Raw genomic sequence first — 57671 nt, 5'->3', positions numbered from 1 at the left:
ACAAAGAATGGTAAGATCCCACCGGTGTTGAAGTTCTCAGGCATTAACTCCGGATGCTGGGTATAGTAGGCATACAGCGCAGCGCCAACAGCAAAGAAGAAAACAGGGATACACGCGACCAGCTTGGCATTGGTTACCAGGGCCTTCTTCGTTTCCTCAACCGAATCCGTCACAATGTAGCGCTGGACGACATCCTGGCTAGCCGTAAACTGCTGCAAGCTGGCAAATAGGAAGCCAATCATCAAAACAGGTACCGTACTTTCAGACCAGCTCCACGCCATTTTGTCTGCCGGGAAATATTTATCCGCTTCGGCTGACAAGCGGAAAATCTCTGTCATGCCGCCATCGACGTTGAAACAGATCATCACGAAGATCATTACTGCCGCGACAGAGAGCATTATGCCCTGAATCACATCCGTCCAGATCACCCCTTCGATACCGCCCATAAAGGTGTAAACAATACACAGCACACCAATCAAAAAGACAATGGTCAACGGACTAATATCAATGAATGGCATCAGTGCCAACGCAGTCAGGTAGGTGATAATCGCAATACGGCCAATATGGAACAGCATAAACGATAGGCTGGCAAATAATCGCATCCGGACATCGAAACGCTTTTCCAAATATTCGTAGGCAGACGTCAGATTCAGCTTACGGAAAAAGGGGATGTAATAGATGAAGACAAACGGCAGAATAATAATCGCGATATACTGCCCAAGAAGGAAAGTCCAATCCTCGGTGTAGGCTTTGGCCGGAATCGACATAAAAGTAATTGAACTTAGGGTGGTAGCAAAAACGCTGATCCCCGCCGCCCAGCCTGGAATTCGTCCACCGGCCTTAAAATAGTCGTCCGCTGATTTCTGCCGCTTGGCAAAGTACATTCCGACCATCATGATCGCCGCCAAATAGACGATCAAGACGATATAGTTCAGGGTTCCAAAAGCATGCATTTCCATGCGCTAGCTCCTCTCAAGAGTGTAGGTTGAGATAAAATGTCTATAAGTTTTATGTTTAGCTGCGGGCTTGTGCCCACAGAGCGACACCGATCAGTCCTGCATCGGTTCCGCATTTAGCTGGTAGTAATTTGGGTTGGTACACGGCCGGCAACACATTTAGCGCTGCTTGTACTAATTCAAGATAATGGTCGGCCAAACCAACTCCCCCGCCGATCACGACGGCATCCAGATCATTGCTGATGGTTAAATCCGCCACCAACTGGGCAATGGCTTTTGCCGAGCGAGCAACGATTAACTCGGCATTAGGATCACCAGCCAAAAAGCGTTGGTATACGTCCCGGCCGCTACAGCCCGTCCCGAAAAATTCACTCCCCTGCAGGCCAATCGCCGTACCCGAAGCAATAGCCTCAACACAGCCAGTCCGACCACAGCCGCACACAGGACCGGCTGGATCGGCAAGTGTATGGCCTGCGTGCCCTGCAATTCCGCGTGGGCCGATCTGTAATTGACCGTCCAAAACAAGGCCAGCCCCGACTCCGGTCGAGACGGTAATGAAAGCCATATTGGAATAGTGTCCAGCTGCCGCTTTAAACTCTGCCCATGCCGCCGCCTGCGCATCATTGATCACTAACGTGCTCAGCCCTGTAATGGCCTCGATCTCAGCTTGAAGCGGGAACTGATCCAACCCACCCAAATTCAATGGATTGAGCGCAGTCAAATGCCCGTTTTGGATGATCCCTGTGGAAGCGACCACCACTTGATCAGCCTGCCCCTGAAAAGGAGTAAGCAAAGCAACCAGATTATCTCTCAGTACCTGCGGTGACCTGTCCGATTGGGTATCAATTTGCCGGCGGCCGCTGGCCACACCATGAGTAACCAAAGCAGCAGCTAACTTTGTTCCACCAAGGTCAACAGCTAAGTAGGTCGTCATACAATGGCCTCTTTCTCCGGTCGTCGAGCCTGTGAGACTTCATGACCAAACCACTGGCAAATGTGTTCAATACGGGTGATCGCAGAGCCGACGGTCACACACGATGCACCGGCTTCAATCGCCTGGCGGGCAAGCAGTGGCGAGTTGTAACGCCCTTCAGCCATAACAAAACAGCCGGCTTGATCCAGTTTTGTCACCAAGGCAAAATCCGGCTCCTTCGGCACCTCGCCGCCGGTATACCCGGACAGTGTGGAACCAATGATCTCAACCCCTAATTGCAGACTGGCGATCCCTTCCTCATACGTGGCGCAGTCAGCCATTGCCAAACACCCCAACTCTTTAATTGCCGTCACCAACTCCTCGACTGGAACAGGACGAGGACGTTGCGTTGCATCAATCGCAATAATGTCTGCCCCTGCTTGGGCCAGTGCCTCCACATCTTCAACAAAGGCTGTAATGCGGACATCACTGTCTGCCAGATCGCGTTTAACAATACCGATAATCGGTACCGACACCTTCGGCCTAACAGCTCTAAGGTTGTCAACTCCCTCAATCCTTAATGCGGCCGCACCGCCAGCGACGGAGGCTTGTGCCATCGCTGCAACAATCTCGGGGGCATCCATAGGCCCATCATCCACTGGCTGGCATGAGGCTACAAACCCATGCTTCAGCGTCGCCAGAACAGTATTTTTAACAGTAGAAACTGTCATAAAGCAGAACTCCAAGAAACAATTTGGTGGTGAAGTTTTATTCCAATCTATTTTTTATGGAGCAAAACTTCAACCTGCATTATTCAAAAAGGAGATCAACACCACAATTATTAGCCCAAGGTATAAATACCCCTCGATACCGCACGTAAGTTTCTTTAAAGTTCCTCGAAAAATGGAGTAATACTCCACCAGTAAGCTTCATAGGCCGTAGCAAAGCCCCTTAAACCGTTTTAATCCCTTTGAATCACAAGAAAGGACGAGGAAGAAAGGATGATGGAAAACAGCAACGCTTCCCAAACACCCTTTGCGCTAACCCACGCAACTGTATTTGATGGCGACACCCTATTGGATAATCAGGCCGTTATTATTCAAGGTGACACTATCGTAAGTGTAGTGCCTATGGCACAAGCCCCTTTGTTACCCCCTTGCTGCATCGATGTCGAAGGGCTACTCATCACGGCGGGTTTTATCGATTTACAGCTTAATGGCTGTGGCGGGGTACTGTTTAATTCTGATCTCAGCCTCGAGACCTTAGTCGTCATGAACCAAACCAACCTGAAATCAGGTACCACTCAGTTCCTGCCGACCTTAATCACCTGCCCTCAGCAACAAATGGTTCAAGCCATCACTTTGGTCGATTCGATCCAGGATCGGGATAACTTAGGCGTCCTTGGCCTCCACCTAGAAGGCCCATTTATCAATGTCACAAAGAAAGGGGCCCACCATGCTGACTTTATCCGGCCTTTAGGGCTTGATGAAGCGAATCGGCTGGCTGCGTATCAGGAAGTCATCAAAATGATCACTCTCGCTCCCGAATGTGTTGAGCAAGCGGCAATTGACGCACTGACAGAAGCTGGGATTAAAGTGTCTATCGGCCACACCAATGCGACTTACCAGCAGCTCAATGACAAACAGGGGTTAACCATGGCAACCCACCTCTACAATGCCATGACCCCACTCGCTTCTCGCGAAGTCGGTGCCGTGGGCTACATCGCCGAACACAAGCCCGCAACCGGAATCATCGTTGATGGTATTCATGCCGCCTATCCAGCAGTACGCATAGCCAAAGCCTTGTTGGGAGAGCAGCTATTCCTCGTCACCGATGCCGTTACCCCTGCAGGCACGAATATGTCGAGCTATGACATGGCTGGCCAACCCGCCTATGTCACCAACGGAAAGTGCCACTACAAAGACGGCACCATTGCAGGCGCTGCCATTACGATGATTGACGGGATAAAAAATCTGGTTGAACACGTTAGTGTCAGCAAGGAAGAGGCCCTGCGCATGGCAAGCCTATACCCGGCTAGAGCGATAGGCATTGATGGTGACTACGGTAGAATAAAAGCCGGGTATAAGGCCAATATCGTCATGCTTGATCCAGCACTTGAGGTAAAAGGGGTTTACCAAATGGGGTTAAAGCGTCACTAAAAATCCAAGCTAGCTAAATGCCAAACAAAAACGGCAAGCCAGAAGGCTTGCCGCATGATGATTGCTTGAAAGCTGGTGTTCCTAAAGATTAGGATTCGAGAGCTTGCGTGGTTCGTAGTTTCTTGGCCAACGCCCCGTCCACATCATCTTTAACAAGCAAGGTATAAACCAGATCAAGCACGAACAACTGGGTGATTTTTGTCCCAATCGAGTCACCTTGGAGTTGGCCTTGACGATTACCGTTGAGCAGGACCCAATCGGCGTATTTGCAGATCCCTGATTTAGGGTTATGGGTCAGTGCAACCGTACTCGCTCCGGCTTCTTTAGCCAGCATCAAGGCTTTCGTTGTTTCCAGCGAGTTGCCAGAGTGGCTGATACCAATCGCCAAATCCCCCGGCTGCAGCAATGATGCTTTCATATACATAAAGTGGTTATTGGTGAGGGCGTCAACGTTGTAGCCCACACGCATAAACTTATTCTTGGCATCTTCTGCGGTAATCCCCGATGAGCCGACCCCGAAGAAATATACCGCTCGAGCATCGCTTATCTGCTGGGCGACACCTTCCAATGCGTCAAAGTTCAGCAAGTTCAATGTCTCTGCAAGCACATTGTGGATCGTCTGCTGCAGCTTCTGGCCAATCAGCTCAGCGCCATCCCCCGCAGTAATATCGGTATCAAGCAGTGACTTGTCACCTTGGCTCTGATTGGAGAGCTCAATGGCAAGATCCATTTTGAAATCCTGAAACCCTTTAAACCCCAGCATCCGGCAAAAGCGAATAATCGTCGCTTCCCCGACATTAACAGCTTGAGAAAGCTCAGCAATGGAAAGCTTGGTAACCCCTGCGGGGTTGTCCATCACAAACTCAGAAATACGGCGGGCGGAAGGCGTCATGCTTTCTTGCATGCTTCCCATCATATCGAGCACTTTTCCTGATTTTACCGGTAAGTGATTTGCAACCATTCTTCCATCCTACGGTGCTTGAATGCCAACCTGTATCAAGGCTTGATCAACGATTCACCCAGATTGGACTAACTCATTTATTTGTATCGATTCTCCCATTAAAAACGGCTTTTGTGAAGTAAAGCTCCATCGAAATAACCTCTTTAATGTCGAGTTTAAGCTCAGAAGCTACAATGTACTTAGGATGATACCTTCATCACAATTTCGATGTGCCGTACATTTATCCTGATTATATCGATTGCTAAATGAAGCTTTACTCCATAAGATGACAATCAAACTCCATTATTAACTTTATTTCTGAAGTATAACTTCACAGGTGTTTGAACTATGCAAAAACTAACCGGGCTAATCGCCGCTCCACATACTCCTTTCTCAGCTAATGGCGACGTCAACTTTGCTGCTATTGACCAGATTGCAGCCCACCTGATCCAAGATGGCGTTCAAGGTGCATACATCTGTGGCACAACAGGTGAAGGTATCCATTGCTCTGTTGAAGAGCGCAAGGCAATTGCCGAACGTTGGGTATCGGCGGCGAACGGCAAGCTAAAACTCATTGTTCACACCGGCGCACTTAGCATCGTTGATACACTAGAGCTAACCCGCCATGCCGACACCTTGGATATCCTTGCCACATCGGCTATCGGCCCATGCTTCTTCAAGCCAGGCTCTGTGGCAGATTTGGTTGACTACTGCGCAACCGTTGCTGCAGCAGCACCGTCAAAAGGCTTCTATTACTACCACTCAGGCATGTCTGGCGTGAATCTCGATATGGAACAGTTCCTGATCCAAGCTGAGTCGCGTATTCCGAACCTGTCCGGGCTGAAATTCAACAGTGGTGACCTATACGAATACCAGCGCTGCCTGCGTGCTTGCGACGGTAAATTTGATATTCCATTCGGCGTCGATGAGCACCTACCCGGCGCACTTGCTGTGGGCGCAACCAGCGCAGTTGGCAGTACCTATAACTACGCTGCTAAGCATTTTATCGACATTATTGGTGCATTTGAGCGTGGCGAACATCAGCAGGTGATTGAAGGAATGGATACCGTCATCGCGCTGATCCGAGTTCTGGTTGAGTATGGTGGTGTCGCGGCAGGTAAAGCGGCAATGGCATTGCACGACATCGATGCCGGTGATCCTCGCCTACCGCTAAAAGCGCTAACGACTGAGCAAAAGGCGGATGTGGTTGCCAAGATGCAAGCGGCTGGCTTTCTAAAAGCATAAGCCCAGCTTGGTGAACAGGCACAAAAAAGCGAGGCACTGCCTCGCTTTTTTTATCAACTTATTTACTTGGTTTCCGGCACATCAAACCCGAAATGCAAGTAGGCACGGTGAGTGGCAATTCGACCACGCGGCGTGCGTTGCAGGAAACCTTGCTGGATCAGATAAGGCTCAAGCACATCTTCGATGGTATCGCGCTCTTCACCAATGGCCGCCGCAAGGTTGTCCAAACCAACCGGCCCCCCCATAAACTTATCGATAATCGCCATCAGCAACTTGCGGTCCATGTAATCAAAACCACTGCTGTCGACATCCAACATATCCAGAGCCTTGGCGGCAACATCAGGGCAGATATGGCCATTGCCTTTGACTTCGGCAAAGTCACGTACCCGGCGCAACAATCGGTTGGCGATACGTGGTGTCCCGCGGGCACGCATTGCCACTTCCATCGCGCCAGCTTCTTCCATCGACAAATCCAAGCAATTGGCACTACGCTGGACAATCCCTTTCAGATCTTCCACCTTGTAGTATTCCAGTCGCTGGGTAATACCAAAACGGTCGCGAAGTGGTGATGTCAACGAACCGGCGCGGGTTGTCGCACCGATCAAAGTAAACGGCGGCAAGTCAATCTTAATTGAACGGGCTGCCGGACCCTCACCAATCATAATATCCAGCTGGTAATCTTCCATCGCCGGATACAGTACTTCTTCTACCTGCGGACTGAGACGGTGGATCTCATCGATGAACAAAACGTCGTTTTCTTCGAGGTTAGTCAGCAGCGCTGCCAGATCACCGGCTTTTTCCAGTACCGGGCCTGAAGTGGTACGGATGCTCACGCCCATCTCATTGGCAACAATGTTGGCCAAGGTAGTTTTGCCCAAGCCCGGAGGGCCGAAAATCAACAAATGATCCAAGGCTTCATCTCGTAGCTTGGCAGCCTGAATAAAGATCTCCATCTGGCCACGAACATGATCCTGCCCCTTGTAGTCTTCGAGCAACTTAGGGCGGATCGCGCGATCAATAATGTCTTCTTCGCGCGTGGTAGGAAAATCATTGGCGACTAATCTGTCTGCTTCTATCATCAAGCTTACCTAAATACCGAAACCATAAACTAAACGAGCAACCATGAATTAAACCATTGAACGCAGGGCGTCACGAATGATCATTTCGCTGGTCATCTCCGGCTGAACTACCTGAGCAACCACTTTCGATGCTTGCTGGGGTTTATAGCCCAACGCGACGAGTGCACTGACCGCTTCATCTTCGGCTCGTGCCTGCGATGCCGTATCTTGTACCGGTGCGTTCGATGCCGCCGTATCCAAAGCAGGCGTAAATAAATCACCCTCGCCCCAGCCTTTGAGGCGGTCTTTCATTTCCACCACCAAGCGCTCGGCAGTCTTCTTACCGACACCCGGAATTTTGACCAAGGTGGTGACATCTTCGTTTTCAACACTGAGGACAAACTGACTCGCAGTCATTGCCGATAGAATAGCCAAACCCAGCTTAGGGCCGACACCATTGGCCTTGATCACTTCGCGGAACAAGTCACGCTCGCTTTTTTTGTTGAAGCCGTAAAGTAGCTGAGCGTCTTCGCGTACCACAAAGTGGGTCGAGACAATCGCTTCCTGACCGACTTGCGGCAGCTCGTAAAAGCAGCTCATCGGCATCTGGACTTCGTAGCCCATACCGTTCACCTCAAGCAATACTTCAGGTGGTTGTTTTTCAATGATGATTCCACGTAGTCGGCCAATCACAGCAAGATCTCTTTTCTCAATCCACAAAATTGGCTCTAGGATAGTAAAGAGCTGGATGTATATCCAGCTCTTTTTTCACATCCAGTAGCCGTTAGCACGCAAACCTTATGCCATCTGCTGACGCATACCTACGACCTGATTAAGGCTCTCAGCCAATGCATTCAACCGCTCAACCTGCTCGGCTAACATTGCCCCTTGCGAGGCGACAGCATCTGACACTTGATTGGTTTCGACGACACTGCTGGCGACCGCCTGGCTGGCACATGTCAGCTCCCTGAGCGCTTCAACTTGATGGCTAATGGTTTCGGCCAGCTGACTAACGTCCACCGAGACACTGCTGACCTGCTCGATGATCCCACTCAGCTCTGTGGTGCTGTTTTCAATAACGGCCTGACCCTGTGATACCTCACGCCGGCTTCGCTCCAGCAAGGCACGGATATCCACCGCCGAATTGTTACTTTTGGCAGATAACTCACGGACCTGATCAGCCACAACGGCGAAGCCCCTGCCCTGCTCACCGGCCCGCGCCGCTTCAATAGCGGCATTGAGTGCCAGCAGATTCGTTTGCTCGGCTACGGAAGTGATCACATCCGCAACCGACATGATCTCATCATTGCTGCTCAGGATCCGAGCAATAGCCTGTTTGGAAGCTTGGAGGGAATCGGAGCTGGTTTCGGCTTGACGATAAATAATATCGCTGCGCTGCTTCAGCTCAGTCACAAACTGATCGGACGCTTCCATCCCTTGGGTCAGGTGCTTCACTTGCTCACTCATTTGCTCTGCGGCACTGGCCTGCGACTCACAATTCACATTTAAAGTGCTAACCTGCTGGTGTAACTCCGAGGATTGCTGCTCGATCACCCCCGATACCTGAGTCAACGACTCGGCATTGCCACTGGCCTGATCCAAAACCTCTGAAAGCTGTGTCGCCCCTTGCTTGGCTTGCTCTGCAATCGCTTCACTTGCCCTATGGGCCGATTCAGCCTGCTCAATCGCCGCTTGCCTTTGCCGTGAAACCCAGGCTTGGGCAACAACAATCACGACGAGTGGCAATAAGAAACCAGACCAAGTCTCAACCACAAGAGACGTTGGAGTGAGCTCAACGTTAGGGTAAACCAGGCCCGATAAATGACCATTCACCATCCAGCCGGAAATAGCGACCACCAGCAATGACCAGACTGTTGCCATAAACAACCTTGCCGAGAGATAAAAAGCCACAATCAGCAACGGCAGCCAGAAGGCCTGGGTCGATTCCACAATACCGCCAGTCTGGTAAATGATATTGACCGCGTGGATTACCATACCCAGGAAACCGACATTCAAAGCGGCTTCAGCTTGTTTGCTAAGCCGGAAAATCACCCCCGCCGTGCACTCTAGGATCACGAGCAAAATAGATGTCATGACCAACGCACTGTGGCCATGCTCATTCCACTTGAACAGGCTATATAGCCCAACAAAGAAAGACGTTAGTGTAAAAAACAAAAAGGTATCGACGTAGCGTGCGTCCTCGCCCTGCCAACTAGAGGTCGTCGGCATAAACAGCGCTCGCCAAAGTGCCAATGGCGTCATGGAATCCGTTCCTTATTCTGTTTGGATTATTGTTTTCAGGTGTTGTTATCGAGCATCGGTTCGAGCATTCATCGGTTTACTCAGTAGAGGTCACCATCACTTGGTCATATGACCTCCGACCAATATATGCTAATAAACAATATCCTAACAAAACAAAAAAGCAGCCAAGGGCTGCTTTTTTGATCAAACACTCATTATGCCAATAAGACACTCGTGAGATAACACTTTGTATTCTTGATGATTATCGATAGCGTCCCCGACGGGCCCCACGGGCTTGTCCCGCCATGGCGATCAGTGTTTTATGAGTATGAGCATGACAAATAGCCACCGCCAGTGCATCGGCAGCATCCGCCTGTGGTTTACCCGGCAGCTTAAGTACCGAACAGACCATATGCTGGACCTGTGCTTTATCTGCCCCACCAGTCCCGACCACCGCCTGCTTGATCAAACGTGCAGCATATTCACTGACTGGCAAATCAGCATTCACCGCGGCTACGATGGCACTGCCACGGGCTTGTCCCAACTTCAACGCCGAGCTGGCGTTTTTACCCATGAAGACTTCTTCAATCGCAAACGCATCAGGCTGGAATTGAGTAATAACCTCACTCACTCCGGCATAGATTTGCTTGAGGCGACCAGGGATATCCTCGACAGAAGTACGAATACAGCCACTGCCGAGGTATTCAAGATGTCGCCCAACCTGACGGATCACACCGTATCCGGTGATCCTTGAGCCGGGGTCAATCCCCAAAATAATAGACATACTCTTCAGGTGTTACAGCTGCGCCGCAACCTCGTCAGAAATTTCACCGTTATGGTAAACTTCCTGGACGTCATCCAAATCTTCAAGCGCATCAATCAGGCGAAGCAGTTTCGGTGCCGTGTCCGCATCCAGATCCGCTTTTGTTGAAGGCACCAAGGTAACTTCTGCATTCTGAGCTTCAAAACCCGCGGCATCCAACGCATCTTTTACCGAACCGAACTCTGCCGGCGTCGTAAACACGTCGATAGACCCATCGTCATTGGTTTCAACATCATCAGCGCCGCCTTCCAGCGCCGCTTCCATAACAGCATCTTCGTCTAGACCTGCAGGATAAGAAATCACACCTTTCTTATCAAACAGGTAGCTGACACTGCCATCGGTACCTAAGTTACCGTTCGCCTTTGAGAATGCATGGCGTACACCTGATACGGTACGGTTACGGTTATCGGTCATACATTCAACCATCACCGCAGTGCCTGCAGGACCATAACCTTCATAGATCACAGTTTCCATATTCTCATCACCCTCGCCACCGGCACCACGGCTAACAGCGCGGTTTACAGTGTCACGGGTCATATTGTTTGATAGTGCTTTATCAACGGCTGCACGCAAACGTGGGTTATTATCTGGTTCGGCGCCGCCTTCTTTTGCAGCAACAACGATTTCACGGATTAACTTAGTGAAAATTTTACCGCGCTTCGCATCCTGTGCCGCTTTACGGTGTTTGATATTGGCAAATTTACTGTGACCAGCCATTTCATTCTCCGGATTTGATTAGGCATCTATGCCCAAGTTTCACAAACTGTAGGGTTATATACCCAAGTAACCTCAAGAAAGCCTCTTCAGCAAGAGAACGAGTTCAGCAAACGTACAAGCTAAGCCTTCAATGTAAAGTCACTTGGGTATATAAAAAAAGACTGGCCTTTCGGCCAGTCTATTCTGTTCGCTTATTGCTTATTCTTGCTCAGCGTTTTCTTTCTTCGCCAAGTTAACCGCAATGGCCAGTTCATCAAGGGCCGCTGGGTTTGCCAGGCTCGGCGCATCAGTCAGAAGACAAGACGCCGCTGTTGTTTTAGGGAACGCGATAACATCACGGATGTTCTCGGTACCACATAGCAGCATCACTAAACGGTCAAGACCGAATGCCAAACCTGCGTGAGGCGGTGTACCGAACTTCAATGCGTCTAGCAAGAAGCCGAACTTCGCTTTTTGCTCTTCCGGTTCGATACCCAGAATGCTAAATACAGAAGACTGCATCTCAGCGTTGTGGATACGAACAGAACCACCACCGACTTCATAGCCATTAATAACCATATCGTAAGCATTCGAGTTTGCCGCTGCAGGGTTTGCCGCTAGCTCTTCAGGCGAGACACCCAGTGGCGATGTGAATGGGTGGTGCATAGCATGCAGGTTACCTTCATCATCTTCTTCGAACATTGGGAAGTCGATAACCCAAAGCGGTGCCCATGCCTTCTTATCTGTTAGCTCTAGATCGTTACCCAGCTTCAGACGTAGTGCACCCATTGCTTCTTCAACAATGCGCTTCTTGTCTGCGCCGAATAGGATGATATCGCCAGATTCTGCCTGAGTACGGTCAAGTAGCTGTGCTACCACTTCTTCGTTCAGGAACTTAGCAACTGGAGACTGAACACCTTCGAAGCCTGCTTCGCGGTCGTTCACTTTCATCCATGCCAAGCCTTTCGCGCCGTAGATACCAACAAACTTGGTGTACTCGTCGATTTGCTTACGCGTTAGCTTAGCGCCACCCGGAACACGGATCACAGCCACACGGCCTTTTTCGTCGTTCGCAGGGCCAGAGAAGACTTTGAAGTCAACATCTTTAAGGATGTCAGCTACGTCAACCAGCTCAAGCGGGTTACGAAGATCTGGCTTGTCTGAACCAAAACGACGCATCGCTTCAGAGAACGGCATAATAGGGAACGCACCGAGTTCTACATCTAGTAGCTCTTTCCACATTTCGTTGATCATACGCTCAGTAACTGCACGTACTTGCTCTGCCGACATGAATGAGGTTTCGATATCGATCTGAGTGAATTCTGGTTGACGGTCAGCACGTAGATCTTCGTCGCGGAAACACTTAACGATTTGGTAGTAGCGATCGAAGCCAGACATCATCAACAGCTGCTTGAATAGCTGTGGTGACTGAGGCAATGCATAGAAGCTGCCTTTATGAACACGGCTAGGAACCAAGTAGTCACGAGCACCTTCCGGTGTCGCTTTAGTCAGTACTGGTGTTTCGATATCTAGGAAGTCGTTGGTATCTAGGAAACGACGAACGAAGCTAGATGCTTTAGCACGTAGCTTAATACGGTCACTCATTTCTGGACGACGTAGGTCGAGATAACGGTACTTAAGGCGCTGCTCTTCCGTGTTTTTCTGGTTGAAGTCTAGTGGTAGCACGTCAGAACGGTTGATGATTTCCAGGCCAGTCGCCAAAATTTCAACTTCACCTGTTGCCATGTCTTTGTTCACTTGGCTGTCAGGACGTACACGTACTTCACCTGTTAGGCGGATACAGAATTCGTTGCGCAGTTGGTTAGCGACTTCGAATACATCTTTCATATCCGGGTCAACAACTACCTGAACAATACCTTCACGATCTCGCATATCAACGAAGATAAGACCGCCTAAATCACGGCGACGGTTAACCCAGCCGCATAACTCTACTGTTTGCCCTGCTAGGGACTTGTTCAGGTGACCACAATATTGGGTGCGCATATGAAATTCCCGATCTATTTACTAACTTTCCTGTGCGTATGGCTGTGCCCGAAGCAACCGGCCACACACAAGCTGAATCTTTCCCGGCCAATTTGATTAAACTTCACGCAACTATTGCGATCAGTCGGGCCGAGAGACAAAAATAACGAGGCATTATATACCCAAGCGCCTTCAACATACATGATCCGCGAGAATTAATTGGCAATCGGCCACAATCGATAATGTCATGGCTGGCAGCCTATCGCCGGCATGAGTTAACCGTTTCCTGGCACTGACAGCGTATATTGGAGGAGCAGGGGAACAAAGCGAAATACCACTTTAGGAAAAAGTGGTTAAGAAGATCAAGGAAAAATCCCATATCGAGGGCCTAAAACATTGACCAAGCACCAAAAACCTTAGCACAATGGGCGCTACATCCCAGTTTGGAAGCCTTGCAATGCTGTCAACTCAAGTCAACCTCCCTATTCGCCTTGGCCTTGCCATGTGGTCGCACAGCCATTGGCAGCAGAGCCTATACGGAAGTGGCTGCAAAGCAGGCGAGCGACTCGCCAAATATGCCGAGGTTTTTCATACGGTTGAGGGAAACACCACCTTCTATGCCACACCGGGGATCCCTACGGTAAAGAAATGGCACCAGTCCACCAGCGATCACTTCCGCTTTACCTTCAAGCTGCCACAGGCCATTACCCACCAGAACCAACTGGTTCACTGCGATCAGCTGTTGGCTGACTTCTTTACCACTATGGCACCACTCGAAGGAAAGATAGGCCTGTGGAAAATCCAGCTACCGGCCCAGTTTGGTCCCGCCGCTCTGCCTGCCTTGGAAAAATTCCTCAAACGGTTACCAGCCAATTACCCCATCGGAGTGGAAGTACGCCATCCGGCCTTTTTTGCCAAGGGCGAGGAAGAAAAGCGGCTCAATCGCTTACTACTCGAGCACGGAGCGAACCGTATTATCATGGACAGCCGACCGGTGTTCGCCGCACCACCCACCACCGCGGCGGTGATCGATGCCCACCAGAACAAGCCCCAGGTGCCGGTGCACGCCATCGCTACAGCAGATTATCCGATGATCCGCTTTATCGGCCACCCCGATGATGCCAGCAACGATGCCTTTTTTGCCAACTGGCTGGTCCGCCTTCCGCAGTGGCTGCGTGACGGCAAACAGCCTTACCTGTTTATCCATACTCCGGACAATAACCACGCCCCAGAGCTAGCAACCCGCCTTTATCACTTGCTACAGCAAAAGGCCGCCGACGCCAACCTGCCGAATGTCGAACTGCCAAAAGCCGAGCCGGATCCGCAAATTAACTTGATATAGCAATAGCGGTGCTGTGGTGATGAATGCTACTCATTGTTGACTCAAACGTGAGGCTATGGATGTAGAAATGCCAAATGCCTCTCATTAACCTAGCAGCAACTATTAATTTTTAATTTTTCGATAGTTAACCGCCAATTTCTGCCTGTAGTATAAACACAACGTTCAAAACTTAAGCTCGCGAGGATAGTCTTTTGAGATCGCTCTTTGTACTGCTGCTTCTACTGCTCACTGGCTGTGGATCGCTTAACGCCTTAAATAAAGACATTATCCAAGTGAATAACAATTACAAGGAAGTCACGATAATCCTTCCTTCATCAGACCGCTATGTAATTATTCAGCTAGGCTCCGATAACATTTCCGATATCAAAAATGTTGATATCAGTGATAGTAGCCATAAGACCGTTATTCCATCACTGATTGACCGCGTCAGTGTTATCTATATTTTTGAAGACAAAAGCCATGATCTTTCTTACCAGAAAGGACAGCCCCTTTACCGTATCGAAGCAAGCAGTTTTCCAGAGTCGGACCAAGCACTAGTCATTGATGAACAATGGCTCAGCCCGCACCCGCTTGAAGACATAGAGTCAGTACCACTGCTTAGCTACTTTGACATTGATATTAAAAAAGCCAATATAGGCAATGTCGTCGACTTTGAGCATGAAGTATTCAGCCCTGAAGCTCAACGTATGGGGATGTGGCAACCATTAGAATTTGTCGAACGTCGATATTCTGGTGTCTTTTTTCTCGAACCTTTAGATAAAAACAAAATTCCGGTGCTGTTTGTTCATGGTATGGGGGGCAGCGGCAAAGAGTTTGAACACATCATTGAGAATATGGATAGAGAACGCTATCAAGCGTGGATAATAAACTATCCGAGTGCTTTGTCATTAACGCTGCTAGCACACTCACTCTCGTCAATAATTACAGCTGTTGGTGATATATACGATTACAAAGAGCCAATGCATATTGTCGCCCACAGCATGGGAGGCGTATTAACCCAGCACTATCTCAATATCTGTAGCCTACAAACACAATGTCAACGAATCCGTTCGTTCACCTCAATCGCTTCTCCATTTAATGGGGTGAGCTCAGCTCAACTGGGTGTTCAATTTTCGCCAGTCGTCATGCCTGCATGGCGTGATATTGCCCCAAATAGCTTGGTCATTAAAAATCTCTTCAACTCTGAGCTTTCGCAACGCAGACCACCGCACTACCTGATGTTTGCGTTTGATAATAGCGGCTTAACGTCAAGGCCTAGTGGAGATGGGACTATTGTTCTTTCAAGCCAATTGATTACGACTGCACAGCATCAGGCTGAACGTATTTCTGGCTATGACGAAAACCATACTAACGTATTGAAAAGTCAGCAGCTTATCGCTGATTTACATGCGTTTTGGCTTGACATTGAACGTTCCAAATAACAAAAAACACCCCGCAGGCTTAAACTACGGGGTGTTATCATTTTGCAATTACAGCGTCTGGCTATTACTGCAAAATCTGGCCGTTGTACTCACCGTTCAATGTTTCTAAGTATGCGGTGATCTTACCTATCTCAGTATCAGTCAGTTTCACGCCTACCTGATAGTAAGCCATCTGAGCGACGGCTTCTGCTAGCGTCTCTACACTACCGTCATGGAAATACGGCGCGGTCAAAGCAACATTACGTAGAGTCGGTACCTTGAAACGGTGCATATCATTGGCATCGCCCGTGGCATTGAAGCGACCGTAGTCCACTTCGGTGACATTACCACGGTCGGCAAAGTAGTCTTTCTTCAGGCCCATAACCTCAAAGCTCTGCCCCCCCATGGCTTCACCGACGTGACAAGTGCTGCATTTGTACTGTTTGAAAAGTGCATAACCTTCTTGCTCATCAGCATTCAGCGCTGAGTTATCACCACGCAAGAACTGATCAAAACGGCTATTCGGTGTCACCAATGTCTTCTCAAACTCAGCAATGGCATCGGTGATACTGTGCTCGGTGATACCCTCGGCATAAATCGCAGCAAACGCCGCATTCATTTCTTCATCTACTGCCAGCTTATCAACGATCTGCTGCCAAGACTCCGAAGCCATTTCCAATGGATTCAATGGTGGACCACCGGCCTGTGCCTGCAAATCGTGCGCGCGGCCATCCCAGAACTGGTGGGTATTGAATACCGAGTTAAATACCGTTGGTGCATTGATAGGGCCAATAGCACCGTTAACACCCACTGACGTCGTCAGGCGGTCAACACCGCCGGTTTCCAGCCCATGGCAGCTCGCACACGACACTGTGTTGTCACCAGATAAGCGGGTATCGTGATACAGCAGATCACCCAGCTCGACCTTTGCCATATCGACAACGAAAGTTGTGCGGATAGGCTGTACCGCCTCGTATTTAAACGCTTCGGTGATCTTGGCCTGACCTTGATGGTGGCGCAAACGTTCCTGCTTCACCCAGCCTTGAAGCGTCGTGGTTTCTTCTGGGGAGAGTTTCGAACGCCAGTGCATAGTCAGGTACATCGCTGGCGGCATCGAGTTGTCTTCCATTACCGACTCAAGCTTAGCCAGTTCGACCTCAGAAATAAGCTCGCCAGCCTTCACTTGGGACATCATGGCTTCAATATTGAAATGGCGCATACCACGGGTGACATCGGCTTCCATCAACTGCTTGGCAACGGGTAGCTGGCCGTAAAATGGCATATCGCTGTCACTGGTATGGCAGTAAGAACAACCATTCTTATTCAGTACATCAAAAGCGGCCGTTGAAAGTGGGTCTATCACCTGGCCAGAAACCTGATGGTATCGGCTGGCGGCAAGTTGCTGGTCAAACTTATCAACCACATAGACGGAGGCCAGGTAGCCAAGAAGGCCCACACCAACCGCATAATATAATTTACGCATTTTCTTCTCCCCAAAAAAATTGCGGGAAAGATAAAAGTATCGCCACCCCTTTACCAATTGAAAAAAGCGTAAAGGCTCATTGATTTATCCGATAAAACATTAAGTTAACATCGATAAGCCAGATAATAAGCAGTTAAGTGCATTCGCGGGCAAGAATTGTTGCTAATATACAGTTTCGCAACAAATATTTTGTTACAGCTTTACTTGGCGGTAAAAGAGCGGGTAAAGAGGCTAAACAGTGCCGTTAATTCTGTCGAACTATCGAAAAAGGTCTGGGCTACGGGCAAAATCTATAAAGACAAATGCGCTCATTTTCACTACAATACGCGACCTTTCAGCGGTGATGGATCACCCCAGTATGTCAATTGACGCCAAAGGCGTAGAAAAGTTCATACTTATCATTTGGGATTTCTGTTTTTTTGTATAGATGAGGTTCGTGAAGATGGCCGGTCACGACAATATTTTTTCGGCACCGATAGATAAAATCGGTGATTTTACGTTTGACGAACGTGTTGCTGAGGTTTTCCCGGATATGATCCAGCGCTCGGTACCGGGATACAGCAATATTATTTCAGCGATTGGTATGCTGGCTGAACGCTTCGCCAAGCCGCATTCGAAAGTGTATGATTTGGGCTGCTCGCTCGGAGCGGCGACCTTATCAATGCGCAGACATATCCAGCAAGAAGGTTGTGAAATCATTGCTGTTGATAATTCCAGCGCCATGGTTGAACGTTGCCGCTTGCATATTAACGCCTACCGCTCCGACACCCCGGTCCAAGTGGTAGAGGCTGATATCCGCAACATCGATATCAACGATGCTTCTGTCGTGGTTCTGAACTTCACCCTGCAGTTTCTGGTTCCAGAAGATCGTCAAACACTGCTTGAAAAGATTTATGCCGGCCTGCGCCCGGGGGGGATCTTGATCCTTTCGGAAAAGTACATCTTCGACGATGAGCGTGCCCACGAGCTGCTTATCGATCTGCATCACGACTTCAAGCGTGCCAATGGCTACAGCGAGCTGGAAATCAGCCAAAAACGCAGCGCCATTGAAAACGTCATGCTGCCTGACAGCATTGATACCCATAAGCAGCGCTTTGAGAAGATTGGCTTCACAAGCTCTGAAGTCTGGTTCCAATGTTTCAACTTCGGCTCGATGTTCGCCATTAAATAAGGTTTCTATTGTCTATGTTTACTTTTGCTGAGTTTTACCAGCTCCTTGCCCAGCATGAAACACTGCGCCCATGGCTAAACACCCTGCCAAAACAACTGAGCGATTGGGAAGAGCAAGCCCATGGTGACATGGGCCGCTGGATGCGCGCTCTGAAGAAATTCCCAACGGACAAGCCTGATATCATCGACCTGAAAAATGCGGTCAGTGTCCGCAATGAAGACGGTATTGCCGACGGCGAACAAAAGCGCCTTGAAAGTCTACTTCGCTTGCTGCACCCATGGCGTAAAGGCCCGTACCAAATGCACGGCATCGATATCGATACCGAGTGGCGCTCGGACTGGAAATGGGATCGCGTCCTACCTCATATCTCACCGCTTAAAGGCCGGACGGTCTTGGATGTCGGCTGCGGTAATGGTTACCATATGTGGCGTATGCTGGGTGAAGAAGCCAAGCTGACTGTGGGTATCGACCCGTCGAACCTGTTCCTTGTTCAGTTTGAGGCGATCAAGCGCTTGATGGGACTGGACGAACGTGCCTACTTACTGCCGTTGGGGATTGAGCAGCTACCTGAGCTTAAGGCCTTCGACACCGTATTCTCGATGGGCGTACTTTATCACCGCCGCTCACCTTTGGATCACATCATCCAACTGAAGAACCAACTGCGTAAAGATGGTGAACTCATTCTAGAAACCCTCGTGATTGATGGTGATGAGAACGATGTGTTGGTGCCGACCCACCGCTACGCCCAGATGCACAACGTCTACTTCTTCCCATCTGCCAAAGCGCTGAAGGTGTGGATGGAAAAATGTGGTCTGGTCGACGTGAAAATTGTCGACGAATGCGTGACCACCACTGACGAGCAGCGCTCAACCGACTGGATGACAAACAATTCGCTGCCGGAATACCTCGACCCTGCTGACCCATCAAAAACAGTCGAAGGTTACCCTGCACCGAAGCGTGCCGTGCTAATTGCGCGAAATCCTGACTAACTACTGACAAGGGGGTGCTGTTCGCATCCCCTTTTCTACGCTAAAATACTGCCGCCTAAGAAAAAAGAAGTACCTCCGGGAGATAAAATGCTTCGCCGCTTTGTACCATTACTGACCTTTGCTGTCCTTTCTGGCTGTAGCCTTACCCAGCCACAACAAGATCATGAACAAACTATGCAAGCGATTAATGTCATGGAAGATCGTGTAAATTTCCAGCTTGCAACCATGATCAAACAAATTGATGACCAAAACGCTAATATTGATAAGCTAGAAAAGCAGATATCTACCTTGTCGGAAGATATGAGCCAACGCTACACTGATTCGACTCTACTTGCCTTCACTGAAGAGGAAGAGGAAGAGACGCCAATACCTGTTATTGTCGATAACGACCCTCGCGTTGCCCATGGCAAAGTGATTCTGGGAGAAGAAGAGTGGGTATGGCTGGATGCGACCCGAAGCTTTTACAAAGCCCGTATCGACACGGGAGCAACCACATCATCTGTTAGTGCGACCAACATACAGATTTTCGAGCGAGATGGTAAAGAGTGGGCACGCTTCAACATGAACCACACCTCGGATGAAAACCCGAGCGAAGCCGATATTGTTGAAGCGCCAGTCGTACGTTGGGTGAAAATCCGCCAAGCCAGTGCCGAGGGTGTAAACCGTCGCCCAGTGATTGAAGCATGGGTAAAACTCGGTCAGCTTCATGAAAAAGCACAATTTACGTTGGCAGATCGCACACAAATGACCTATCCAGTATTATTAGGGCGAGAGTTTTTCAAAGACATAGCGCTTGTTGATGTAGGTAAAAAGTTTGTTCAGGGAATGAATGAACAGCAAGTACAACAAAACTAATAACAAATGATGAGGACGTCATGACATCAAGAATCCCGTTTTATTTTCTTATTACCCTACTCGTCATCGCAGGCGCGGCATTAAGTATGTACCGCCACGATGTCTACGGGGTGCCATGGACGCCAGGCGAAGAACGTGCGCTATGGGAATTAGAATCACGCATTGAGTTTGATGCCATTGGTGATCCAGTCAAAGTCTCCATGGCTGCACCGGAAACCCAGCAGGGGTTTACCCAAATTGATGAGAGTACCTCATCGCCGGGTTATGGCGTTGCTCTCATTGACACCAACAAGGGCCGCCGCGCTGAATGGTCCATCCGCGAAGCAACCGGCAAGCAGATCCTTTATTACAAAACCCAAATGCTGGTCGACGATCAGGCAAGCTTCAATATGGCACCGCCTAAAGGCGATACCGTTGCGGTTAGCCTTGATAACCCACAGCAAACAGCCGCTACCGCCCTACTCGACCAAGCCCGCAGCCTGTCTTCCGACAACATCACCCTTACCCGCGAGCTTATCAAGCAATTCAACGACCGCAACAACCAGAACTCGGCCTTGTTGCTCAACAGCCTCAGTCGCGAGCAAGCCATCATCAATCTGCTTTCTCTGGAAAAAGTCCACGCCCGTATTGTCGGTGGCTTGCAACTAGAAGATGGCCGACGTCGCCAAAGCATCACCCCAATGGTAGAGGTGTGGGATGGCCAAACTTGGGAGCTGTTTGACCTTCAAACAGGCCAAGAAGGCAAACCTGACAACATTCTTCTTTGGAACCAGCAGGGGCACTCACTGCTGGATGTGATCGGCGGGCGCAACTCTAACATCAGCTTCTCGATCATTGCCCAGGACATCACACCGCAACAGGCAACCCGCGAAAAAGTTCAGGCTGAAGACTTACTGAACTTCTCGATCCACAGCCTGCCGGTTGAAGAACAGGCGATGTTCAAGACCATTATGCTGGTACCGATCGGTGCGTTGATTGTGGTCTTCCTGCGTATTATTGTCGGCCTGAAGACCTCAGGAACCTTCATGCCGGTTCTGATCGCGGTGGCGTTTGTCCAGACCCAATTGATAACAGGTATTCTCGGCTTCCTGCTGATTGTCGGTACCGGTCTGGTGATCCGTAGCTACCTGTCCAAGCTCAACTTGCTTCTGGTGGCGAGGATATCCGCAGTGATCATCACGGTTATCATGATCATCTCAGTATTTACCGTTGTCGCCTTCAAGATTGGCTTGGTCGAAGGCCTTACTATCACCTTCTTCCCGATGATCATCCTATCGTGGACCATCGAGCGTATGTCCATCCTGTGGGAAGAGGAAGGGGCGAAAGAAGTACTTATCCAAGGTGGCGGCTCGCTGCTTACCGCAGTGTTGGTTTACCTCGCGATGACCAACCCGCTAGTGCGTCACCTTACCTTTAACTTTATCGGTATCCAGCTGCTTATTCTGGCACTGATCCTGATGCTCGGTAACTACACCGGCTACCGTTTGAGTGAGCTACGCCGCTTCAAGCCACTAGCGGAGGACTAAACTATGTCACTGTTTTCACAGTTTACGTCTCCGTTCAAGCTGCGTGACCGTGGCATCATGGGGATGAACCAGCGTAATCACAGCTACATCGGCCGTTACAACGATCGTAGCCTGTATCCCTTGGTTGACGACAAGTTGAAAACCAAGCTGATCGCTAAGCAGGCTGGAGCCACGGTTCCCGAGCTAATTGGGGTTATCGACAGCCAGGTTTACGTCAAACGCGTCCACGACATGGTAAAAGACTGGCCGGGCTTTGTTATCAAGCCGGCCCAAGGCTCCGGCGGCAAAGGGATCTTGGTTGTGGTCAAGCACAAGGACGGGGTTTACGTAAAACCGTCTGGTGCCGAGATCAACAAGCAAGATGTCGAGCGACACATCACTAACACCTTAGCGGGACTGTTCTCGTTGGGGGGCAAAAACGATGTGGCGATGGTTGAAAACCTGATCCAGTTTGATGATGTTTTCGATGGCTTCAGCTACGAAGGCGTGCCGGATGTACGGGTTATCGTTTTCAAGGGCTATCCGGTGATGGCGATGATGCGCTGCTCAACAGCGGCTTCTGACGGTAAGGCCAACCTGCACCAAGGCGCTGTGGGGGTCGGTATCGATATTGCCACGGGCAAGGCCATACGCGCGGTACAGTTCGACCAGCCGGTTGAACGACACCCTGATACTGACCGCATGCTCAACGAACTGGCGGTCCCTAATTGGCTTAAGCTACTGGCCTTGGCTTCCAGTGCCTGGGAGATGACGGGGTTGGGTTACATGGGTACCGATATGGTACTTGATAAGGTCCACGGGCCAATGGTGCTTGAGCTCAACGCTCGACCGGGACTGGCGATTCAAACCGCCAATGGTGCAGGCCTACTGCCTCGCCTTCGGCACATAGAAAACCTTGGAGTGCCTTCCAAGCCGCCAACACCTGAAGAGCGCGTCGCCTATGCGGCCGAACAATTTGGTTCGAAATCAAAATTCTGATATTGATAACGTTTATATTAAGGTTATTAACATCGATATTAAGCCCCAGCCTTGTGCTGGGGCTTTTTTCTTTGGCCATCCTATGGCAATAATATCTCTTTCCAGCAGCCAAAAGGGCTCATTAATGCACTCCGTCACCCGACAACTCGATCCCCTGTTTGATCAACATATCGACCGCACCAACAGCAACAGTATCAAATGGCAAAAATACCAAGGCCAAGATATTCTGCCGATGTGGGTGGCCGATAGCGACTTCAAAGTACCACAGGCGATCACCGATGCCCTGCACCGTCATGTCGACCACGGTATCTTCGGCTATGGCAGTGCCCCAGCAACACTGACCGAACTGATTGTCGAGCGGATGCAGCGCCTGTATCAATGGCATATTGAGCCTGAATGGGTTGTCTACCTACCGGGACTGGTTTGCGGTATCAACTTAGCGGTACGGTCTGTTTGCCAGCCAGAGCAAGGCGTCGTCTGCCCAAGCCCAATTTATCCTCCATTTAAATCATCGCCCAAACTGGCCAAACGCCCACTGAGCAAGTTGCCGGTGCAACTTGAGGGTCAGCGCTGGTTAATGTCGCTAGATGACAGCGCCTTATTACCCGATACGCGATTGTTGTTATTCTGCAATCCGCTCAACCCCGGCGGCACGGTATATCGCAGGAACGAGCTGGAAGCCGTCGCCGCGTTTGCCCAGCAACAAGGTTTGATTGTCTGCTCCGACGAAATCCACTGTGACCTAGTGCTGGCTCCCGACTGCAAACACATCCCGTTTGCCAGCCTCAATGACGATGCCGCACAGCGTTCCATCACCCTACTAGCACCAAGCAAAACGTTTAATATTGCCGGGCTCGGGGCGTCGATGGCGATTATTCCCAATCCAAGTTTGCGGCGGGAGTTCGTACGCACCAAGGCAGGCGTCGTGCCCGATGTCAATGTGCTAGCCTATACCGCGGCACAATCAGCCTATGCGCAAGGTCAGCCTTGGCTGGAAAAACAACTCGCTTACTTAAGGCGCAACAAAGCCACGGTTGAGCAGGCCATCAATAACATGCCCTACCTCACCGTCGCTCCCATAGAGGGAACCTACTTGGCATGGATCGATGCAACGGCATTACCGGTTAGTTCTCCGTTTCGGTTCTTCGAGCAAGCCGGTGTAGGGCTATCACCCGGTGCTGACTTCGGCAATCCCGGCTTTGTCAGGCTCAATTTTGGTTGCCGCCATCAAACGTTGCTAGAGGCTTTGAAGCGAATGGAAAAAGCCGTCACAGCACTGCAAGAACAGAAAATGGCGGAAAAGTAACCATTCGATTGCCAACTCATACTTTTTATTAAAGAAATCACAAGCTGTACCGATACACATTCCATAACACTGGTTTGTTTTATTCGGTACAGCTTCAATGCAAATTCATTCACTCGACAAAGCGCAGCTGATCAATGAAGTTCAGCTTGGCAGCCAACTCAGCCATGCGGTTGAGGGGGGACGTCGTGCCGATTTTGCCTTGATGCTAGCCCTGCTCTCTCCCGAGCAACTTGAAACCACCCCCGTCGACGCGCTTCCAGCGCCAGGCAAAACCGAAAGCGAGCTTCGTGCTTACTTTGAGTTACCCGAGCCACAGCCGCTTTCGACCAACGAGAGCAGTTACCAAAATGCCGCCCAGCAAGCTAAAGCCTTTCATGAAAGTGGCTTGGCCGATGCACGCTTGCTTGATGGACTAAGGCCAACCCCACTGACCTACCCGCCACAAGGCACCAAAGGCATGCCGGAAGAGGTATACCATAACCTTTCTGGTCACGAACGCCGCCTGCTGCCACCCACCGAAGATGCAACGATCAAGGCATCACCTCAGGATCTTTATCTATCGCTAGTTCAAGCCAAGCGTTTCGCTGAAATGTACGGAGCCTGATCTCGCCCTGTTTGGCGATGTTGTCTAATTTTGAAGTCAAAATGAGCCAATTTACTGGCGAATACGTTGATAAAGATATCATTACTGATTTAATTTCGTGACCGCCCTCATAGCTTTGTTACTTGAATGCTGCACAGTGATCACGTTTCACTAACATTTTAATGCTAGGTCGCGAGTTTGGGGGATTATTCACAGACATGCTTTCAGTGACTCCGTAACCTAAGTACATGATTTGTAAGTTGGCTTTTTGGCAGTAACAGTGTGTCGGCAGCCTAATATAGGAAGAGCTATGAATATCGCACATTCAGTCATTCTCATCACAGCTGCAGGCAGCCCACTGGGCAAAGCCCTATCGCTGCACTTTGCCTCTCTGGGGGCAAAGCTGGCATTGGTTGATGAGCGCCAACACGCCCTTGCCCAAACCCTGCAGGCTTGCCAGTCAGCTGGTGCCCCCTGCCAATCCTATCTGATCCCGGATCAAAGCGAGAGAACAATTGGGACGCTGATCAACAACATCCACCAGCATTTTGGCAAAATCGAAGTCTTGGTGAATTGCTGGGTTGGCTCGGAATTACCTTCGCTCCTCAGCCCATCGTCGGTAGATCAGTTCAGCCGTTCGATGAATGAAAAAGCGACCCCGTTCTTTACCTTCGGTAAACAGGCCGCCCATTATATGCGGGATCACAATTGCCATGGCGTCATCATCAACCTTGCCGCCAATGAAGAGTGTATGAATAGCTCTGTCCACTCAGGCTCAAAAGCCATCGTGTCAGGCCTGACCCAGAGCTGGGCCAAGGAGCTGGCCGAGTTCAAAATCCGGGTCGGAGGTGTTGTGCCACTCACTATCGAGTGCCCGTGTAATAACCACCCGAGCAAGCTGAGCTCACCGCTTCAGTATGAAATCGCCCGTAGCGCCGAATACATCGTCGCCAATGACTATTTCAACGGCAGAATGATCGAAGCTGAAGTCAGCTAACCCCTTTCCACTTTTTCAGCACACAATAAAAAAGCCCGCCAAGATGGCGGGCTAAATAAAGGTAGTCTTTCGTGCGCTAGCTAAAACAATGCTTATGCTTCAGCTTTTTCTTTCTTCGCTTTCGCTACTGGCTTTTCAGTCACTGGCTCAGATTTCTTGATAACTGAAGTCCCTTCGAACGTCTCACCTTCAACGTAAGGCTTACCGTAGTAAGCAGCTGTTAGTACGTCTTTCAGCTCGCTGATTAGTGGGTAACGAGGGTTCGCACCAGTACACTGGTCATCAAACGCTTCAACAGATAGCTCGTCCAGTTTCGCTAGGAAGTCAGACTCTGGAACACCTGCTGCCTGGATTGACAGTGGGATATCTAGGTCGCCTTTCAGCTCTTCTAGCCATGCTAGTAGACGCTCGATCTTCTGAGCAGTACGGTCACCAGCTTGGCTTAGGCCTAGGTGGTCAGCAACTTCAGCGTAACGACGACGTGCCTGTGGACGGTCGTACTGAGAGAATGCAGTCTGCTTAGTTGGGTTATCGTTCGCGTTGTAACGAACAACGTTAGAGATTAGCAGTGCGTTCGCCAAACCGTGTGGTAGGTGGAACTCAGCACCAATCTTGTGCGCCATTGAGTGACAAACACCTAGGAAGGCATTCGCAAACGCGATACCCGCGATAGTTGCTGCGTTGTGAACTTTCTCACGTGCGATTGGGTCATTAGCGCCATTCGCGTAGCTTGAAGGTAGGTACTCTTTAAGCATCTTAAGTGCTTGAAGCGCCTGGCCGTCAGAGTATTCGTTCGCAAGAACAGAAACATATGCTTCTAGTGCGTGAGTAACTGCATCGTAGCCGCCGAAAGCAGTTAGCGACTTCGGCATGTTCATGACTAGGTTCGCATCAACGATAGCCATTTGTGGTGTCAGTTCGTAGTCAGCTAGTGGGTACTTAGCACCCGTCTTGTCATCAGTAACAACGGCGAAAGGTGTAACTTCAGAACCGGTACCAGATGTTGTAGTGATACATACAAGCTCAGCTTTTTTACCCATTTTCGGGAACTTGTAAATACGCTTACGGATATCCATGAAACGCATCGCTAGTTCTTCGAAGTGTGTTTCTGGGTGCTCGTACATTACCCACATGATCTTCGCAGCATCCATTGGTGAACCACCACCAAGCGCTAGGATGACATCAGGCTGGAAGCTCTTCATTGCTTCAGCACCTTTCTCAACAACAGAAAGCGTTGGATCGGCTTCTACGTCGAAGAAAGTCTGTACTTCAATGCCCTGCTGCTTAAGTAGGCTAACGACTTCATCAGCGTAACCGTTGTTGAATAGGAAGCGGTCAGTTACTAGGAATGCGCGCTTCTTACCTTCTAGGTCGCCAAGAGCGATTGGAAGGCTACCACGACGGAAGTAAATTGATTTAGGTAGTTTGTGCCACAACATATTTTCAGCTCGCTTCGCTACTGTCTTCTTGTTGATAAGGTGCTTAGGACCTACGTTCTCAGAGATAGAGTTACCACCCCATGAACCACAACCAAGAGTTAGAGAAGGTGCTACGTTGAAGTTGTAAAGGTCACCGATACCACCGTGAGTCGTCGGGATGTTTACAAGAATACGCGCAGTTTTCAGCTTGTCACCGAAGTAACGGATACGGTCTGCATTCACGTCTTGGTTAGTATATAGACCAGATGTGTGACCGATACCGCCGATCTCAACCATAGTGACGGCTTGAGCAACCGCGTCTTCGAAGTTGTCAGCACGGAAAAGACCCAGTGTTGGAGACAATTTCTCGTGAGCAAATGCATCGTCGTAAGACACTTTACCCAGACCTTCACCAACAAGTACTTTGGTATCTGCAGGCACAGTAACGCCCGCCATTTCAGCGATAGCTGCCGCTGGCTGGCCAACGATTTTCGCGTTTAGGTTACCGTCGATAAGCAGTACTTTACGTACTTTATCTGCTTCGGCTTTGCTGAGTACATATGCTTTGTGCGTTGCGAAACGTTCTTTTACTTCGTCGTATACTTCGTCAACTACGATGGCAGCCTGCTCAGAAGCACATACCACACCGTTATCAAATGTCTTAGACATTAGAATAGAAGCAACAGCACGCTTAACATCCGCAGTTTCATCGATAACAACAGGAACGTTACCGGCGCCAACACCGATAGCTGGTTTACCAGAAGAGTATGCCGCTTTAACCATACCTGGACCACCAGTCGCAAGGATAAGGTTGATGTCATTGTGCTTCATCAGTGCGTTAGAAAGCTCAACTGAAGGCTGGTCGATCCAACCAATGATGTCTTTCGGTGCACCAGCAGCAATAGCAGCATCAAGTACTAGCTTAGCAGCATCGTTTGTTGAGTTCTTAGCACGTGGGTGTGGCGAGAAGATGATCGCGTTACGTGTTTTAAGTGAGATTAGAGATTTGAAGATTGCAGTAGATGTTGGGTTAGTTGTCGGTACGATACCGCAAATAATACCTACTGGTTCTGCGATAGTCATGGTGCCGAACTCTTCGTTCTCATCCAAAATACCACAGGTTTTTTCGTCTTTGTATTTGTTGTAGATAAATTCTGAAGCGAAGTGGTTTTTAATAACCTTATCTTCAACAATACCCATACCAGATTCGGCTACAGCTTGTTGAGCTAGAGGAATACGTGCATTGTTCGCAGCAAGAGAAGCTGCGCGGAAGATTTTGTCTACTTGCTCCTGAGAGTATGTAGCAAACTCTTTCTGAGCCGCTTTAACGCGTGCAACCATTGCATCTAGTTCAGCCATATTAGTAACAGGCATAGTTAACTCCTAACTTAAGATTGAAAACTTTTTAGTAAGGATGCGTAAACATCCTTGGGGTTATCCGGGAGCGATCCTGCTCAAAAAGCCGGTAACACACATACTTAGTAAATTGCTTTCAAAACTGATTATATTCTTTCACAGCTCGAAAAAAATTGATTTAGATCACTTGTAACCATTTAGAGTTACACTTTGTTATTCTTTGACGCATATCACCCAAAAACAGCAACCTAAATGGTTATTTTGCGACCATATCGTTTGATGAACAACAAAGCAGCGCTAAATCTTGCAACCATCAAGCCACATCATTACGTAATAAAGCTACACAATTTGTCATATATGGGTCATAACGAGAGCTAATTCACAGTTTTTAGTCGCACCTAAATCCGTTTTGTTTCATTAATGTAGCACGCCACTCACTCATCCAAGAGTAACCCATACCAACACCTTTTACACCACCGCAACAAGATATTCATAAATAACTTTATATATGGATAGATATAACTATTTTTAATTGGTTAAACATCAGCAATTGGCTTAAAGTATCGCCGATCAACAAGTTTATACTGTTTTAATCGAAGGTTAGATCATCGGATGAATAAGCCTTGCTTATCCAGCCACCATTGCCCTCCGCGCAATTTTCTTGACCTTTGGCTATTCAGATTACCTGTTGGGCTTAAAACCCCTATAATTAATACTAAACTCGATATGCAACCACTTGAATTTGCCATTTTTCTGCAGTTTTTTGTCGGCCTGATAGCTGCAGTCAACCCGATCGGTATCATGCCGATCTTTGTCTCTCTGACTGGCCATATGAGCCCGGAAGAAAGAAATAAAACGGCCCTGACGGCCAACATTGCCGTTTGTGTAATTCTGACCGTATCACTGCTTGCCGGTCAGTTCTTGCTGGACATGTTCAGTATTTCCCTCGACTCATTCCGGGTTGCAGGCGGTTTGCTGCTGTTGACCATCGCCTTCTCTATGATGAGCGGTAAGCTGGGTGAAGATAAACAGAACAAACAGGAGAAATCCGAATCTGTCAGTCGTGAACAGATTGGTGTCGTGCCCCTTGCGATGCCATTAATGGCCGGTCCTGGTGCGATCAGTTCAACCATTGTCTACGGTTCACGCTATCCGGGGATGACCAGTACCGTCGGCATTGCACTGACTATCGTTGTCTTTGCGACCTGTTGTTGGATGCTATTTCGCGCCGCACCGATTATCGTCCGTTTCCTGGGCCAAACGGGTATCAATGTGATCACCCGTATTATGGGATTGATTCTGGCCGCACTGGGTATTGAGTTTATTGCCAATGGTCTGCGCGCCCTATTCCCTGGCCTCGCCTAATAGAATACGCCGTGCAATCGCCCCCGTGGCCGGATAGCCCTCCGGCCACAAGCGACCCAACCTACCAGTCCCTCCTTTCCAGCTCCTAACCAAAAGAACAATTGTGCTTACTCACCTTTCTAGTTTGGTTTATTATTTATACACTTAACTTTTGAACTTGGATTTCATCGCCGTGGTTACCCTGACCCGTAAACAGCGCCTTTACCAAATCATCTTCGGCACCCAAACCAAAGCCGGCCGAAATTTTGATATTGCACTGATCGTGGCGATCCTCTGCTCAGAGTTGATCCTTATCCTCTCGACTATTCGCGTCGTTGATTTCAAATACAGCGAAGCGCTGACAGTGCTTGAGTGGGTCTTTACTCTCTTATTTACCGTCGAGTATCTCTTACGGCTGTATTGCTCACCCAAGCCATGGGCCTACGCGCGCAGCTTTTATGGTGTCATTGATTTGATTGCCGTGTTGCCGAGCTACCTTGCTTTCTTGTTTCCGGGCTCGAACTACCTGCTCATCATCCGACTGATCAGGGTCATGCGTATTTTCAGGATCCTCAAACTGACTCGCTTCCTGAAAGACTCGAATATACTGTTGCGTTCGCTGTTGATGGCACAGCGGAAAATCTTGGTATTCTTCAGTACCGTGGCCATTTTGGTCACCGTGCTAGGCTCCCTGCTCTATATTATCGAAGGGCCGGACAACGGCTTTACTAGCATTCCGGCCAGCATCTACTGGGCTATAGTCACTATTACCACGGTTGGTTATGGCGATATCGTACCTCAAACCGATTTAGGCAAAGCGATCGCCTCTGTTACCATGTTATTAGGCTATTCAATTCTGGCTGTACCGACCGGGATCATCACCGCAGAGCTCAGTCAGGAGATGCAGACCCAACGCCACTTTATCCGCTGTACCAACTGTTCGACCAGCGGCCACGAAAGCGATGCCAACTTCTGCAAGAAATGCGGGGCCGAACTGCCGGAGCACCTATAACCTTTGGGCAAGAGGTTACGACCAACAAAAACGGCACCCTACAGGGTGCCGTTTACATTGATCATCGTGACGATTTGCTGATGGCTAATGCCTATTGGCGATTCAAAAAGTCGACCGCTTTGTCCGGGAAGTCGGTAAACACACCGTCAACATTGGCTGTTTTGTAGAAGATATCCAGCATATCATTGAAGTCATTGGCATAAGCGGGAATACGGCCTTCGTCAGAGCGGAAGGTGTATGGGTGAACCTGCATCCCTACTTCATGGGCAGCCTTGACCAAGCCCGTCAGCTTGATATTGCCTTTTTCTGAGTCATCAGACACCACCATCGGTTTCCATGGACCGATACCGTCAGCGTATTTTGCCACCGCAGCCATCCCTTCTGGCTGGAACATCCAATCGTAGCTGTATGGTGTCGCACTACCGTCTTTACCATACACCATGGTCTCATTCCAATCGGTGTAAGCCATCAACTGAACCAGCTTGACGTCCATACCCAAGGCCGGCATCAACTCATCGTGAATGCGTTTGAGCTCGTTAAAATCGAAAGTTTGCAGGAAAACCTTGCTGTCTTTTGTTGTGTAACCATATTGCTTGAGCACCTTCAGCACCGCAACACTGATATCTTTACCTTCATGGCGGTGGAACCATGGCGCTTTAATTTCCGGGTAGATACCAATATCGTAGCCCAGGGTTTTGTTCAGCCCGAGGATCATTTCGATCTCTTCTTCAAAGGTCGGTACTTTGAAATCAGACTGCCATATCGGGAAACGCTCAGGGAAGCCCTGTACCTGCTCGCCTTCTTTGATGTTAAAACCTTCCGTTACACTGAGCTGTTTAATTTCAGCAAGAGTAAAGTCAATCGCATAATAGCGTCCATCATCGCGGGCACGGTCAGGGAAAACCTCGGCAACATTGGTTACACGGTCAAGGTAGTGGTCATGCAGTACCACCAACCTGTCATCTTTGGTCATCACCACATCTTGCTCGATATAGTCAGGTTTCATGGCATAAGCCAATGCTTTGGCTGCCAGAGTATGCTCAGGCAGATAGCCTGATGCACCGCGGTGGGCAACCACGACCTTATCGCTATTAGCTTGGTCAGTGCTGGTTTGGGCGAAGCTTGGGGAAGCAAGTAGGGCACTGCCAATCAGGGCAGCAAGGCAAGCTGTTTTCATTATTATTGTCCTAGTCAACGAGTTGTCATTGTCAACACAATCAGTATGAAACATAAAGATATGCAACATACCATGCGGTGTGGGCATCATAATGCTTCCTGAATATTTCAACAGCATGACGGTCAATTTGTGTGATCGAAAACGCTCGGTATCGACCACTTATATTTCGAATAGTGACATCGGTATAATAAACAAGCCGCTGAAAACAAAAAAAGCCGGAGTTTTCACTCCGGCTTTTCACATTCGAAAGGGGTTAACCTTTATTTACGACGCCAAGTCGTACCTTGAGGGCCGTCTTCTAGGATAATACCCATTGCAGTCAGCTTGTCACGGGCTTCATCAGCCGCTGCCCAGTCTTTTGCCGCACGGGCATCCAGGCGCTGCTGGATCAACGCTTCGATTTCAGCCACATCTTCATCTGGACCACCTTGCAAGAAGGCTTCAGGATCTTGCGCCAATAGACCCAGTACATCAGCCAGTTCACGCATGCGTGCACCTAGAGCCGATGCCGCTGCAATATCTTCGGCTTTCAGGCGGTTGATTTCGCGCGTCATATCAAACAGGGCCGAGTAGGCTTCTGGAGTGTTGAAGTCATCGTCCATCGCTTCCTTGAAGCGTGTAACAAACTCATCACCACCCGCGGCTTCAACAGAGCTATCAAGACCACGAAGTGACGTGTACAGGCGCTCCAGTGCTGAACGAGCCTGTTTCAGGTTATCTTCGCTGTAGTTTAGCTGGCTACGGTAGTGACCAGACATCAGGAAGTAACGCACGGTTTCGGCATCGAAGTGGCCTAGCACATCACGGATAGTAAAGAAGTTACCCAGCGACTTAGACATCTTCTCGCGATCAACCATTACCATGCCGCTGTGCATCCAAGTATTTACATACTGAGAGCCAGTTGCACAGCAAGACTGGGCAATTTCATTTTCGTGGTGCGGGAACTGCAAATCTGAACCACCGCCATGGATATCGAAGTGATCACCCAAGATTGCAGAGTTCATCGCAGAACACTCGATGTGCCAACCCGGACGGCCTGCACCCCACGGCGATTCCCATGTTGGCTCACCCGGCTTGGACATTTTCCACAGGACAAAATCAAGTGGGCTACGCTTAGCCGTTTCGATATCAACACGCGCACCGGCTTGCAGCTGATCAAGATCTTGCTTCGATAGCTTGCCGTATTCGTCAAACTTGCTTACTTCGAACATCACGTCGCCATTGTCAGCAACATAGGCGAAACCGCGTTCGATCAGACGCTCACACATCACGATAATTTCAGCAATAAACTCGGTTGCACGCGGCTCGATATCCGGACGCTTCATACCTAGCGCATCAAAGTCGGCGTGCATTTCGCCGATCAGGCGCTCGGTCAGAGAGTCACAGCTTTCGCCATTCTCAGCTGCACGCTTGATGATCTTGTCATCGATGTCGGTGATGTTACGCACAAAAGTCAGATCGTAACCCGAGTAACGCAGGTAGCGAGAAACCACATCAAATGACACAAAAGTACGACCGTGACCGATGTGACAGAGATCGTAGATGGTAACCCCACAGACATACATGCCAACTTTACCTGGCTGAATGGGTGTAAATTCCTCTTTTTGTCTTGTCAGTGAGTTATAGATCTTCAACATGTCTCTTCGATACTCATTATTGGGGTTACGGTATAAGGCTGTAATTACACCTTTATTGGCAAGTTAAGGCAAGGAAAAATACCGTTCTGACGGCTTATGCCCGTGTAAAGTATATCGCCCAGCCGTAAATTTGCGCACCATACCTTGCCAAGGCCAGCCATGCGAACTAAACGACCTTCATCTATAGTTAGGCAAAAGGCTAATTTTCCACCTATTTAAGCCAGAGAAAGCGAACAACGTCGGTTAATATTGACGCCTATGTCGGTTAAGATAGAATCCAATGTTTAAAGCAATATACACCTATTAAAGGACAAGCTCATGGTAACGCTTCACACTACTTTTGGTGACATCAAAATCCAACTAAACACTGAGAAAGCGCCGGAAACCTGTGCAAACTTCCTACAGTACTGCCGTGACGGTTTCTACAACGGTACGTTGTTCCACCGCGTTATCGATGGTTTCATGGTCCAGGGCGGCGGCATGTCTTCTGGCATGGAAGAAAAAGAGTCTCGTGCTCCTATCAAGAACGAAGCAAGCAACGGCCTGAGCAACAAAGTGGGTACGCTGGCAATGGCTCGTACGATGGAACCGCACTCTGCAAGCTCTCAGTTCTTCATCAACGTGAACGACAACAAATTCCTAGACTTCAAATCAGAGACGCCTGATGGCTGGGGTTACTGCGTATTTGCTGAAGTGGTTGAAGGCATGGACGTAGTAAACAAGATCAAGGGCGTTGCAACAGGCAACTGGGGCTACGTTCATCAGGACGTACCGGTAGAAGAAGTTGTTATCAACAACGTAACTATCGAAGAGTAAGACTTCACAAAGGGTGGCTGTTATGCCACCCTTCTCGCCTATGACCACACTTTTTATTTCTGATCTGCACTTGAGTGCCGACAGGCCAGACATTACCGCCTGTTTTCTCCGTTTTATGTCCACCGAGGCCCGTGGCATCGATGCCCTCTACGTATTGGGCGATCTGTTTGAAATGTGGATCGGCGATGATGACGAATCCCCTTTCCACCAGCAAATTAAAACGGCCTTCCATCAACTGACCGACAGCGGTGTTCCTTGCTATTTTATCCACGGCAACCGGGATTTCCTCATTGGCAAGCGCTTCAGCCGTGAGACCGGTGTTCAGCTCCTGCCAGAGCACACGGTCGTCGACCTCTATGGTACCCCAACCCTGATCCTGCATGGGGATACTTTATGTACTCTGGATGAAGGGTATCAGCGCTACCGCAAGAAGGTACATAACCGCTTTATTCAATGGTTGTTCTTCCGCCTACCACTGAGCTATCGGCAGCGTATCGGTGATAAAATGCGCAGCGGCAGCAGCCAAACCAATCAAACCAAAAGCCAATCCATTATGGACGTCACACCGGGTGAAGTGGTTCATGTCATGGCAGAGCATCATGTCAGGCAGATGATCCACGGCCATACCCATCGCCCTGATGTCCATGCCCTGTCCGTCAACGGGCAAACAGCCAGCCGTATCGTGCTTGGCGACTGGTATGATCATGGCTCTGTATTGGTTTGTACCCCGCAAGGCTGCCAGCTCGAAAAGCGCGATTTTCAGCCACAATAGCCCCCTTGCGAATATTTCGTCATTCAGCAAACAAAAAAGGTACGCCATCGCGTACCTTTTTTATATCAACGTTTTTCCTGCCTCATAGGGTCATTTAGCAGAATTCGCCAGTGTCTCGTTTCCAGCGGGTGTTCGCTCTTTCGCCCAAGAGCGGTACATAGTAATAGAGGTATACAACACCACCCCAATCACCAACCAAGCCAACAAATGTAAATCAAGTGATTTGACTAAATACGCCGCAATAACCACACCGATAGGGCCGGTAATTGCCACCACCAGAGCAGCACGGCTGTTAATGCGGTTCATGCGAATAAAACCACCCGCCGAGAAGAAGCTCAAGAAAGCACATGAGCACATCATGATCGGAAAAGCCGCCAACGGATGCATACCCAGCAAATACACCATGGTCATGCACGGGGCATAAAGGCCAATGCCTACCGTCATCAACGCGCCAAACAGGAAGTTCCCCGCGATAGCAAGCGCCAGTTTCCATCCTGATAGCCCCAATTCAAGCCCGCCAAGCGGGAAAAGTTTGAGCTGCCCGGCCAACATCAAGCTTGCTACGACCAATAGCGCAACACTCATGACCAAGCGGATCAACTGACGATCCCAACTTGATACCAAGCGAGCACCTACCGTCGCGCCCAAGCACGCTGCCAGCACCATGCTGACGAGGGTCGTTGGGTCAACGTCCACAGCCGTCAAGAAAATAAGGGATTGGACCACTGTCGCCAATACAGCCTGGCAATTCAACGTACCAGGTAAAAGCTGATCATCAATAAGCTTAAATTGTTTATAGCCCGCTGTTTTAATAGCAAAGCTACCCACCCCCAAGGTGTCACAAAAGTTGGCGAAGCCACCAATAAGACCAATTGGTAAAATTTTTGTTTGTGCTTCCTGCACTCGATTTTTTCGCCATGAAAGAAGCAACATAGCGATGAAAATCAGTCCACCTACAAGCAATCCCGCTTGTATGACTGTGAATACTGTCATGAGTTACACAAATTTTTTCGGAAAGGCGCGGATTATCCATTATGCTTTTGCATAATTCCATGCTTGAAATCATGACAAATAATAAGAAACAGTAACACTGTCTTAATCGGGGTATTTTTGTCATACTTTGTACGAAAAGCCATACATCAGTCATACAATGCAACAGCGTTAATAATGACTACCATGCCTAAGAACGACTATTGTTTACATGAATTCATATCTTGCCAGACAGCCTGTACTAAATAGGGAAAAGGATACCATCGGTTTTGAGTTGTTATTCCGAGATGGCCCGAAGAACAGCTTCCCTGAAATTGGTGACGAGCAGGCAACACACCGCCTGCTGACAGATAACTTTTTAAGCTCTGGCAATAGTGATGTGACCTCGGGGAAAAAAGCCTTTGTTAATTTCCCACACAGCAGCCTAATCAACCGGGTACCGCTATTATTCCCTAAAAAAAGCTTCATTATTGAAATACTGGAAACTTGCCAGCCTAATGATGAGCTATTGGAAGCCGTGGTAGAGCTTCACCGGGCTGGCTATACCTTAGCCTTGGATGATTTTACCCCGAGTCCTGAATGGACCCGCTTTATCCCGTATGTCCACATCATCAAATTTGATCTGCGGGAAACGCCATTGGCCAAGGCAAGCTTTTTTATCCGCCGCCACAAAGAAAAAGGCAGTCGCCTCACCTTTCTGGCAGAAAAAGTTGAGACCCACGACGAGTTCATCGCTGCCAGCGAGGCTGGCTTTGACCTATTCCAAGGCTATTTTTTCAGCCGCCCTGAAATAGTTAGCAAGAAGGCGCTTAAGCCCTCAGCCCTTACAACCCTGAGGCTATACCGTGAGATAAGCTGTTCCGCAGTGGACTTTAACAAGGTAGAGCAGATTATCGCCACCGACTTGACGCTGTCATATAAATTACTGCGCCATGTCAATAACATGACTTATACCCGCGCCAAACCCATCTCCTCCTTCAAACAGGCATTGGTGTATTTAGGCGAAGAGAAACTACGACGTTTTGTTACCTTTGTGGCGACCTCCCATGCGATCGAGAACAAACCCGAATCGCTTTACTTCTTGTCGCTGCAGCGTGCCCGTTTCTGCGAGCAGTTAAGCCAGCACTTTCCGTCACGAATAGACAGTAACCAAGCCTTCTTGACCGGTTTGTTTTCCCTGCTCGATTCTATCCTCGAGCAACCTATTGGCGCGCTGATTGACCAATTACCTCTGGATAAACCCGTCCAGCACGCCCTCATCAGCCGCAAAGGCCACCTAGGGGGATTATTGCGCTTGGCCATTGCCTACGATCAAGCAGACTGGAAGAGCATTGAACGGCTATGCAAAGCACTAACTATTAAGCAATCAACCGTTGCAGAGACCTATCTTGAATCTTTAAAATGGGCCACTGTCTTTGAACAAACATTACCGAGTAAACCATGACCCAACACACCCTGTCATGTCCATGCGGCAGCCAACGCCCGCTGGCTGAGTGCTGCCAGCCAATCCACCAAAACCCAAGCTTGGCTAGCCACCCAGAACAACTGATGCGCTCCCGTTACAGTGCCCACGTACTGGGGTTGGTCGATTATGTCGTGGCAACCTATCACCCTAGCTGCGAAGCAGAACAACACCGTGAAGCGATTGCCGAGTCGGTCAATAGTCAATGGCTGGGACTAGAGGTGATCAACAGCGAGATTGCGACAGAAACCGAGGGTTTTGTCGAGTTCAAGGCGTTTTATCAAGATGGCGACGAGCAATACTGCCTACAAGAACGCTCGCGCTTCCTCAAAGAAACAGTCAATGGCCAACAGCAGTGGTTCTACATCGACGGTGAATACCCAGACCCCTCCGTTGAGGAAGAAAGCAAGCCAGTACCGATTGGCCGTGAAAAAATCGGCCGCAATGACCCTTGCCCATGCGGCAGTGGCAAAAAATTCAAAAAGTGCTGCGGTTGATACCAGCCGACAGCACCATTTAGCTCCCCTGCGTACGCAGGGGGCGTTCTTGCCGAAATATTATTCATCAATTCGAATAATTAGCCTCGTTCTTGACGTTATCCCCCTCAGACAATCGTTAACAGTTCGTATAACATCTTGTTGCGACAGCGCCAGCTCATTACCAAGTTAACAACATAAAACCGTTTAAAATCGTCGCACTCTTCCTTCAGGTGGTGGCATTTTGTTCACCTGTTATTTAGCGCCTGATAAATTTTTAATATTTCCGTAAAATTGCTATTGCAAAATAAATCCAGCTTCGTTAGTGTGAATCACAAGCAAGCGTTAATAATGATTTATACAGAGTACATAACTATGCGTATCCCAATGGTAAACCTACACCACCATCATCATCCTGATTAGTCTTTCGGGAGGATACGCCTCGCTCTGGAAGACGCAAAAACATTCTTCCAGCGGTCGTCAAAGTACAGATTCAAGACCCTCGGAAGAGATATCTTCCGAGGGTTTTTTCGTTTTCAGGCTCAACATCGAGTACAGGGATTAAAACAATGCAGACACAACGACTACGAATTGCAATTCAAAAGAAAGGACGCCTGAGCAAAGAGTGCCAAGAGCTGCTCAAGCGCTGTGGCGTGAAGTTCAACATGCTGGGCGAGCGCTTGGTGGTGCACTCTGAAAACATGCCGATTGACCTACTGCTGGTACGTGATGATGATATTCCAGGCCTGATCATGGATGGCGTGGTTGACCTTGGCGTCATTGGTGAAAACGAACTGGAAGAAGTTGGCCTTGAACGTGAAGCCCGTGGTGAACCGGCAAATTACATCAAACTACGCCGCTTGGACTTCGGCGGCTGCCGCCTGTCGATTGCTATCGATAAAGATGCCCAGTACAACGGCCCGCAAGATCTGCAGGGCAAGCGTATCGCGACCACCTATCCGCAGCTGGTCAAACGCTACATGGACGAACAAGGTGTGACGTTCAGTACCTGTATGCTTAACGGCTCAGTCGAAGTTGCACCGCGTGCCGGTCTTGCTGATGCTATCTGTGATTTAGTCTCAACGGGGGCAACGCTTGAGGCCAATGGCCTTAAAGAAGCAGAAGTGATCCTGCGCTCTAAAGCGGTGCTTATCCAACAAACCGGCGACCTATCAGCCGACAAGCAAGCCCTTATTGAACGTCTACTAACCCGCATGCAGGGTGTTATCCAAGCCAAAGAGTCCAAATATATTATGCTGCACGCTCCGGCAGAGCGCCTTGACCAAATCAAGGCACTGTTACCGGGTGCTGAAGATCCAACCGTGCTACCTCTGTCACAAGATAAAAGCCGCGTTGCGGTACATCTGGTAAGCTCCGAAAACCTGTTCTGGGAGACCATGGAACAACTCAAAGAGCTGGGCGCGAGCTCAATCTTGGTTCTACCAATTGAAAAAATGATGGAGTAAACAATGAAAACCGTTGTGTGGCAATCCCTGAGCGAAAACCAACAAGAAAGCCTGCTTGAGCGCCCGGCAATCACCGAGGGTGCCAACATCACCGCGATTGTTGCCGGTGTAATTGCGGATGTCCGCAACCGCGGCGATCAGGCCCTGCTCGAGCTGACTGAAAAATTTGATGGAATTAAGCCTGATAGCATCAAGGTGGACGAAGAACAAGTGACTGCCGCCTGCGCTAGGCTGAGTGAGGATATGAAACAGGCGCTGCAGCAGGCCTACCAAAATATCGCCACCTTCCACAAAGCGCAGAAACAGCCAACCTTACGGGTCGAGACCCAGCCGGGTGTGGTATGTGAACAAGTGACTCGCCCAATCAACTCTGTAGGCTTGTACATTCCGGGCGGCAGCGCCCCATTGCCATCAACGGTTCTCATGCTGGGCGTTCCGGCCCAAATCGCGGGCTGCCGAGAAGTGGTACTGTGTTCACCACCACCGATCGCCGATGAAATCCTCTATGTCGCCAAGCTGTGTGGTATTACCGAAATCTATAACGCCGGCGGCTCGCAGGCTGTTGCCGCCATGGCCTACGGTACCGAGACCGTTACCAAGGTCGATAAGATTTTCGGCCCGGGTAATGCGTTCGTCACCGAAGCAAAACGCCAAGTCAGCAATGACTTCCGCGGCGCGGCCATTGATATGCCGGCCGGCCCATCCGAAGTACTGGTCATTGCCGACAGCAGTGCCGATCCTGATTTCATTGCCGCGGATCTGCTAAGCCAAGCCGAGCACGGCCCTGACTCACAGGTTGTCCTGGTGACACCTGACCCAAGCATTGCCGATCGCACCGCCGATGCTATCCAGCAACAGCTCAAAGCCCTGCCCCGAGCAAACATTGCTCGCCAGGCGCTTGGCTCGAGTATTTTGATTGTGGCAGAGAGCCTGACTCAATGTGTGTCGATTTCCAACCACTACGGCCCAGAGCACCTGATTGTTCAAACCCGCAACCCGCGTGATCTGGTCTCGCTGCTGGACAATGCGGGGTCAATATTCCTCGGTAACTGGTCGCCGGAATCGGTGGGCGATTACGCATCCGGTACCAATCACGTATTGCCAACGTACGGCTATACCCGTACGTATTCAAGCCTGGGTTTAGCCGACTTCAGCAAGCGCATGACCGTGCAGGAGCTCAGTGCCGATGGCCTGAGAGAGCTAGCACCGACCGTGATTGCTATCGCCGAAGCCGAAGGTCTCGATGCCCATAAGCGTGCCGTTACAATCCGAGTTGAAAAACTGGCTGGCACAAAAGATATAACCAATGAGGCATGATATGAAAATTGATCAACTGGCACGAAAAACTGTCCGCGAACTGACACCTTACCAGTCAGCACGTCGCCTTGGTGGCAGCGGTGATATCTGGCTCAATGCCAACGAGTCGCCTTTTGCCAATGAATACAACATCCGGTGCGATCGCCTCAACCGCTACAGCAGCTGCCAGCCTACCGAGCTGATTGAAGCCTATGCTGATTACGCCGGTGTTCGCCCTGAACAGACCCTGACCTCACGGGGTGCCGATGAAGGTATTGAGCTGCTGATCCGCGCATTTTGCGAGCCCAACCAAGACAGCATCCTGTACTGCCCGCCAACATACGGCATGTATACCATCAGCGCGCAAACCTTCGATGTCGGCACTAAGACCGTGCCATTGACCGAAGAGTGGCAACTTGATCTTGAGGGTATCCGCGACAACTTGGAAGGGGTAAAACTGGTCTTTGTATGCAGTCCAAACAACCCGACCGGCAACCTGATCAAGCGCCAAGACATCGAAACCTTGCTGGATATGACTCAAGGCAAGGCACTGGTCGTGGTCGACGAGGCGTACATTGATTTCTGCCCGGAAGCGACAACGGCCAATATGCTGGACCAATACCCGAATCTGGTTGTACTGCGTACCCTGTCAAAAGCCTTTGCCCTTGCCGGCCTGCGCTGCGGATTTACCCTGGCCAGCCCCGAGATCATTGAACTGCTACTCAAAGTCATTGCCCCCTACCCAGTCCCTGTACCGGTGACCGATATCGCGGTGCAGGCGCTTTCTGCTGCAGGGCGCGCCAAAACCAAGTTTCAGGTGCTGGATATCAGTGCTAACCGCGCCTACCTTCAGGCAGGGCTTGGTATGCTGGAAAATGTGACCGTTTTTGAAGGTTACGGCAACTACCTACTGGTGGAATTCCCTGATGCAGATGCCCTGTTTAACGCCCTGTGGGATCACGGCATTATCCTACGCCGTTCGCCAATAGAGAACTGTATTCGGATCAGCATTGGTAACCGTGACGAATGTGAAAAAACACTGGCCTTCATCCGTGAGCAGCTAGGACAAAACTAAGAGAAAGGACAACACTGTGAGCAAGGAAAAAATCTTATTTATCGACCGTGACGGCACCCTGATTGTTGAACCACCCATTGATTTTCAGGTCGACCGCCTCGACAAGCTCAAGCTGGAGCCCTTTGTGATCCCTGCATTGTTGAAGCTTCAGGATGCGGGATACAAGCTGGTGATGGTGACCAACCAAGATGGCCTTGGCACCAGCAGCTACCCACAGGAAGAGTTCGATGCGCCGCATAACATGATGATGGAGATCTTCGAATCACAAGGAGTGAAATTTGACGATGTACTGATCTGCCCGCACTTCGATGAAGACAACTGCAGCTGCCGCAAGCCTAAGCTTGGACTGGTCAAAGGCTACCTTCAGCAAGGCAAGGTGGATTTCGAAACCTCTGCAGTGATCGGCGATCGCCAAACCGATCTTCAGCTCGCTGATAACATGGCTATCCGCGGGATCCAGTACCACCCAGAGAATATGGGCTGGCAACAGATCGTTAAAGATCTAACCACCCGCCCACGGATCGCCGAAGTGGTTCGCACCACCAAGGAAACCGACATCCGTGTTAAGGTCAACCTTGACGAAACGGGCGGTAACCACATCGCTACCGGCCTGGGCTTTTTCGACCACATGTTAGATCAAATCGCGACCCACGGCGGTTTCCGCATGGAACTCACCGTTGATGGCGATTTGCACATTGATGATCACCACAGTGTTGAAGATGCCGCACTGGCGCTGGGTGAAGCCTTGAAGAAAGCCCTTGGCGACAAGCGCGGGATCGGCCGGTTTGGTTTCAGCCTGCCGATGGACGAATGCCTGGCCCAATGTGCGCTGGATCTATCCGGCCGCCCATACTTGAAGTTCGACGCAACATTCAGCCGCGAGCAGGTAGGCGATTTGTCGACGGAAATGGTCTCGCACTTTTTCCGCTCACTCACTGATACCCTAGCCTGTACGCTGCACCTATCATCGACCGGTAACAATGACCACCACATTGTCGAAAGCCTGTTCAAGGCCTTTGGCCGTACCTTGCGCCAAGCGATTCGGGTGGAAGGTAACGAGCTGCCAAGCAGCAAGGGAGTACTGTAGTAATGTCAGCGCCTAACCAACAAGTCGTCATTATCGATACCGGTTGTGCCAATGTGTCATCAGTGCGTTTTGCCATTGAGCGACTCGGCTACCCGGTGACGGTGAGTAAAGAGCCCGATGTCGTCTTGGCGGCAGACAAACTCTTCTTACCGGGTGTCGGTACGGCCAGCGAGGCGATGAAAAACCTCGAAGAGCGTGATCTTATCAACCTCGTAAAGCAGGTTGATAAACCGCTGCTGGGTATTTGCTTGGGGATGCAGCTTCTCGGTGAGCTGTCGGAAGAGCAAGGCCAAAGCGGTACGGAGCAGGTCAATTGCCTTGGCCTGTGTGGCGCGCCGGTGAAAAAGATGCAAACTGGCGACCTTCCCCTGCCCCATATGGGCTGGAACACCGTCGCCGCAGAGGCTCAGCACCCGCTGTTTAAAGATATCCCCGCAGAGAGCTATTTCTACTTTGTTCACAGCTATGCGATGCCGGTGTTCGGTCAACCAGACGCTGAGCGAACTGATGGGTCACAAACAGGCCGTACCATTGCCCGTTGCGAATACGGACAGCCATTCACCGCAGCGGTGCAAAGCGGCAATTACTACGGCGTCCAGTTCCACCCCGAGCGCTCAAGCAAAGCCGGCTCGCAACTGATCAAAAACTTTCTGGAAATGTAAGGACAAGGACGAATTATGATTATCCCCGCACTCGATTTAATTGACGGTCAGGTTGTCCGCTTATTTCAGGGAGACTATGGCAAGGTCACCGAATACAAAGTTGACCCCGCCGAGCAGTTCAACCTCTATCACCAAGCCGGTGCCGGGTGGCTGCACTTGGTTGACCTTACCGGTGCGAAAGATACCGCTGCGCGCCAGTTGGATTTGATCAGCAAACTGCTGGCTAGCACACCAGCCAATATCCAAATTGGCGGTGGGGTTCGCACCGAGCAAGACGTTGCCGATCTGCTCAATGCGGGCGCCCAACGTGTCGTCATTGGCTCGACCGCTGTTAAGCAACCTGAGCTCGTTAAAGGCTGGATGGAAAAATACGGTCCAGAGCGTATTGTGCTGGCACTGGATATCAATATTGATGCCGACGGCAAACGTAATGTCGCCGTCTCTGGCTGGCAGGAGGATTCAGGTGTGACGATCGAAGCCCTGCTTGATGACTTCCTGACTGTAGGCTTGCAGCATGTACTGTGCACCGACATTTCCCGTGACGGCACATTGGAGGGCTCAAACGTCGAACTGTACCAAGACCTGTGTGCCCAGTACCCGCAAGTACAATTCCAGTCATCGGGTGGTATTGGTTCACTCGATGACATCGCAGCGCTCAAAGGCTCAGGTGTCGCCGGTGTGATTGTCGGCCGTGCCCTGCTCGATGGCAAGTTTACCGCTGAGCAAGCCTTTGCTTGCTGGGCAGAATAAGGCAAGGAGATTACCAGATGTTAGCTAGACGAATTATTCCCTGCCTTGATGTCAGAGATGGTCAGGTGGTCAAAGGCGTGCAGTTCCGCAACCACGAAATCATCGGTGACATCGTCCCGCTCGCCAAGCGCTATGCCGAAGAAGGTGCCGACGAGCTGGTGTTCTATGATATCACCGCGTCCAGTGATGGTCGCGTGGTCGATAAGAGCTGGGTTGCCCGCGTGGCAGAAGTGATCGACATCCCTTTCTGTGTCGCCGGCGGCATCAAGTCTGCCGAGGATGCCAGTCGTATCCTGCAGTTTGGGGCTGACAAGGTATCGATCAATTCGCCGGCCTTGGCCGATCCAGACTTGATCACCAAGCTTGCTGATAAATTTGGTGTGCAATGTATCGTGGTGGGTATCGACTCCTACTTTGATGCCGATACCGGAAAGTACCAAGTCTACCAGTTCACCGGTGACGAGAGCCGTACCAAGGCGACCCGCTGGGAGACCCGAGACTGGGTACAAGAAGTTCAGCGCCGCGGTGCCGGTGAAATTGTCCTGAACATGATGAACGAGGACGGTGTGCGCAACGGCTACGATCTTACCCAGCTCGATATGGTACGCGACGTCTGCCATGTACCGTTGATCGCCTCTGGTGGTGCCGGTGAGATGGTGCACTTTGCCGATGCCTTCAATAAAGCGAATGTCGATGGTGCCCTTGCTGCATCGGTATTTCACAAACAAATCATCAACATTGGTGAGCTTAAGCAATACCTGAAACAACAAGATGTGGAGATCCGACTATGAGCCTAGCAAACAGCATCAATTGGGACAAAGTAGACGGATTGGTTCCGGCTATCGTACAAGACAACACCAGCGGCCAAGTACTGATGCTTGGCTACATGAATGATGAAGCGCTGAATAAAACCCTTGAAACGAAGCAAGTCACTTTCTGGTCCCGCACCAAAGCGCGTTTATGGACCAAAGGGGAAACCTCGGGCAATGTGCTTCAGCTAAAAAGTATCAAACTCGATTGCGATCAGGATACCTTGCTGGTGCAAGTTGCCCCTATCGGCCCAACCTGCCACTTGGGCACCACCACCTGCTTTGACAGCAATACTGCTGAAGAAGGCCAAATTGAGCAGCCCGCTCTGGTGTTCCTTCATCAACTTGAACAGGTTTTGGCTTCTCGTAAAGGTGCCGATCCTGAATCGTCCTATACCGCCAGTTTGTATGCCCGTGGCACCAAGCGGATTTCGCAAAAGGTGGGGGAAGAAGGCGTTGAAGTCGCGCTTGCGGCTACGTCGGGTGACAAGGCGGAGTTAGTCTGTGAGTCTGCCGATTTGATCTACCACCTGCTGGTGCTGCTACAGGATCAGGGGATGTCGCTGTCGGATGTCACGGCCAAGTTGCAAGAGCGCCACAAATAGCATCAATTAACACGGTAAGCATAAAAAACCCGGCCAATTGGCCGGGTTTTTATTGAATGCAAACTTTAGCGCTCAAGGGCTTCTTTGTAGTGCTTGCGGCAAACCGATACATACCGGTCGTTGCCGCCGATCTCAACCTGATCACCGTCAGCAATCGCTTTACCGCTGGCATCTTGGCGGATCACCATATTGGCTTTACGGCCACAGTGGCAGATGGTTTTCAATTCAACCAATTTATCTGCCCACGCAAGCAAATAACGGCTTCCTGCGAATAACTCACCGCGGAAATCACTGCGTAAACCATAACAAAGCACCGGAATATTTAGCTTGTCGACGACTTCCGTCAATTGGTAAACCTGCTCTTTGGTTAAGAACTGGCATTCATCAATCAATACGCAGTCAACTTTGTGCGTTGTATTCATATCTTGTAGGCGGGCATAAAGATCATCGCTGACATTAAAGAGCTCAGCTTCTTCTTGCAAACCAATTCGAGAGCTGACCATGCCTTTGCCATAACGGTCATCAATTGCCGCAGTAAAAATCACCGGCGTCATGCCTCGCTCGCGGTAATTAAATGATGACTGTAATAATGTTGTCGACTTACCCGCATTCATTGCCGAGTAATAGAAATACATCTGGGCCATTAAGCTTCCCTAGTAATACGATTGGTGCGTGAAAAAATCAGCCGAGATGCTACAGAAAAGCCCTTCAGATTGAAAGGAGCAAGCTCAACTTCTTTGTAACTGGATATCGGTCAAACCTCACATCTCGCTGAAATAAAAAAAGCCTGTATCAAATACAGGCTCTTTTCATATTCAAACCGTCAGTTTTAAGCGTTTGCTGTTGCTTCCTGAGGGCGGCGAGATAGCCACGACAGTCCAGCACAAGCCACGATAAAGGCTACGGTTGCCGCTAGGAACGACACAGCCAGAGAGCTCGTGAAACCAAGTACCAAGAAACCAATGGTTGATACCACCGCCATCGACAACGCGTACGGTAACTGCGTTGATACGTGATCAATGTGGTGACAGCGTGCACCGGTTGACGACAGAATTGTGGTATCCGAAATAGGAGAACAATGGTCACCGAATACAGAGCCCGCCAATACGGCACCGAGCATAGGTAGCATTAGCATGATATCCGTTGCAGCAGCCAGATCACCGGCGATTGGTAGCATGATACCGAACGTACCCCATGAGGTACCGGTAGAGAATGCCATCAATCCAGCAAGCAAGAATAGGATAGCCGGCAACAACATAGGGCTAATATTACCTTCCACCATCGTCGACAGGTATTTGCCCGTTGCCATATCGCTGATCACCGAACCGATGCTCCATGCAAACAGCAGGATTAAAATCGCACCGAACATCGACTTCGCCCCGATCCACAGCGTAGACGTGACATCAGCCATCGGGATACGCTGGCGGAATACCGGGATTAGCGCGGCCGCAAAACCAACCAGGCCACCGTATACCAGAGACATACCCACATCGGTGTTCTCAAAGGCACCCAGAACGCTAAATGCAAGGCCATCAGCAGCCAGTGCTTGGTAGCCCGTAAAGATCATAAAGAAGAAAGTGGCTACAATCAGGGTCACAATTGGCATGATAAGGTCAGCAACACGGCCATTTTTGCTTTCTTCAATTTCTAGCTCGTCGTTCAGATCCTTGGCACGGCTGTCGTCATCGCCTTCATCGAAGCCGCGGCAATGGCTTGCTTCTAGCTCATGCTTTTTCATCGGGCCAACATCAATTTGGAACCACGCCACCACGAATACCATCAGCAGGGCAAAAACTGCATAGAAATTCATTGGAGCCAGCTGTACGAATGCACCCAGCGGGGTGTACTCTGTGACGCCATGTGTTGCCAAAATACCGCCAATCAAGGTGATAATGTAGGCACCCCAGCTTGAAGCAGGCATTAGCACACACATTGGTGCTGCTGTTGAATCAAGGATATACGCCAGTTTGGCTCGGGATACATAAAAACGATCTGTCACTGGGCGTGAGATCGAACCGACCGCCAAGCTATTGAAGTAATCATCAACAAAAATAAACACACCCAAGAAAGCAGCCAGCAATTTAGCACCACGCTTGCTCTTGATTTTGGTTTGTGCCCACTCGGCAAATGCACGGGTACCGCCAGAAAGTGTCAGCAATGCTGTGGTCATACCCAGCAAAATAAGGAAGGCGACGATACTCATGTTCCAGCTGTTAATGGCGCCGTCATCAATAAACAGCCCTTTAACCGTGGTACCAATATAGCTTGCGGTGCCACCAACCGAAAAATCAGTCAGCAGGAATGCGCCCAGAAGGACACCTACACCCAAAGAAACTAAAACGCGTCGTGTAAGGATTGCCAAGCCCAATGCAACCAAAGGTGGCAACAGTGACATGGCGGAATGGGAAAAATCTACAATATTCATGATCTCGACTACAACCGATCCTGGTTGGAGATCTACTGTTTTACACCACATCTTGTCGTGTATAGAAGAGTAAAAGGAAGGGAGGTACCCCTTTTCCGACTCCACAGTAGCGCTCCATAGTTAATGTAATTATATACTATGGCAGTGTTGTCCCTATTTGGTGACAACCCCAGCAAGCTGGTTTGATAGTCCGAGCTTACTTCGGCAACGGCTCCTTTCGTAAATCCTCACCGGAATCACCCTCCGATTTACTACTAATAGACGATGCGCCTCTACCCTTAGTCTAGGTCTGGTCAATTCTACGGAATAGACATCCAAATGCAACCAGTTAATGTGAAAAAAATGACACAAATAGTGAATAGTCTTGCGATGAGTAACAAGAATCAGGCAGTTGAAAGCAAATTTTCATACTCATTACATATGAAATTGATGGCAATTATTTAACAGCTTCTGTTGATTGTAGATAAGAATATTTACTCATCTTGAGCATTACATTCTATTACAAATGAGAAATGAACCCGATAATTTGCGAAAAAATAAATGAACCCTTCATTTTTTAATTGGCATCGCCGTATTAAAAGTATTATTATTGCAATTATTGAATTGTCACTGCTATTATTAATTTATAGTTTTAGGCCTACAGGAAATAAAAAATGTCTGATGCAATGAAAGCGCTACTTAACCTTCGCAGCCTACGCGCTCTTTCTCGTGAATATTCTCTTGAGCAACTACAGGAAGCGCTAGAAAAACTTCAAACTGTTGTTACTGAGCGTGAAGAGTCTGAAGCTGAAGAAGTCGCTAAAGAAAAAGAACGTACCGAGAAGCTAGCTCAATACCGTGAAATGCTTCTTGCTGACGGTATTGACCCAGAAGAGCTTCTAGCGACTCTAAATAAAGCACCTAAAGCGAAACGTGCACAGCGTCCAGCTAAATACCGTTTCCTAGATGAAAATGGTGATGAGAAAACTTGGACTGGCCAAGGTCGTACACCAAGCGCTCTTAAAAAAGCACTTGATGACGGCAAGTCTCTAGAAGAATTTGAAATCTAATCATTCAAATTATCTTGCGAATATCTAAAAACCCGGCTTTGCCGGGTTTTTTTATTGCTAGGAAAAAATGTTCTGGAAAAATGTAACATTTTGATGTTAATGGTAAAAATCAACAACACCAATCACATAACCATGACAAAATTAACTCGATGAGTTAATAACACCCAATAATGAGTCGTTAATTTTGAGTCATCGTTACGATTATAGAGAAGCTCGTTACTTTCTTTAAAGTATAAAAAACCAGACCTCTTGGTCTGGCTTCTTTGTCATATTGTGGCTTTAGCGGATTTGGTCGGCTAAATGACTTACCGCCAAAGCGAAATAGTGTGAGCGGTTCCATTTCAGTAAGGATTGGTAATTACCGTAGATCAAGTAGGCCCGGCCATGCTTATCATCCGGTTGAATAAGCCACGCATCAATATCAACATTCGGTAAAGCCTGGCCATTCAAACGACGAACGCCTAGTCGTTGCCAATCTGCTAGCGTTTTGGCTTTGCTCTTTTCGACCCCCAGCAACGAATCATCGATAGAAGCCGATAATGAAACTTGTCGACCCCAAGTATATTGATCATCCCAGCCCGCTTTTTTTAAATAATTCGCGGCAGAGGCAAAAACATCAGCCTCTGTCTGCCAGATATCAATCTTTCCGTCATTATTGCCATCAACTGCATAAGACAAAAATGACGTCGGCATAAACTGAGGTTGCCCCATCGCCCCCGCCCAAGAGCCCTTCATGTTTTCAGGGCTAATATGACCAGCATCCAATATTTCCAGCGCCGCCATTACCTGCCCGCGGAAAAAGGCTTCACGACGGCCTTCATAAGCCATGGTCGATAAAGCCTCAACCACATTATAATTACCCATCAGACGACCGAAATTACTTTCGACCCCCCATAAGGCAACAATAAAGCGTGGCTGAACGCCATATTGCTGACCAATTTTATCCAGCGTTGATTTATGCTGACGATAAAGCTCATTAGCCTGCTTTACTTTCCAAGCCGGCACCGCGCGTGGAATATACTCATCCAGCGTCAACTTCCGCTCTGGTTGATTTTTATCCGCCTTTACTGCGCGTTCGACAAACGTAATGCCATCAAAAGCAGAGTTGATAATCGACTCTGAAATTCCTTTTTCCTGGGCTTCAACTTTTAGTCCTTCGACATAGTTATCAAACCCCTCATCAGCATAAACCGCCGATGATAATCCTAACCCTAAGGCCACAAAGGCCGATATCAATCGCTTATGCATAGTTTATCCTTTGCTGCTGGCGGCTTTATCCGCTTTGTATTGCTCCAGTAAGTTTGGCACGGGCGGCGGTACTTGCAGGTAATACCCGCTGCCTTTTAGTTCCGCTTTCACTTTTTCAATATCGGCCTGTGCCAACTTATGGCGTTCATCTAACTTAATTACCATGACAAATTGTGGCGTACCAAATGTTTTCAACAAAGCGTCAGGTACTGGTGAGAAATCATCTTTGTTATTGATATAAAGATAGGTATTGTCTTTTTTAGTACTTTTGTAAATAGAACACAACATATTGTCGGTAACCTGTTCGTTAATTTCGCTCTTTGTCAGACAACGATTCTCGTGAATCATTCCCCTATCGAGAGGAGATCGCCTACTTGATGAGACGGTTGTCTGAATTTCCAACGCAAAAGCAAGGATAGCTTGCTGATATACGGTTTGGAATATAACATGCAAGTTACCCAAGAGATAACGTTCCCGAACGACTAATTTAGCGACAGTCATCAGCACACATGACAAAATCTGCAGAACTCAAGGGAGGCTCATTCACCCTCTCTGCCCTCCACTTAGTGGACGGCGACATACAGCAAGCAGTCAACTTTCTTAAAGAGAAGGTTGAGCAGGCTCCTCATTTTTTTTCAGCAGCCCCCATCGTCATTGATGTCAGCCAAGCCGGAAATAAGTTGGACTTCGTGTTACTCAAAAGCCAGGTTCAGACGGCCGGAATGATCCCTGTCGGGATCAGTGGTTGCAAACAACCTGAACTGCAAGAGCGGGCAAAACAAGCTGGATTTGCCATTATGAATGCGGCCAAACAGGCCAAAGCGGCCGAACCTGTGATGACACCGACAAAAATCATTAAGAATCCAGTTCGGTCAGGTCAGCAAATTTATGCTAAAAATAGTGATCTAATAGTATTGGGACATGTAAGCCCCGGAGCAGAGATAATTGCTGATGGTTGTATTCATGTCTATGGCACCTTACGAGGCCGTGCTATCGCTGGGGCCAACGGTCAAAAAGAGGCAAAGATTTTCTGCCATGACTGCCAACCGGAGCTCATTTCCATTGCAGGAAATTACTGGTTAAGCGACAAAATACAAGAAGAGTTCTGGGGAGAAAATGTCGTTATCTCGCTGGCTGAAAATAATTTGAACATAGAGCAGATGGCTCTATAACGTTTAATAAGGAATTTTAAGATGGCACGTATTATCGTTGTTACCTCAGGTAAAGGTGGCGTTGGTAAAACTACCTCGAGTGCAGCTATTGCATCGGGCCTTGCACTTACTGGCAAGAAGACGGCAGTGATCGATTTCGATATCGGCCTGCGTAATCTTGACCTCATCATGGGCTGCGAGCGTCGTGTAGTCTATGACTTCGTCAACGTTATCAATGGTGAAGCTAACCTAAACCAAGCACTAATCAAAGACAAGCGTGTCGACAACCTGTATGTCCTACCCGCTTCCCAAACCCGTGACAAAGACGCACTGAGCCGTGAAGGCGTCGAGCGTGTTTTCAACGATATGGCTGAAATGGGCTTTGATTTCATTATCTGTGATTCGCCAGCAGGTATCGAGACCGGCGCACTGATGGCGCTGTACTTTGCCGATGAAGCCATTGTCACCACCAACCCTGAAGTCTCTTCTGTGCGTGACTCTGACCGTATTCTTGGCATCCTCGATTCGAAGTCCCGCCGTGCCGAGCAAGCCGAAGACCCGGTGAAAACGCACCTACTGCTGACGCGCTATAACCCAGCCCGCGTAACGTTAGGCGAAATGCTGAGTGTCGACGATGTCGAAGAAATTCTTCATATCCCTCTACTCGGTGTGATCCCTGAAAGCCAAGCAGTGCTGAACGCATCAAACAAAGGTGAGCCGGTGATTTTTGACAAAGAATCGGATGCGGGTATCGCCTACGAAGACACCGTTGCTCGATTGCTCGGTGAAGAGCGTCCCTTCCGCTTCCTTGAGGAAGAGAAGAAAGGCTTCCTAAAACGTCTATTCGGAGGGTAATCCACGATGGCATTGTTAGAATTCTTCCGCCCCAAGAAACCAACGACTGCCAGTCTAGCCAAAGAGCGGCTGCAAATTATCGTTGCTGAACGCCGTTCTGCCGATCATAGTGCACCTAGCTATTTACCGCAGTTGAAACAGGATATCCTGGACGTCATCCGCAAGTATGTTGAGATTAGCCCAGAGCAGGTCTCGGTCAATCTCGATCAGAAAGAAGAAGATCTTTCCGTACTCGAACTCAACGTCACCCTGCCAGACGAAGAAAAATAAAAAAGCCCCGCACACAATGCGGGGCTTTTTGTTTGCCATAACGCGGCTTTTGTTATGCCCTTAATCTTTTTTCAGCAGGGGCAACACTTTTTGTTCAAACAGCGGTTTGCGCCATGTCTTTAGCATGTCCGGCATATTGTCGTCCGGTGAGTCTTTTTTCCAGGCCCAAGAGATCAACTGGTTGATCTGCTTTTTTGATGCCAAGAATTCAGCCATCAGACCGGTTTCCGTCTCCACCGCTGTCACTACATCTTTGATATGCTTTACCTTTTGCTTATAACCCGGCAAATCCACCAACCTAGTGATTTTTTCAGGGTACTGCTCTTGAGGCATGTCATCGACATCGTAAACCATTTTCAGCAAGCGGTTCGCATGACGTTGAATTTCCATGCTTTCGAAGCCTTCTTTGGCCATTACCGCTTTAGACTTAATACCAAAACGGGCCAACTTCCAAAGGTGAAGCTCTTTGACAACGAAATTGAGGGCCAAGTCGCGCTTGCGCGCTTCCAATAAACGCCACTTCGCCGCTTTTTGCAAGATAGCCAACTGCTTCGGGTTTAGCTGCCAAGCGTTTTTGATATCCAGGTAGGCTTTATCCGGATCAATGGTCTTAATCCGTTTCAGCATCAAACCGGCACACTCCTGCGCCAGCGCCTCTTGCCAGCCTTTATCGACCACCTGCGGCATCAGCTTCTGGTAAAGCGGCAGCAAATAGTACACATCGGCAGCGGCATAATCGAGCTGACGGTCAGTCAGTGGACGAGCAAGCCAGTTGGTGCGGGCTTCCCCTTTATCAAGCTCAATACCCAAGTAATCTTTTACCAAGGTACCGAAGCCAGCCGACACACCGTAGCCAAGGAATGAGGCCATTACCTGGGTATCAATCATCGGCACCGGCAAACAGCCTGCGTAATATTGGAATACTTCCAAATCTTCACCACAGGCATGAAGTACCTTGATCACCGACTGATCACGCAATAATTCCCACAACGGCTCTAAGTCATCAATCGCTAGCGGGTCAATCAATGCCAAAGACTCACCGTCGAACAACTGGATCAAGCCAAGCTTCGGGTACAGGGTACGGGTTCTGACAAACTCGGTATCTAACATTACCGCAGTTTGGCGGCGTGCCTTAAGGCAGATCGTCTCCAGCCGTTCACGGCTAGTAATTATTTCAAAATTCACAGTATTCTCACCAATAAAATGCCGGCTTGAGGCCGGCATTCTTTGTATTAATTCACGATGTGCTTACGCACTCTGATCCTGCTGAGCAGATTCTTCGCGCAATGCTCGGCGTAGGATCTTACCGACATTGGTTTTTGGAAGCTCATCTCGGAACTCAACAATTTTCGGCACCTTGTAACCTGTCAGATGCTCGCGGCAGTGCTCAAGCAGCTCTTCGCGGGTTAGGCTAGCGTCGCGTTTCACCACGCAGATCTTAACCAACTCACCTGATACTTCATGAGGTTCACCGATCGCTGCCACCTCCAGCACTTTGCTGTTGAGGGCAACGACATCTTCAATTTCATTCGGGTAGACGTTGAAGCCTGATACCAAAATCATGTCTTTTTTGCGATCAACAATGTGCAGGAAGCCTTCATCATCAAAACGGACGATATCACCTGTTGATAGCCAGCCATCATCAGTCAATACTTCCTTGCTCGCCTCTGGACGTTGCCAGTAACCTTGCATCACCTGAGGGCCACGGACTTGAAGCTCACCAGTCTGATCATTGCCCAGTACCTGACCTTCATCATCAACAATACGGACATCGGTTGATGGCACCGGCAAACCGATAGAACCATTATAGTCGGTCAAATCATACGGGTAAGCGGCCACCAACGGTGAACACTCGGTTAGGCCATAGCCTTCCAGCAAGTAGTTACCCGTGATTTGCTTCCACTTCTCAGCCACGGCACGCTGAACAGCCATACCGCCGCCTACCGACAAGCGAAGTTCGCTGAAGTCAATCTCATGGAAGTCTTCATTGTTGACCAATGCGTTGAATAAGGTATTCACACCCGTGATGGCCGTAAACGGATAACGCTGCAACTCTTTGACAAACGTCGGGATATCACGCGGGTTGGTGATCAGCAGGTTACGTCCACCCATTTCAATAAACAGCAAGCAGTTCACTGTCAGGGCAAAAACATGGTACAGCGGCAGCGCTGTCACAATCAGTTCGCGGCCTTCAGTAAGTACCGGTCCGTATGCGCCCTTGGCTTGCATCACGTTCGCCAGCATGTTGCGATGGCTGAGAATGGCGCCTTTGGCAACCCCAGTCGTACCGCCAGTATACTGCAGGAAGGCAGTATCTTCACCGGACATGAACGGCTTGACGTATTGCATACGGCGTCCCTTACGTAGGGCCATGCGCATAGACGTCGCGTGTGGAAGGTGGTATTTAGGCACCATCTTCTTGATGTATTTCACGACAAAGTTAACTAACGTGCCCTTCGGACGTGATAGCTGGTCACCCAGGCTAGTCAGTACCACATGCTGAACGCTGGTGTTTTTAACGATGCTTTCTAGGGTGTGGGCGAAGTTAGAAACAATGACGATCGCCTTGGCACCGGAGTCGTTCAACTGGTGCTCAAGCTCTCGCGGAGTATAAAGTGGGTTAACATTCACCACCACACAACCGGCACGTAAAATACCAAACAAAGCAATAGGATACTGAAGTAAATTAGGCATCATCACCGCCACGCGGTCACCTTTTTTCACCTTCAGTTCATTTTGCAGGTAGGCGGCAAAAGCACGGCTACGCTCTTCCAGTTTGCGGAAGGTCATAACCTGTCCCATATTGATGAACGCCGTCTGATCAGCGTACTTCTGTACTGACTGCTCAAACATTTCAACCAATGACGGATACTGATCCGGGTTAATTTCAGCCGGTACATCTTCCGGATAGCGGTTAAGCCAAACCTTATCCACTTTGCACTCTCCTTATTGATTTTGGCATGGTGCCGATACTGTGCTGGCGGGTAATTAAAACATGTGGTTACGCCGCATTACAGCACATTTAACATACAAGTAACACTGACCTACTTAGCCAATGCATTAAAATTTGAACTGAACAACAATATCTCACTGGTCACCCGTTCAGGGCAATCAAGGTGGCAGTGGTGGCCACCCGCAATCTCTACTTGCTCAAGCTGTTGCCATTCTAGGGCTTGAGATTGGGTCACTTTCAGCTGCCGATAACCGGTTTGCCCGATAACTGATAACACCGGGCATTGCACCGATGCCACCAAGGCACTGACTTGTTCAGGTGTCATTCGGTACAATGACTCACACCTCAAGCGGTTGTCATGCCGCCAATACCAACGCCCATCACGCTGGAAAACGCCGCGTTCCACCACTGGCTTGATCTGCTCTGGCATTAGACCGTTGACCGCACAACGGAGATCCAGCGCCTGCTGGAAAGAATCCATGGAACGATTCTGCCGCTGGTGCGCCCTTGAACGGTAGCGCTGCCGACTTTCAATCCCCTGACGTAGTCGCTCCGGGGCATTTTCCGCCGCCTGTGATAGCGGAGACAAGCCTTCAATCAGTACCAAAGAGGCGATCTTATCGGCAAACGCCGCAGCATAAGACACTGCAACCAATGCCCCCATCGAGTGACCAACCAGTGTCACCTGCTGTTGATCCAACAAAGCGACCAGTTGGGCCAAATCATCGACATAATCGAAAAAGTGGTAGAAATTATCTGCCGCTCTCGGTGCCGACAGCCCGTGCCCGGGCCAATCTATGGCGATGATATGGAAGTGCTCGGCTAATTTACCAAACAAAGGGGCAAAGCTTGCGGCATTATCCTGCCAACCATGCAACATCACCATCATTGGCTTTTGCGTTAAAACAGCGCTTAACTGGGTTTTGTTCTCTATCGGTGATGGGGCAGAAAACGAGGCCAACCCTGACAGCTGCTGATCGGCCAACTGAAGCTCTATCTGATACATAGCAATCTACTTAGTCACCCGCTCTCTGACTTCAGCCCTTGAGAAACCATTGTTAATAAGGCTGGGTGAACAATGTAGACCAACACAGCTTCTGAAACGGTCAAAATCATCGATCCAGACTTCCTGTTTCACTTGCCACAATTGGGTTCCTGTAGCGGCTACTACCGGGAAGCGGTAGTGAAACTCGCCAACCTTGCCTTCTTCTTCCCCATCAACATGCCCCGCAACAGAAACCAATCGCCCGGGATGGTATTCAATCGGCTCAAGGAAGCCATCAACATACGCGACAAAGCGCGGTTGGGCGCTGCTACCCAACTTGGGTTTACCGTCACTGCCAATCGGCATAGCAACGATTTCTAAGCGGGTTTTCTGCTCACCGTTATCAATTGCTGCAATCACCCCGCCAAGGCGGATCGCCTGACCAAGATCTTGGCCAGCAGGGTCACTAAGCACAGTGACATCGGTGATTGGGTCATCGCTATCGGTCATGAGGGCCTCAGGTACCGCGGCGCAGCCTATCATAGTCGCAGCAAGCAACCCAACGATTAGCTTCCTAAACATCGGTAACTCCATTGTAAATGATGAATATCCACGCAATTCCCTGACTTTCAGGCAACTAATCACACGGCTTATTCCAAACTGACATGGTATTAAACATATACATCGACCCCTACCAGCATCGAGAGTTCATCTCGCTTTTGCTGGTGCATCACCCCCATATAGCTCTCCAATGCCTGGCGGTTATTACCTTCGGGTTGATCATACTGAATACGAGAGTGGGCTGCTTCCAGCAGCTCAGGATCACGAACTGATTGAGCAACGGCTTTGGCAACTGGGGTAGGTTCACCGGCCCCCTGAAC

At 49.4% G+C, this 57671-nt stretch carries 54 protein-coding genes, 1 riboswitch and 1 other annotated feature (2 of these 56 running past the window's edge); of the genes, 30 read left to right on the top strand and 24 right to left on the bottom strand.

Annotation, left to right across the window (positions count from 1 at the left end; all coding sequences use genetic code 11):
• The 3 genes in view from L4D79_RS19560 to L4D79_RS19550 are tightly spaced (at most 55 nt apart) and all read right to left on the bottom strand, a layout consistent with a single transcriptional unit that may run on beyond the window.
• Positions 1-959, bottom strand: partial view of a sodium:solute symporter family protein gene (locus L4D79_RS19560; RefSeq protein ID WP_428653422.1) — the 5' portion only. 523 nt of this gene lie to the left of the window's left edge; the window shows 959 of its 1482 coding nt (coding positions 1-959); its start codon is at positions 957-959; its stop codon lies off the left edge, out of view.
• Positions 960-1014: 55 nt separating this feature from the next.
• Positions 1015-1890 carry an N-acetylmannosamine kinase gene (locus tag L4D79_RS19555; protein WP_428653420.1) on the bottom strand — a complete coding sequence of 292 codons (876 nt, stop codon included), beginning with the start codon at positions 1888-1890 and terminating at the stop codon, positions 1015-1017.
• Positions 1887-2600: an N-acetylmannosamine-6-phosphate 2-epimerase gene (locus L4D79_RS19550; RefSeq protein ID WP_428653418.1), complete on the bottom strand. Its 714-nt coding sequence runs from the start codon at positions 2598-2600 to the stop codon at positions 1887-1889. The genes L4D79_RS19555 and L4D79_RS19550 overlap by 4 nt, the downstream gene beginning before the upstream one ends.
• Before the next feature lie 270 nt (positions 2601-2870).
• Here L4D79_RS19550 and nagA point away from each other — a divergent pair, with 270 nt between their 5' ends.
• On the top strand, positions 2871-4028 hold the full coding sequence (gene nagA / locus L4D79_RS19545) for an N-acetylglucosamine-6-phosphate deacetylase (protein WP_489685943.1): 1158 nt from the start codon (positions 2871-2873) through the stop codon (positions 4026-4028).
• An 88-nt stretch (positions 4029-4116) separates the two neighbouring features.
• Here the strand turns inward: nagA and L4D79_RS19540 are convergent, their stop codons facing one another.
• Positions 4117-4989, bottom strand: a complete 873-nt coding sequence (locus tag L4D79_RS19540) for a MurR/RpiR family transcriptional regulator (protein WP_428653416.1) — start codon at positions 4987-4989, stop codon at positions 4117-4119.
• A gap of 327 nt (positions 4990-5316) precedes the next feature.
• On the opposite strand from L4D79_RS19540, the gene L4D79_RS19535 reads away from it, so the two are divergent.
• Positions 5317-6213, top strand: a complete 897-nt coding sequence (locus L4D79_RS19535) for a dihydrodipicolinate synthase family protein (RefSeq protein WP_428653414.1) — start codon at positions 5317-5319, stop codon at positions 6211-6213.
• A 62-nt stretch (positions 6214-6275) separates the two neighbouring features.
• On the opposite strand, the gene ruvB is transcribed toward L4D79_RS19535, so the two are convergent.
• The 6 genes from ruvB to aspS form a co-directional block, all read right to left on the bottom strand.
• Positions 6276-7292, bottom strand: a complete 1017-nt coding sequence (gene ruvB / locus L4D79_RS19530) for a Holliday junction branch migration DNA helicase RuvB (RefSeq protein WP_428653411.1) — start codon at positions 7290-7292, stop codon at positions 6276-6278.
• A 48-nt stretch (positions 7293-7340) separates the two neighbouring features.
• A complete protein-coding gene (gene ruvA, locus L4D79_RS19525; RefSeq protein ID WP_428653617.1) occupies positions 7341-7964 on the bottom strand; it encodes a Holliday junction branch migration protein RuvA in 624 nt (207 codons plus the stop codon).
• A 105-nt stretch (positions 7965-8069) separates the two neighbouring features.
• Entirely contained in the window at positions 8070-9533 is a 1464-nt protein-coding gene (locus L4D79_RS19520) for a methyl-accepting chemotaxis protein (protein WP_428653409.1), read from the bottom strand.
• A gap of 241 nt (positions 9534-9774) precedes the next feature.
• A complete protein-coding gene (gene ruvC, locus L4D79_RS19515; RefSeq protein WP_107350185.1) occupies positions 9775-10296 on the bottom strand; it encodes a crossover junction endodeoxyribonuclease RuvC in 522 nt (173 codons plus the stop codon).
• Between the two features lie 12 nt (positions 10297-10308).
• Positions 10309-11052, bottom strand: coding sequence for a YebC/PmpR family DNA-binding transcriptional regulator (locus tag L4D79_RS19510; protein ID WP_428653407.1), 744 nt, complete (start codon positions 11050-11052; stop codon positions 10309-10311).
• A 198-nt stretch (positions 11053-11250) separates the two neighbouring features.
• On the bottom strand, positions 11251-13035 hold the full coding sequence (gene aspS / locus L4D79_RS19505) for an aspartate--tRNA ligase (protein WP_428653405.1): 1785 nt from the start codon (positions 13033-13035) through the stop codon (positions 11251-11253).
• A 436-nt stretch (positions 13036-13471) separates the two neighbouring features.
• Between aspS and L4D79_RS19500 the strand changes: the two genes are divergently transcribed.
• Together L4D79_RS19500 and L4D79_RS19495 are read left to right on the top strand one after the other, a co-directional pair.
• Entirely contained in the window at positions 13472-14356 is an 885-nt protein-coding gene (locus tag L4D79_RS19500) for a DUF72 domain-containing protein (protein WP_428653403.1), read from the top strand.
• Positions 14357-14547: 191 nt separating this feature from the next.
• The gene (locus L4D79_RS19495; RefSeq protein WP_428653400.1) at positions 14548-15777 is read left to right on the top strand and encodes an esterase/lipase family protein; all 1230 of its coding nucleotides are present in this window, start codon (positions 14548-14550) and stop codon (positions 15775-15777) included.
• 64 nt (positions 15778-15841) lie between these two features.
• Here the strand turns inward: L4D79_RS19495 and L4D79_RS19490 are convergent, their stop codons facing one another.
• Positions 15842-17239 (bottom strand): cytochrome c peroxidase, encoded by a 1398-nt coding sequence (locus L4D79_RS19490; RefSeq protein WP_428653397.1) that lies wholly within the window; start codon positions 17237-17239, stop codon positions 15842-15844.
• 442 nt (positions 17240-17681) lie between these two features.
• Here L4D79_RS19490 and cmoA point away from each other — a divergent pair, with 442 nt between their 5' ends.
• From cmoA to L4D79_RS19450, 8 genes are all read left to right on the top strand, one after another.
• The gene (cmoA, locus tag L4D79_RS19485; protein WP_255040092.1) at positions 17682-18410 is read left to right on the top strand and encodes a carboxy-S-adenosyl-L-methionine synthase CmoA; all 729 of its coding nucleotides are present in this window, start codon (positions 17682-17684) and stop codon (positions 18408-18410) included.
• Between the two features lie 14 nt (positions 18411-18424).
• Positions 18425-19399: a tRNA 5-methoxyuridine(34)/uridine 5-oxyacetic acid(34) synthase CmoB gene (gene cmoB, locus L4D79_RS19480; RefSeq protein WP_428653395.1), complete on the top strand. Its 975-nt coding sequence runs from the start codon at positions 18425-18427 to the stop codon at positions 19397-19399.
• A gap of 87 nt (positions 19400-19486) precedes the next feature.
• Positions 19487-20254: an ATP-dependent zinc protease family protein gene (locus L4D79_RS19475; RefSeq protein ID WP_428653393.1), complete on the top strand. Its 768-nt coding sequence runs from the start codon at positions 19487-19489 to the stop codon at positions 20252-20254.
• Between the two features lie 20 nt (positions 20255-20274).
• Positions 20275-21780 (top strand): inactive transglutaminase family protein, encoded by a 1506-nt coding sequence (locus L4D79_RS19470; protein WP_428653391.1) that lies wholly within the window; start codon positions 20275-20277, stop codon positions 21778-21780.
• Positions 21781-21789: 9 nt separating this feature from the next.
• On the top strand, positions 21790-22758 hold the full coding sequence (locus tag L4D79_RS19465; protein ID WP_428653615.1) for an alpha-L-glutamate ligase-like protein: 969 nt from the start codon (positions 21790-21792) through the stop codon (positions 22756-22758).
• A 124-nt stretch (positions 22759-22882) separates the two neighbouring features.
• Positions 22883-24064, top strand: coding sequence for a MalY/PatB family protein (locus tag L4D79_RS19460; RefSeq protein WP_428653389.1), 1182 nt, complete (start codon positions 22883-22885; stop codon positions 24062-24064).
• A gap of 97 nt (positions 24065-24161) precedes the next feature.
• Positions 24162-24668: a VC2046/SO_2500 family protein gene (locus tag L4D79_RS19455; RefSeq protein WP_428653387.1), complete on the top strand. Its 507-nt coding sequence runs from the start codon at positions 24162-24164 to the stop codon at positions 24666-24668.
• 289 nt (positions 24669-24957) lie between these two features.
• A complete protein-coding gene (locus L4D79_RS19450; RefSeq protein ID WP_428653385.1) occupies positions 24958-25644 on the top strand; it encodes an SDR family oxidoreductase in 687 nt (228 codons plus the stop codon).
• Positions 25645-25736: 92 nt separating this feature from the next.
• Here the strand turns inward: L4D79_RS19450 and adhE are convergent, their stop codons facing one another.
• Positions 25737-28436 carry a bifunctional acetaldehyde-CoA/alcohol dehydrogenase gene (gene adhE, locus L4D79_RS19445; protein ID WP_428653383.1) on the bottom strand — a complete coding sequence of 900 codons (2700 nt, stop codon included), beginning with the start codon at positions 28434-28436 and terminating at the stop codon, positions 25737-25739.
• 708 nt (positions 28437-29144) lie between these two features.
• Between adhE and L4D79_RS19440 the strand changes: the two genes are divergently transcribed.
• Together L4D79_RS19440 and L4D79_RS19435 are read left to right on the top strand one after the other, a co-directional pair.
• Complete coding sequence (locus tag L4D79_RS19440; RefSeq protein WP_428653381.1) at positions 29145-29783, top strand: YchE family NAAT transporter; 639 nt, start codon at positions 29145-29147, stop codon at positions 29781-29783.
• A gap of 172 nt (positions 29784-29955) precedes the next feature.
• Positions 29956-30774 (top strand): ion transporter, encoded by an 819-nt coding sequence (locus L4D79_RS19435; protein WP_428653379.1) that lies wholly within the window; start codon positions 29956-29958, stop codon positions 30772-30774.
• Positions 30775-30865: 91 nt separating this feature from the next.
• Here L4D79_RS19435 and glpQ read toward each other — a convergent pair whose 3' ends face one another.
• Positions 30866-31951, bottom strand: a complete 1086-nt coding sequence (gene glpQ / locus L4D79_RS19430) for a glycerophosphodiester phosphodiesterase (protein WP_428653376.1) — start codon at positions 31949-31951, stop codon at positions 30866-30868.
• Between the two features lie 260 nt (positions 31952-32211).
• On the bottom strand, positions 32212-33588 hold the full coding sequence (gene cysS / locus L4D79_RS19425; RefSeq protein WP_428653374.1) for a cysteine--tRNA ligase: 1377 nt from the start codon (positions 33586-33588) through the stop codon (positions 32212-32214).
• Positions 33589-33906: 318 nt separating this feature from the next.
• Between cysS and L4D79_RS19420 the strand changes: the two genes are divergently transcribed.
• Both L4D79_RS19420 and lpxH read left to right on the top strand, forming a co-directional pair.
• Positions 33907-34404, top strand: a complete 498-nt coding sequence (locus L4D79_RS19420; protein ID WP_428653372.1) for a peptidylprolyl isomerase — start codon at positions 33907-33909, stop codon at positions 34402-34404.
• Between the two features lie 40 nt (positions 34405-34444).
• Positions 34445-35176, top strand: coding sequence for a UDP-2,3-diacylglucosamine diphosphatase (lpxH, locus tag L4D79_RS19415; protein ID WP_428653613.1), 732 nt, complete (start codon positions 34445-34447; stop codon positions 35174-35176).
• 90 nt (positions 35177-35266) lie between these two features.
• Here the strand turns inward: lpxH and L4D79_RS19410 are convergent, their stop codons facing one another.
• On the bottom strand, positions 35267-36169 hold the full coding sequence (locus tag L4D79_RS19410) for a sulfite exporter TauE/SafE family protein (RefSeq protein WP_428653369.1): 903 nt from the start codon (positions 36167-36169) through the stop codon (positions 35267-35269).
• Positions 36170-36377: 208 nt separating this feature from the next.
• Between L4D79_RS19410 and L4D79_RS19405 the strand changes: the two genes are divergently transcribed.
• From L4D79_RS19405 to hisIE, 10 genes are all read left to right on the top strand, one after another.
• Entirely contained in the window at positions 36378-37610 is a 1233-nt protein-coding gene (locus L4D79_RS19405; protein WP_428653367.1) for an EAL and HDOD domain-containing protein, read from the top strand.
• A complete protein-coding gene (locus L4D79_RS19400; RefSeq protein WP_428653364.1) occupies positions 37607-38125 on the top strand; it encodes a YchJ family metal-binding protein in 519 nt (172 codons plus the stop codon). The genes L4D79_RS19405 and L4D79_RS19400 overlap by 4 nt, the downstream gene beginning before the upstream one ends.
• 377 nt (positions 38126-38502) lie before the next feature.
• Positions 38503-38638, top strand: a sequence feature (His leader region).
• A gap of 35 nt (positions 38639-38673) precedes the next feature.
• Positions 38674-39570 (top strand): ATP phosphoribosyltransferase, encoded by an 897-nt coding sequence (hisG, locus tag L4D79_RS19395; RefSeq protein WP_428653362.1) that lies wholly within the window; start codon positions 38674-38676, stop codon positions 39568-39570.
• A 3-nt stretch (positions 39571-39573) separates the two neighbouring features.
• Positions 39574-40887 carry a histidinol dehydrogenase gene (gene hisD / locus L4D79_RS19390; RefSeq protein WP_428653360.1) on the top strand — a complete coding sequence of 438 codons (1314 nt, stop codon included), beginning with the start codon at positions 39574-39576 and terminating at the stop codon, positions 40885-40887.
• A gap of 7 nt (positions 40888-40894) precedes the next feature.
• Positions 40895-41941: a histidinol-phosphate transaminase gene (gene hisC, locus L4D79_RS19385; RefSeq protein ID WP_428653611.1), complete on the top strand. Its 1047-nt coding sequence runs from the start codon at positions 40895-40897 to the stop codon at positions 41939-41941.
• 16 nt (positions 41942-41957) lie between these two features.
• A complete protein-coding gene (gene hisB, locus L4D79_RS19380) occupies positions 41958-43028 on the top strand; it encodes a bifunctional histidinol-phosphatase/imidazoleglycerol-phosphate dehydratase HisB (protein WP_428653358.1) in 1071 nt (356 codons plus the stop codon).
• A gap of 2 nt (positions 43029-43030) precedes the next feature.
• Positions 43031-43690: an imidazole glycerol phosphate synthase subunit HisH gene (gene hisH, locus L4D79_RS19375; protein ID WP_428653356.1), complete on the top strand. Its 660-nt coding sequence runs from the start codon at positions 43031-43033 to the stop codon at positions 43688-43690.
• A gap of 15 nt (positions 43691-43705) precedes the next feature.
• Positions 43706-44440 carry a 1-(5-phosphoribosyl)-5-[(5-phosphoribosylamino)methylideneamino]imidazole-4-carboxamide isomerase gene (hisA, locus tag L4D79_RS19370; RefSeq protein WP_428653354.1) on the top strand — a complete coding sequence of 245 codons (735 nt, stop codon included), beginning with the start codon at positions 43706-43708 and terminating at the stop codon, positions 44438-44440.
• A 17-nt stretch (positions 44441-44457) separates the two neighbouring features.
• The gene (hisF, locus tag L4D79_RS19365; RefSeq protein WP_428653352.1) at positions 44458-45231 is read left to right on the top strand and encodes an imidazole glycerol phosphate synthase subunit HisF; all 774 of its coding nucleotides are present in this window, start codon (positions 44458-44460) and stop codon (positions 45229-45231) included.
• Complete coding sequence (gene hisIE / locus L4D79_RS19360; RefSeq protein WP_428653350.1) at positions 45228-45854, top strand: bifunctional phosphoribosyl-AMP cyclohydrolase/phosphoribosyl-ATP diphosphatase HisIE; 627 nt, start codon at positions 45228-45230, stop codon at positions 45852-45854. Before hisF ends, hisIE begins: the two co-directional genes overlap by 4 nt.
• Before the next feature lie 65 nt (positions 45855-45919).
• On the opposite strand, the gene L4D79_RS19355 is transcribed toward hisIE, so the two are convergent.
• Complete coding sequence (locus L4D79_RS19355; RefSeq protein ID WP_428653348.1) at positions 45920-46498, bottom strand: thymidine kinase; 579 nt, start codon at positions 46496-46498, stop codon at positions 45920-45922.
• A 185-nt stretch (positions 46499-46683) separates the two neighbouring features.
• Positions 46684-48279 (bottom strand): Na+/H+ antiporter NhaC family protein, encoded by a 1596-nt coding sequence (locus L4D79_RS19350; protein ID WP_428653346.1) that lies wholly within the window; start codon positions 48277-48279, stop codon positions 46684-46686.
• Between the two features lie 99 nt (positions 48280-48378).
• Positions 48379-48562: riboswitch (Lysine riboswitch) on the bottom strand.
• 370 nt (positions 48563-48932) lie between these two features.
• On the opposite strand from L4D79_RS19350, the gene L4D79_RS19345 reads away from it, so the two are divergent.
• Positions 48933-49328, top strand: coding sequence for an H-NS family histone-like protein (locus tag L4D79_RS19345; protein ID WP_428653344.1), 396 nt, complete (start codon positions 48933-48935; stop codon positions 49326-49328).
• A 279-nt stretch (positions 49329-49607) separates the two neighbouring features.
• On the opposite strand, the gene L4D79_RS19340 is transcribed toward L4D79_RS19345, so the two are convergent.
• Positions 49608-50576, bottom strand: coding sequence for a lytic murein transglycosylase (locus L4D79_RS19340; RefSeq protein ID WP_428653342.1), 969 nt, complete (start codon positions 50574-50576; stop codon positions 49608-49610).
• Positions 50577-50579: 3 nt separating this feature from the next.
• Positions 50580-50864, bottom strand: a complete 285-nt coding sequence (locus L4D79_RS19335; RefSeq protein ID WP_428653609.1) for a YcgL domain-containing protein — start codon at positions 50862-50864, stop codon at positions 50580-50582.
• 221 nt (positions 50865-51085) lie between these two features.
• On the opposite strand from L4D79_RS19335, the gene minC reads away from it, so the two are divergent.
• From minC to minE, 3 genes are read left to right on the top strand one after another with little or no spacing between them, the layout of a single operon-like run.
• The gene (minC, locus tag L4D79_RS19330; RefSeq protein WP_428653340.1) at positions 51086-51748 is read left to right on the top strand and encodes a septum site-determining protein MinC; all 663 of its coding nucleotides are present in this window, start codon (positions 51086-51088) and stop codon (positions 51746-51748) included.
• 21 nt (positions 51749-51769) lie between these two features.
• Entirely contained in the window at positions 51770-52582 is an 813-nt protein-coding gene (gene minD, locus L4D79_RS19325) for a septum site-determining protein MinD (RefSeq protein ID WP_428653337.1), read from the top strand.
• A gap of 6 nt (positions 52583-52588) precedes the next feature.
• Positions 52589-52852: a cell division topological specificity factor MinE gene (gene minE, locus L4D79_RS19320; RefSeq protein ID WP_428653335.1), complete on the top strand. Its 264-nt coding sequence runs from the start codon at positions 52589-52591 to the stop codon at positions 52850-52852.
• Between the two features lie 60 nt (positions 52853-52912).
• Here the strand turns inward: minE and rnd are convergent, their stop codons facing one another.
• From rnd to L4D79_RS19295, 5 genes are all read right to left on the bottom strand, one after another.
• Positions 52913-54037 (bottom strand): ribonuclease D, encoded by a 1125-nt coding sequence (gene rnd, locus L4D79_RS19315; RefSeq protein WP_428653333.1) that lies wholly within the window; start codon positions 54035-54037, stop codon positions 52913-52915.
• 63 nt (positions 54038-54100) lie between these two features.
• Positions 54101-55786 carry a long-chain-fatty-acid--CoA ligase FadD gene (gene fadD, locus L4D79_RS19310; RefSeq protein ID WP_428653331.1) on the bottom strand — a complete coding sequence of 562 codons (1686 nt, stop codon included), beginning with the start codon at positions 55784-55786 and terminating at the stop codon, positions 54101-54103.
• 110 nt (positions 55787-55896) lie between these two features.
• Positions 55897-56811, bottom strand: a complete 915-nt coding sequence (locus tag L4D79_RS19305; protein WP_428653329.1) for an alpha/beta fold hydrolase — start codon at positions 56809-56811, stop codon at positions 55897-55899.
• A gap of 6 nt (positions 56812-56817) precedes the next feature.
• Positions 56818-57372 (bottom strand): Slp family lipoprotein, encoded by a 555-nt coding sequence (locus L4D79_RS19300; protein ID WP_428653327.1) that lies wholly within the window; start codon positions 57370-57372, stop codon positions 56818-56820.
• 89 nt (positions 57373-57461) lie between these two features.
• Positions 57462-57671: the 3' portion of a hypothetical protein gene (locus tag L4D79_RS19295; protein WP_428653324.1), read on the bottom strand. It continues 72 nt past the right edge of the window; the window shows 210 of its 282 coding nt (coding positions 73-282); its start codon lies beyond the right edge, outside the window; it ends in the stop codon at positions 57462-57464.

Source organism: Photobacterium satsumensis (genome assembly GCF_050336935.1).
GTDB lineage: Bacteria > Pseudomonadota > Gammaproteobacteria > Enterobacterales > Vibrionaceae > Photobacterium > Photobacterium satsumensis.
The sequence above is the reverse complement of the archived record's forward strand: the minus strand, read 5'-3'. Positions and strand labels throughout refer to the sequence as shown.

What these genes read in the sequence shown, in the direction of transcription:
- L4D79_RS19555 (WP_428653420.1), bottom strand. Translation starts at nt 1,890, where the DNA reads ATGACGACCTACTTAGCTGTTGACCTTGGTGGAACAAAGTTAGCTGCT.
- L4D79_RS19550 (WP_428653418.1), bottom strand. Translation starts at nt 2,600, where the DNA reads ATGACAGTTTCTACTGTTAAAAATACTGTTCTGGCGACGCTGAAGCAT.
- nagA (WP_489685943.1), top strand. Translation starts at nt 2,871, where the DNA reads ATGATGGAAAACAGCAACGCTTCCCAAACACCCTTTGCGCTAACCCAC.
- L4D79_RS19540 (WP_428653416.1), bottom strand. Translation starts at nt 4,989, where the DNA reads ATGGTTGCAAATCACTTACCGGTAAAATCAGGAAAAGTGCTCGATATG.
- L4D79_RS19535 (WP_428653414.1), top strand. Translation starts at nt 5,317, where the DNA reads ATGCAAAAACTAACCGGGCTAATCGCCGCTCCACATACTCCTTTCTCA.
- ruvB (WP_428653411.1), bottom strand. Translation starts at nt 7,292, where the DNA reads ATGATAGAAGCAGACAGATTAGTCGCCAATGATTTTCCTACCACGCGC.
- L4D79_RS19520 (WP_428653409.1), bottom strand. Translation starts at nt 9,533, where the DNA reads ATGACGCCATTGGCACTTTGGCGAGCGCTGTTTATGCCGACGACCTCT.
- ruvC (WP_107350185.1), bottom strand. Translation starts at nt 10,296, where the DNA reads ATGTCTATTATTTTGGGGATTGACCCCGGCTCAAGGATCACCGGATAC.
- L4D79_RS19510 (WP_428653407.1), bottom strand. Translation starts at nt 11,052, where the DNA reads ATGGCTGGTCACAGTAAATTTGCCAATATCAAACACCGTAAAGCGGCA.
- aspS (WP_428653405.1), bottom strand. Translation starts at nt 13,035, where the DNA reads ATGCGCACCCAATATTGTGGTCACCTGAACAAGTCCCTAGCAGGGCAA.
- L4D79_RS19500 (WP_428653403.1), top strand. Translation starts at nt 13,472, where the DNA reads ATGCTGTCAACTCAAGTCAACCTCCCTATTCGCCTTGGCCTTGCCATG.
- L4D79_RS19490 (WP_428653397.1), bottom strand. Translation starts at nt 17,239, where the DNA reads ATGCGTAAATTATATTATGCGGTTGGTGTGGGCCTTCTTGGCTACCTG.
- cmoA (WP_255040092.1), top strand. Translation starts at nt 17,682, where the DNA reads ATGGCCGGTCACGACAATATTTTTTCGGCACCGATAGATAAAATCGGT.
- cmoB (WP_428653395.1), top strand. Translation starts at nt 18,425, where the DNA reads ATGTTTACTTTTGCTGAGTTTTACCAGCTCCTTGCCCAGCATGAAACA.
- L4D79_RS19475 (WP_428653393.1), top strand. Translation starts at nt 19,487, where the DNA reads ATGCTTCGCCGCTTTGTACCATTACTGACCTTTGCTGTCCTTTCTGGC.
- L4D79_RS19470 (WP_428653391.1), top strand. Translation starts at nt 20,275, where the DNA reads ATGACATCAAGAATCCCGTTTTATTTTCTTATTACCCTACTCGTCATC.
- L4D79_RS19460 (WP_428653389.1), top strand. Translation starts at nt 22,883, where the DNA reads ATGCACTCCGTCACCCGACAACTCGATCCCCTGTTTGATCAACATATC.
- L4D79_RS19455 (WP_428653387.1), top strand. Translation starts at nt 24,162, where the DNA reads ATGCAAATTCATTCACTCGACAAAGCGCAGCTGATCAATGAAGTTCAG.
- L4D79_RS19450 (WP_428653385.1), top strand. Translation starts at nt 24,958, where the DNA reads ATGAATATCGCACATTCAGTCATTCTCATCACAGCTGCAGGCAGCCCA.
- adhE (WP_428653383.1), bottom strand. Translation starts at nt 28,436, where the DNA reads ATGCCTGTTACTAATATGGCTGAACTAGATGCAATGGTTGCACGCGTT.
- L4D79_RS19440 (WP_428653381.1), top strand. Translation starts at nt 29,145, where the DNA reads ATGCAACCACTTGAATTTGCCATTTTTCTGCAGTTTTTTGTCGGCCTG.
- glpQ (WP_428653376.1), bottom strand. Translation starts at nt 31,951, where the DNA reads ATGAAAACAGCTTGCCTTGCTGCCCTGATTGGCAGTGCCCTACTTGCT.
- cysS (WP_428653374.1), bottom strand. Translation starts at nt 33,588, where the DNA reads ATGTTGAAGATCTATAACTCACTGACAAGACAAAAAGAGGAATTTACA.
- L4D79_RS19420 (WP_428653372.1), top strand. Translation starts at nt 33,907, where the DNA reads ATGGTAACGCTTCACACTACTTTTGGTGACATCAAAATCCAACTAAAC.
- lpxH (WP_428653613.1), top strand. Translation starts at nt 34,445, where the DNA reads ATGACCACACTTTTTATTTCTGATCTGCACTTGAGTGCCGACAGGCCA.
- L4D79_RS19410 (WP_428653369.1), bottom strand. Translation starts at nt 36,169, where the DNA reads ATGACAGTATTCACAGTCATACAAGCGGGATTGCTTGTAGGTGGACTG.
- L4D79_RS19405 (WP_428653367.1), top strand. Translation starts at nt 36,378, where the DNA reads ATGAATTCATATCTTGCCAGACAGCCTGTACTAAATAGGGAAAAGGAT.
- L4D79_RS19400 (WP_428653364.1), top strand. Translation starts at nt 37,607, where the DNA reads ATGACCCAACACACCCTGTCATGTCCATGCGGCAGCCAACGCCCGCTG.
- hisG (WP_428653362.1), top strand. Translation starts at nt 38,674, where the DNA reads ATGCAGACACAACGACTACGAATTGCAATTCAAAAGAAAGGACGCCTG.
- hisD (WP_428653360.1), top strand. Translation starts at nt 39,574, where the DNA reads ATGAAAACCGTTGTGTGGCAATCCCTGAGCGAAAACCAACAAGAAAGC.
- hisH (WP_428653356.1), top strand. Translation starts at nt 43,031, where the DNA reads ATGTCAGCGCCTAACCAACAAGTCGTCATTATCGATACCGGTTGTGCC.
- hisA (WP_428653354.1), top strand. Translation starts at nt 43,706, where the DNA reads ATGATTATCCCCGCACTCGATTTAATTGACGGTCAGGTTGTCCGCTTA.
- hisF (WP_428653352.1), top strand. Translation starts at nt 44,458, where the DNA reads ATGTTAGCTAGACGAATTATTCCCTGCCTTGATGTCAGAGATGGTCAG.
- hisIE (WP_428653350.1), top strand. Translation starts at nt 45,228, where the DNA reads ATGAGCCTAGCAAACAGCATCAATTGGGACAAAGTAGACGGATTGGTT.
- L4D79_RS19355 (WP_428653348.1), bottom strand. Translation starts at nt 46,498, where the DNA reads ATGGCCCAGATGTATTTCTATTACTCGGCAATGAATGCGGGTAAGTCG.
- L4D79_RS19350 (WP_428653346.1), bottom strand. Translation starts at nt 48,279, where the DNA reads ATGAATATTGTAGATTTTTCCCATTCCGCCATGTCACTGTTGCCACCT.
- L4D79_RS19345 (WP_428653344.1), top strand. Translation starts at nt 48,933, where the DNA reads ATGTCTGATGCAATGAAAGCGCTACTTAACCTTCGCAGCCTACGCGCT.
- L4D79_RS19340 (WP_428653342.1), bottom strand. Translation starts at nt 50,576, where the DNA reads ATGCATAAGCGATTGATATCGGCCTTTGTGGCCTTAGGGTTAGGATTA.
- L4D79_RS19335 (WP_428653609.1), bottom strand. Translation starts at nt 50,864, where the DNA reads ATGTTGTGTTCTATTTACAAAAGTACTAAAAAAGACAATACCTATCTT.
- minC (WP_428653340.1), top strand. Translation starts at nt 51,086, where the DNA reads ATGACAAAATCTGCAGAACTCAAGGGAGGCTCATTCACCCTCTCTGCC.
- minD (WP_428653337.1), top strand. Translation starts at nt 51,770, where the DNA reads ATGGCACGTATTATCGTTGTTACCTCAGGTAAAGGTGGCGTTGGTAAA.
- minE (WP_428653335.1), top strand. Translation starts at nt 52,589, where the DNA reads ATGGCATTGTTAGAATTCTTCCGCCCCAAGAAACCAACGACTGCCAGT.
- L4D79_RS19305 (WP_428653329.1), bottom strand. Translation starts at nt 56,811, where the DNA reads ATGTATCAGATAGAGCTTCAGTTGGCCGATCAGCAGCTGTCAGGGTTG.
- L4D79_RS19300 (WP_428653327.1), bottom strand. Translation starts at nt 57,372, where the DNA reads ATGTTTAGGAAGCTAATCGTTGGGTTGCTTGCTGCGACTATGATAGGC.